The sequence below is a fragment of the Aquabacterium sp. G14 genome, from assembly GCF_037482285.1.
Taxonomy (GTDB): domain Bacteria; phylum Pseudomonadota; class Gammaproteobacteria; order Burkholderiales; family Burkholderiaceae_C; genus Aquabacterium.
Map to the genome: position 1 here is coordinate 1 of NZ_JBBEYB010000017.1, position 57,030 is coordinate 57,030.

At 66.8% G+C, this 57,030-nt stretch carries 48 protein-coding genes and 1 pseudogene (1 of these 49 only partly in view); 24 read left to right on the top strand and 25 right to left on the bottom strand.

Annotated features, from left to right (window positions below; translation table 11 throughout):
- Nucleotides 1-239 precede the first annotated feature (239 nt).
- Genes istA through WIT60_RS14690 form a run of 3 tightly spaced genes read left to right on the top strand, consistent with a single transcriptional unit; the run spans nucleotide 240 to nucleotide 3,071 of the window.
- Complete coding sequence (gene istA / locus WIT60_RS14680) at nucleotides 240-1,763, top strand: IS21 family transposase (RefSeq protein WP_339582727.1); 1,524 nt, start codon at nucleotides 240-242, stop codon at nucleotides 1,761-1,763.
- Nucleotides 1,764-1,780: 17 nt separating this feature from the next.
- On the top strand, nucleotides 1,781-2,545 hold the full coding sequence (gene istB / locus WIT60_RS14685) for an IS21-like element helper ATPase IstB (protein WP_339582728.1): 765 nt from the start codon (nucleotides 1,781-1,783) through the stop codon (nucleotides 2,543-2,545).
- Between the two features lie 16 nt (nucleotides 2,546-2,561).
- Complete coding sequence (locus tag WIT60_RS14690) at nucleotides 2,562-3,071, top strand: HipA domain-containing protein (RefSeq protein ID WP_339584624.1); 510 nt, start codon at nucleotides 2,562-2,564, stop codon at nucleotides 3,069-3,071.
- A gap of 92 nt (nucleotides 3,072-3,163) precedes the next feature.
- Here WIT60_RS14690 and WIT60_RS14695 read toward each other — a convergent pair whose 3' ends face one another.
- From WIT60_RS14695 to rpe, 4 genes and pseudogenes are all read right to left on the bottom strand, one after another.
- Nucleotides 3,164-3,475, bottom strand: coding sequence for a hypothetical protein (locus tag WIT60_RS14695; protein ID WP_339584685.1), 312 nt, complete (start codon nucleotides 3,473-3,475; stop codon nucleotides 3,164-3,166).
- Nucleotides 3,475-3,573, bottom strand: a pseudogene (locus WIT60_RS14700) (ribulose-phosphate 3-epimerase); the annotation flags it as partial. The gene WIT60_RS14695 and the pseudogene WIT60_RS14700, both read right to left, overlap by 1 nt.
- A gap of 142 nt (nucleotides 3,574-3,715) precedes the next feature.
- Nucleotides 3,716-5,044: a lipase family protein gene (locus WIT60_RS14705; RefSeq protein WP_339584625.1), complete on the bottom strand. Its 1,329-nt coding sequence runs from the start codon at nucleotides 5,042-5,044 to the stop codon at nucleotides 3,716-3,718.
- Between the two features lie 271 nt (nucleotides 5,045-5,315).
- Nucleotides 5,316-5,999 carry a ribulose-phosphate 3-epimerase gene (gene rpe / locus WIT60_RS14710; protein ID WP_339584626.1) on the bottom strand — a complete coding sequence of 228 codons (684 nt, stop codon included), beginning with the start codon at nucleotides 5,997-5,999 and terminating at the stop codon, nucleotides 5,316-5,318.
- 107 nt (nucleotides 6,000-6,106) lie between these two features.
- Here rpe and apaG point away from each other — a divergent pair, with 107 nt between their 5' ends.
- Nucleotides 6,107-6,481, top strand: coding sequence for a Co2+/Mg2+ efflux facilitator ApaG/CorD (gene apaG, locus WIT60_RS14715; RefSeq protein WP_339584627.1), 375 nt, complete (start codon nucleotides 6,107-6,109; stop codon nucleotides 6,479-6,481).
- Between the two features lie 13 nt (nucleotides 6,482-6,494).
- The gene (gene tlpB / locus WIT60_RS14720) at nucleotides 6,495-8,609 is read left to right on the top strand and encodes a transporter-like protein TlpB (protein ID WP_339584628.1); all 2,115 of its coding nucleotides are present in this window, start codon (nucleotides 6,495-6,497) and stop codon (nucleotides 8,607-8,609) included.
- Here the strand turns inward: tlpB and WIT60_RS14725 are convergent, their stop codons facing one another.
- Nucleotides 8,610-8,735 (bottom strand): hypothetical protein, encoded by a 126-nt coding sequence (locus tag WIT60_RS14725; RefSeq protein ID WP_339584629.1) that lies wholly within the window; start codon nucleotides 8,733-8,735, stop codon nucleotides 8,610-8,612.
- 76 nt (nucleotides 8,736-8,811) lie between these two features.
- Between WIT60_RS14725 and mltA the strand changes: the two genes are divergently transcribed.
- Nucleotides 8,812-9,960 (top strand): murein transglycosylase A, encoded by a 1,149-nt coding sequence (gene mltA / locus WIT60_RS14730; protein ID WP_339584630.1) that lies wholly within the window; start codon nucleotides 8,812-8,814, stop codon nucleotides 9,958-9,960.
- 12 nt (nucleotides 9,961-9,972) lie between these two features.
- Here the strand turns inward: mltA and WIT60_RS14735 are convergent, their stop codons facing one another.
- Together WIT60_RS14735 and WIT60_RS14740 are read right to left on the bottom strand one after the other, a co-directional pair.
- Nucleotides 9,973-10,920 carry an alpha/beta hydrolase gene (locus WIT60_RS14735; RefSeq protein WP_339584631.1) on the bottom strand — a complete coding sequence of 316 codons (948 nt, stop codon included), beginning with the start codon at nucleotides 10,918-10,920 and terminating at the stop codon, nucleotides 9,973-9,975.
- A 71-nt stretch (nucleotides 10,921-10,991) separates the two neighbouring features.
- Nucleotides 10,992-11,729: a hypothetical protein gene (locus tag WIT60_RS14740; RefSeq protein ID WP_339584632.1), complete on the bottom strand. Its 738-nt coding sequence runs from the start codon at nucleotides 11,727-11,729 to the stop codon at nucleotides 10,992-10,994.
- Between the two features lie 156 nt (nucleotides 11,730-11,885).
- Between WIT60_RS14740 and WIT60_RS14745 the strand changes: the two genes are divergently transcribed.
- Nucleotides 11,886-12,713 carry an HDOD domain-containing protein gene (locus WIT60_RS14745; RefSeq protein ID WP_339584633.1) on the top strand — a complete coding sequence of 276 codons (828 nt, stop codon included), beginning with the start codon at nucleotides 11,886-11,888 and terminating at the stop codon, nucleotides 12,711-12,713.
- A 60-nt stretch (nucleotides 12,714-12,773) separates the two neighbouring features.
- Here the strand turns inward: WIT60_RS14745 and WIT60_RS14750 are convergent, their stop codons facing one another.
- Nucleotides 12,774-15,002, bottom strand: coding sequence for a primosomal protein N' (locus WIT60_RS14750; protein WP_339584634.1), 2,229 nt, complete (start codon nucleotides 15,000-15,002; stop codon nucleotides 12,774-12,776).
- A gap of 937 nt (nucleotides 15,003-15,939) precedes the next feature.
- Here WIT60_RS14750 and WIT60_RS14755 point away from each other — a divergent pair.
- Nucleotides 15,940-16,152, top strand: a complete 213-nt coding sequence (locus WIT60_RS14755; RefSeq protein WP_339584635.1) for a hypothetical protein — start codon at nucleotides 15,940-15,942, stop codon at nucleotides 16,150-16,152.
- A gap of 117 nt (nucleotides 16,153-16,269) precedes the next feature.
- Entirely contained in the window at nucleotides 16,270-17,337 is a 1,068-nt protein-coding gene (locus WIT60_RS14760; RefSeq protein WP_339584636.1) for an extracellular catalytic domain type 1 short-chain-length polyhydroxyalkanoate depolymerase, read from the top strand.
- A gap of 69 nt (nucleotides 17,338-17,406) precedes the next feature.
- On the opposite strand, the gene WIT60_RS14765 is transcribed toward WIT60_RS14760, so the two are convergent.
- From WIT60_RS14765 to WIT60_RS14775, 3 genes are read right to left on the bottom strand one after another with little or no spacing between them, the layout of a single operon-like run.
- Entirely contained in the window at nucleotides 17,407-17,979 is a 573-nt protein-coding gene (locus tag WIT60_RS14765; protein WP_339584637.1) for an SET domain-containing protein, read from the bottom strand.
- Nucleotides 17,980-18,015: 36 nt separating this feature from the next.
- Entirely contained in the window at nucleotides 18,016-19,347 is a 1,332-nt protein-coding gene (locus WIT60_RS14770) for a class I SAM-dependent methyltransferase (protein ID WP_339584638.1), read from the bottom strand.
- A gap of 11 nt (nucleotides 19,348-19,358) precedes the next feature.
- A complete protein-coding gene (locus WIT60_RS14775; RefSeq protein ID WP_339584639.1) occupies nucleotides 19,359-20,351 on the bottom strand; it encodes a ProQ/FINO family protein in 993 nt (330 codons plus the stop codon).
- Between the two features lie 115 nt (nucleotides 20,352-20,466).
- Here WIT60_RS14775 and WIT60_RS14780 point away from each other — a divergent pair, with 115 nt between their 5' ends.
- Entirely contained in the window at nucleotides 20,467-21,372 is a 906-nt protein-coding gene (locus tag WIT60_RS14780; RefSeq protein WP_339584640.1) for an alpha/beta hydrolase fold domain-containing protein, read from the top strand.
- 6 nt (nucleotides 21,373-21,378) lie between these two features.
- On the opposite strand, the gene trhP is transcribed toward WIT60_RS14780, so the two are convergent.
- Nucleotides 21,379-22,752, bottom strand: a complete 1,374-nt coding sequence (gene trhP / locus WIT60_RS14785) for a prephenate-dependent tRNA uridine(34) hydroxylase TrhP (protein WP_339584641.1) — start codon at nucleotides 22,750-22,752, stop codon at nucleotides 21,379-21,381.
- Nucleotides 22,753-22,812: 60 nt separating this feature from the next.
- Nucleotides 22,813-24,975 carry a sensor domain-containing protein gene (locus WIT60_RS14790; RefSeq protein WP_339584642.1) on the bottom strand — a complete coding sequence of 721 codons (2,163 nt, stop codon included), beginning with the start codon at nucleotides 24,973-24,975 and terminating at the stop codon, nucleotides 22,813-22,815.
- A 111-nt stretch (nucleotides 24,976-25,086) separates the two neighbouring features.
- On the opposite strand from WIT60_RS14790, the gene WIT60_RS14795 reads away from it, so the two are divergent.
- Nucleotides 25,087-28,104 (top strand): EAL domain-containing protein, encoded by a 3,018-nt coding sequence (locus tag WIT60_RS14795; protein ID WP_339584643.1) that lies wholly within the window; start codon nucleotides 25,087-25,089, stop codon nucleotides 28,102-28,104.
- On the opposite strand, the gene WIT60_RS14800 is transcribed toward WIT60_RS14795, so the two are convergent.
- Complete coding sequence (locus WIT60_RS14800) at nucleotides 28,044-28,961, bottom strand: MBL fold metallo-hydrolase (protein ID WP_339584644.1); 918 nt, start codon at nucleotides 28,959-28,961, stop codon at nucleotides 28,044-28,046. The genes WIT60_RS14795 and WIT60_RS14800 overlap by 61 nt on opposite strands.
- 82 nt (nucleotides 28,962-29,043) lie before the next feature.
- Between WIT60_RS14800 and WIT60_RS14805 the strand changes: the two genes are divergently transcribed.
- The gene (locus WIT60_RS14805; RefSeq protein WP_339584645.1) at nucleotides 29,044-29,853 is read left to right on the top strand and encodes a motility protein A; all 810 of its coding nucleotides are present in this window, start codon (nucleotides 29,044-29,046) and stop codon (nucleotides 29,851-29,853) included.
- 12 nt (nucleotides 29,854-29,865) lie between these two features.
- Nucleotides 29,866-30,744, top strand: coding sequence for an OmpA/MotB family protein (locus tag WIT60_RS14810; RefSeq protein ID WP_339584646.1), 879 nt, complete (start codon nucleotides 29,866-29,868; stop codon nucleotides 30,742-30,744).
- Nucleotides 30,745-30,822: 78 nt separating this feature from the next.
- On the opposite strand, the gene ahpF is transcribed toward WIT60_RS14810, so the two are convergent.
- A complete protein-coding gene (gene ahpF, locus WIT60_RS14815; RefSeq protein WP_339584647.1) occupies nucleotides 30,823-32,379 on the bottom strand; it encodes an alkyl hydroperoxide reductase subunit F in 1,557 nt (518 codons plus the stop codon).
- Nucleotides 32,380-32,545: 166 nt separating this feature from the next.
- Complete coding sequence (gene ahpC / locus WIT60_RS14820; protein ID WP_339584648.1) at nucleotides 32,546-33,121, bottom strand: alkyl hydroperoxide reductase subunit C; 576 nt, start codon at nucleotides 33,119-33,121, stop codon at nucleotides 32,546-32,548.
- 430 nt (nucleotides 33,122-33,551) lie between these two features.
- Here ahpC and flhD point away from each other — a divergent pair, with 430 nt between their 5' ends.
- The 7 genes from flhD to WIT60_RS14855 all read left to right on the top strand — a co-directional run bounded on the left by flhD (nucleotide 33,552) and on the right by WIT60_RS14855 (nucleotide 40,713).
- Complete coding sequence (gene flhD, locus WIT60_RS14825) at nucleotides 33,552-33,875, top strand: flagellar transcriptional regulator FlhD (RefSeq protein WP_339584649.1); 324 nt, start codon at nucleotides 33,552-33,554, stop codon at nucleotides 33,873-33,875.
- Nucleotides 33,876-33,924: 49 nt separating this feature from the next.
- Complete coding sequence (gene flhC / locus WIT60_RS14830) at nucleotides 33,925-34,461, top strand: flagellar transcriptional regulator FlhC (protein ID WP_339584650.1); 537 nt, start codon at nucleotides 33,925-33,927, stop codon at nucleotides 34,459-34,461.
- Between the two features lie 125 nt (nucleotides 34,462-34,586).
- The gene (locus WIT60_RS14835) at nucleotides 34,587-35,237 is read left to right on the top strand and encodes an ABC transporter ATP-binding protein (protein ID WP_339584651.1); all 651 of its coding nucleotides are present in this window, start codon (nucleotides 34,587-34,589) and stop codon (nucleotides 35,235-35,237) included.
- Nucleotides 35,227-37,824, top strand: coding sequence for an FtsX-like permease family protein (locus WIT60_RS14840; RefSeq protein ID WP_339584652.1), 2,598 nt, complete (start codon nucleotides 35,227-35,229; stop codon nucleotides 37,822-37,824). The genes WIT60_RS14835 and WIT60_RS14840 overlap by 11 nt, the downstream gene beginning before the upstream one ends.
- Nucleotides 37,825-37,850: 26 nt before the next feature.
- Nucleotides 37,851-39,080, top strand: coding sequence for a lipocalin-like domain-containing protein (locus WIT60_RS14845; protein ID WP_339584653.1), 1,230 nt, complete (start codon nucleotides 37,851-37,853; stop codon nucleotides 39,078-39,080).
- A 61-nt stretch (nucleotides 39,081-39,141) separates the two neighbouring features.
- Complete coding sequence (locus WIT60_RS14850) at nucleotides 39,142-40,365, top strand: NAD(P)/FAD-dependent oxidoreductase (protein WP_339584654.1); 1,224 nt, start codon at nucleotides 39,142-39,144, stop codon at nucleotides 40,363-40,365.
- A gap of 135 nt (nucleotides 40,366-40,500) precedes the next feature.
- A complete protein-coding gene (locus tag WIT60_RS14855) occupies nucleotides 40,501-40,713 on the top strand; it encodes a hypothetical protein (protein ID WP_339584655.1) in 213 nt (70 codons plus the stop codon).
- Between the two features lie 47 nt (nucleotides 40,714-40,760).
- Here WIT60_RS14855 and WIT60_RS14860 read toward each other — a convergent pair whose 3' ends face one another.
- The 3 genes from WIT60_RS14860 to WIT60_RS14870 are packed head-to-tail and all read right to left on the bottom strand — an operon-like array spanning nucleotide 40,761 to nucleotide 43,894.
- The gene (locus WIT60_RS14860; protein WP_339584656.1) at nucleotides 40,761-41,855 is read right to left on the bottom strand and encodes a 6-pyruvoyl trahydropterin synthase family protein; all 1,095 of its coding nucleotides are present in this window, start codon (nucleotides 41,853-41,855) and stop codon (nucleotides 40,761-40,763) included.
- Between the two features lie 20 nt (nucleotides 41,856-41,875).
- Nucleotides 41,876-42,859, bottom strand: a complete 984-nt coding sequence (acuI, locus tag WIT60_RS14865; protein ID WP_339584657.1) for an acrylyl-CoA reductase (NADPH) — start codon at nucleotides 42,857-42,859, stop codon at nucleotides 41,876-41,878.
- A 60-nt stretch (nucleotides 42,860-42,919) separates the two neighbouring features.
- Nucleotides 42,920-43,894, bottom strand: a complete 975-nt coding sequence (locus tag WIT60_RS14870) for an oxygenase MpaB family protein (protein ID WP_339584658.1) — start codon at nucleotides 43,892-43,894, stop codon at nucleotides 42,920-42,922.
- Between the two features lie 416 nt (nucleotides 43,895-44,310).
- Between WIT60_RS14870 and WIT60_RS14875 the strand changes: the two genes are divergently transcribed.
- The gene (locus tag WIT60_RS14875; protein WP_339584659.1) at nucleotides 44,311-46,821 is read left to right on the top strand and encodes an adenosylcobalamin-dependent ribonucleoside-diphosphate reductase; all 2,511 of its coding nucleotides are present in this window, start codon (nucleotides 44,311-44,313) and stop codon (nucleotides 46,819-46,821) included.
- A 60-nt stretch (nucleotides 46,822-46,881) separates the two neighbouring features.
- Here the strand turns inward: WIT60_RS14875 and WIT60_RS14880 are convergent, their stop codons facing one another.
- Nucleotides 46,882-48,111 carry an MFS transporter gene (locus tag WIT60_RS14880; protein WP_339584660.1) on the bottom strand — a complete coding sequence of 410 codons (1,230 nt, stop codon included), beginning with the start codon at nucleotides 48,109-48,111 and terminating at the stop codon, nucleotides 46,882-46,884.
- A gap of 175 nt (nucleotides 48,112-48,286) precedes the next feature.
- Here WIT60_RS14880 and WIT60_RS14885 point away from each other — a divergent pair, with 175 nt between their 5' ends.
- Nucleotides 48,287-48,868, top strand: coding sequence for a hypothetical protein (locus tag WIT60_RS14885; protein WP_339584661.1), 582 nt, complete (start codon nucleotides 48,287-48,289; stop codon nucleotides 48,866-48,868).
- 40 nt (nucleotides 48,869-48,908) lie between these two features.
- Here the strand turns inward: WIT60_RS14885 and WIT60_RS14890 are convergent, their stop codons facing one another.
- Nucleotides 48,909-49,238, bottom strand: a complete 330-nt coding sequence (locus tag WIT60_RS14890; RefSeq protein WP_339584662.1) for a hypothetical protein — start codon at nucleotides 49,236-49,238, stop codon at nucleotides 48,909-48,911.
- Between the two features lie 116 nt (nucleotides 49,239-49,354).
- Here WIT60_RS14890 and WIT60_RS14895 point away from each other — a divergent pair, with 116 nt between their 5' ends.
- Together WIT60_RS14895 and WIT60_RS14900 are read left to right on the top strand one after the other, a co-directional pair.
- A complete protein-coding gene (locus WIT60_RS14895; RefSeq protein ID WP_339584663.1) occupies nucleotides 49,355-51,676 on the top strand; it encodes an esterase-like activity of phytase family protein in 2,322 nt (773 codons plus the stop codon).
- A gap of 187 nt (nucleotides 51,677-51,863) precedes the next feature.
- Entirely contained in the window at nucleotides 51,864-52,322 is a 459-nt protein-coding gene (locus tag WIT60_RS14900; RefSeq protein WP_339584664.1) for a hypothetical protein, read from the top strand.
- A gap of 27 nt (nucleotides 52,323-52,349) precedes the next feature.
- Here WIT60_RS14900 and WIT60_RS14905 read toward each other — a convergent pair whose 3' ends face one another.
- The 4 genes in view from WIT60_RS14905 to WIT60_RS14920 are tightly spaced (at most 48 nt apart) and all read right to left on the bottom strand, a layout consistent with a single transcriptional unit that may run on beyond the window.
- Nucleotides 52,350-54,002, bottom strand: a complete 1,653-nt coding sequence (locus WIT60_RS14905) for an acetolactate synthase large subunit (protein WP_339584665.1) — start codon at nucleotides 54,000-54,002, stop codon at nucleotides 52,350-52,352.
- Nucleotides 54,003-54,029: 27 nt separating this feature from the next.
- On the bottom strand, nucleotides 54,030-54,917 hold the full coding sequence (locus tag WIT60_RS14910; protein WP_339584666.1) for a bile acid:sodium symporter family protein: 888 nt from the start codon (nucleotides 54,915-54,917) through the stop codon (nucleotides 54,030-54,032).
- 48 nt (nucleotides 54,918-54,965) lie between these two features.
- Nucleotides 54,966-56,414 (bottom strand): coniferyl aldehyde dehydrogenase, encoded by a 1,449-nt coding sequence (locus WIT60_RS14915; protein ID WP_339584667.1) that lies wholly within the window; start codon nucleotides 56,412-56,414, stop codon nucleotides 54,966-54,968.
- A 34-nt stretch (nucleotides 56,415-56,448) separates the two neighbouring features.
- Nucleotides 56,449-57,030, bottom strand: partial view of a GMC family oxidoreductase gene (locus tag WIT60_RS14920; RefSeq protein ID WP_339584668.1) — the final stretch only. It continues 1,065 nt past the right edge of the window; 582 of the gene's 1,647 nt are visible here — the last part of the coding sequence; its start codon lies beyond the right edge, outside the window; its stop codon occupies nucleotides 56,449-56,451.

The window sequence follows — 57,030 nt, forward strand, 5'->3', positions numbered from 1 at the left end:
TGCGTATTCCGGTCCAACGTGACCGTTGATTCCGGCGGATCGTGACCGCCGATTCTGGTTCATCGTGACCGGCCATTCTGGTCGAACGTGACCGATTTTTGCACCTGACCGGAATCTCGGTCACGATGCCGGAATCACCGGTCACGATGCCAGCATGGCGTCGTATGCCACCGTGATGGTGTTGCGCAAGTTGTCTCACCCAATGCAGTTAGCCTGCCCAGTTTTTTGCTGGAGCCGGCATGCCTGCACCAAGGATTCACATGCGCAAGATCAAGGACGTTCTGCGTCTCAAACTCGATGCTCGGCTCTCGCACGAGCGTATCGCCGCCGCCCTGGGCATCTCCAAAGGCGTGGTTACCAAGTACGTCGGTTTGGCCTCGGTCGCAGGTCTGGATTGGCACTCCATCCAGCCCCTGGACGAGACCGCTTTGCAGCATCGCCTGCTGGCACCGCCGCCACGGCCGCAGCACTTCGTGCACCCCGACTACGCCCAGATTCACAAAGAACTGCGCCGCAAGGGCATGACGCTCATGCTGCTGTGGGAGGAGCACACCCAGCAGCACCTGGACGGTCATACGCACTCCTACTCGCAGTTCTGCGAGAACTACCGCCGCTACGCCAAGACACTCAAACGCTCGATGCGCCAGACCCACCGCGCAGGCGAGAAGCTGTTCATCGACTTTGCAGGTCCCACGATCGAGTTGGTGGACGGCAGCCGTGCCCACATCTTCGTGGCCGCTCTGGGCGCTTCGAGCTACACCTTTGCGTGTGCCACACCGCGCGAGACCATGGCCGACTGGCTTGATGGCTGCGCCCGCGCCCTGACATTCATCGGTGGGGTGCCCCAGCTCATCGTGCCGGACAACCCCAAAGCCCTCATTGCCAACCCCAACCGCTATGAGCCTCGCGCCAACGAGACGGTGGAGGACTTCGCTCGCCACTACGGCACCTCGATGCTACCGGCGCGGCCCTATCACCCGCAGGACAAGGCCAAGGTCGAGTCTGCCGTGCAAGTTGTCGAGCGTTGGATCCTGATGCGACTGCGCCACCAACGCTTTGCGAGCGTGGACGATGTCAACGAGGCCATCGCGCCGCTGCTGGAACAACTCAACAACAAGGCATTCCAGAGGTTGCCTGGCAGCCGAGTCAGCACGTTTGCAGAGTTGGATGCGCCAGCACTGCAAGCCTTGCCTCTGCAGCCCTGGGAATTCGCCACCTACAAGACCGTGCGCGTGCACATTGATCACCACGTCGAGATCGAGGGGCATCGCTACAGCGTGCCGCAGTCCTTGGTCGGGCTGGTCCTGGAGGCACGCATCACCACGCGCGGCGTGGAGATCGTCCACCGTGGTCAGCGTGTTGCCGCTCATCTGCGCTGTCTCCACAAGGGGGGCTTCACCACCGTGGCGGAGCACATGTCGGCAGCGCACCGCGCGCATCGGGAGTGGACCCCTGAACGCCTGATTCACTGGGGCGGCACCATTGGTGTGGCCTGTGCCAGCACCGTCCAGCGTCTGCTGGAGGAGCGACGCCATCCCGAGCATGGCTACCGCGCCTGCCTGGGGCTGCTGTCACTGGCCAAGAAGTACGGCAAGCCCCGACTGGAAGCCGCTTGCCTCATCGCCCTGGAGCTCGGCACCGTCAAGTACAGGCACGTCAGCGACATTCTGGCAAACGGCCGGGATCAGGTGCCCGCCACGACCGCCACCGACTGGACCAGCCCGCACCATGCCCACGTTCGTGGCCCCGGTTACTACCAGTGAACAGACAGGATTGCACCATGATGATGAACACGACTTTGAACCAGCTGCGTGAACTCAGGCTGATGGGCATGCTCACAGCCCTTGATGAGCAACTGACGCAGGCCGGCATGAGCGCTGTCAGCTTTGAAGAACGCATGGCTCTGATCGTCGAGCGCGAGCTCCATTGGCGCCACGACAAGCGGCGTGCACGCCTGCTCAAAGAGGCCAAGCTGAAGTACCCCCAAGCCGCCATTGAGGACATCGATACACGAGCTGGACGCGGCCTGGATCGCAAGGCTGTCATGAGCCTGGCCTTGGGTGATTGGATCGACAGCGGCCACAGCGTGCTGATCACCGGCCCCACCGGAGCTGGCAAATCCTGGCTGGCTTGTGCGCTGGCCCAGCACGCCTGTCGCCGCGGTCGCTCTGCCTTCTACCAACGTGTGCCACGTCTGAGCGAAGAGCTGCGCATCCGTCACGGCAATGGCACCTTTGGCAAGTGGCTCATCCAGTTGGCCAAGACCGATGTCCTGTTGCTGGACGACTGGGGCATGGCTGGGCTGGACAACCAGGCCCGCGCTGACTTGCTGGAGATCATCGACGACCGAGCTGCCAGCAAGGCCACCATCATCACCAGTCAGCTGCCCATTGAACACTGGCATGCCTGGGTCGGTGACGCCACGATTGCCGACGCGATCCTTGATCGCCTGATGCAGCGAAACCACCGATTCACTCTGACCGGTGAGTCCCTGCGACAAAAGCCCAAACCCACGAAAAAGGAGCCCGACTCAGACCCATCGTGACCGACACCCCTACAATTTGAACGCGCAACACCTCACACGGTGCAACCGGTCACGATGGGCCGGAATCGTCGGTCACGTTCGCCAGAATACGCACACCGAAGGCACCCACACCCTGAGATCGCTGCATCAACTGTTCGACATGGTCGCGGTGTCATGCATTGTGGGTAACGGTGACGCCCACCTCAAGAACTTTGGATTGATCTATCAAGCGCCAGATGGGCAGGATGCCACCCTGGCACCGGCCTACGATATCGTCAACACAACCTGCTACATCCCCGACGACGCTTTGGCATTGACGCTGGGAGGCGCAAAGGGGTTGTATTCGGCGATTCTTCGTTTGACCGAATTTGCGCGCACATGCCGGTTGCCCGACAAGGCAGCCAAGTTACGGATCATTGAAATTGCCCATGCTGTGCGAGACACGGCGCGAGATTTTCGAGACTTGGCAGACGAGGTCCCAGGTTTGTATCCCGCTTTGAGGGACAGCGCTGAACGCTACCTGAGAACGTTTGAAGCGCAGGTTTAAACCCTGCGCAGACCGGCTGACCACGGAAGTGGGTCAACTCCAGATCGACCATCACCCCCACATCAAGCGCCCTCCACTTTTTAGGCGAAGGACTATGCAGAGTTCCGAAAACATCGAATCACTTCCCCGTATTGCCTGCGTACGGTCGCAATCCGCTCATCGTCGGTGATGGTCAATGATGATCGCTCGCGCGCCAGCCTCGTCAACTCGTTTTCGAGTTCGGTCAGCACGGCCCGGTCCGGATCGGTCTTGCATTCTTCCTCGGCAATCTTGGCGCTGCAAATGCCCATCATGTCGGTGATGCACTCGCGGGCGCACTCGAACGCAACAGCTTGCTCTTGGGTCCACTTGGCCATCTTGAAGTCTCCCGCTTGTTCGGCGATCTGTGTGCGCTTCGAACGCACTTCGCCAACTCAGTCCGCATCGCGTTGATCACCGCCTTGTAGTCCGGCTTGCCAAAACTCGCACTGCCCGCCACAAAGGTGTCGGTCTCCGTGTTGGCAATGCAGAGGTGGCGAAGCATGTATACCTGTCAAAGCGGCATCTGACAACGCAAAAAAAACCAGGCCTCGAAGGCCTGGCTGTGTGCTTCAACGCACAGTGATATCGGGCCGCCACTCTGGATGGCCGTCGCCCGTCCTACTTCAGGGCAAGGCCACCACCGGATCCAGCGGGTTCCCAGGCTGAATGCTGGCGCAATTTTGCGGCACCGGCTTGTTGCGGAAGCGGTCATTCACCCAGTCAATGGCTTGTGGCAGCCACACGGCCATGCTCGTGAAGTGGCTCAGAGCATATTCTTTGTGCTCAATCTGCACGCCCTTGGCGCAGTACTGACGCGCCAGGGTTCGGACATCGCCCGCCAGCATCACGCCGTCGCCTTTGCCCCAGATCGGCGAAGCCTTCGTGCCCTCAAGTTCACCGCCGGTACCTTGGCCGATGAACATTGGGGTCGTGGGTGTACCACCCGTGCCCATGATGACCTTGTTCACGCTGTCCACGTAGGCACCCAGCTTCAGGCGGTTTTCGTACTCGGGCTTGACGATGTCTTTCCAGTACAGGTCTGGGTACTGGCCCAGCACGTTCACAATCGACTGGTTCTTCATCTTTTCGTGAAGCGCCAGCCCTTTTTCGGAGAGGTACTGTGGCAGGTTCAGGTCGAACGAGCGGCCCACGCCGATGAGTGCCATGCCCGCCACACCGCCCCAGATGGGCGAGCCCTGGATGTAGTCAAGGTTGTGGTCAGGGTGCACCAGCACACCGCCGATGGCGCTGCCGATCAGCTTCTGGTTCACGTCAGGCGCATAGGTTGGGGCCAACTCAGCGGCCCATTCCGAGGCGATGGCGCCACCCGAGTAGCCGATCATCGCCACTTTGGTGTTGCTGGGCAGGCCCAGCTCGGGAGATTTGAGCGCGGCCCGGATCGAGTTGAGCGTGTGATAGCCGTACTCCGGACCGGCGGCGAAGTTGGCCTTCGGCCCCTCGGTGTCAGGAATGATGATGGTGTAGCCCTGAATCAGGAAGGGGGCGAACAGTGCCGTTTCAACACCTGGGATCAGATCGGGCAAGCGCTTGCCGCCAGCAATGGAGCGCGAAGGCGAGTCTTCAGGATTCAACGAGTCGTAAAACGACTGGTAGGAGACAACCTTGTTTTTGTTCAGGCAGAGCAGGCACGAGGGTTTGACCACCGTGGTGACGTTTGCCACAGGCCGCATTTGCACATCGACCGAGCGATACAGCAACTGCGTGGCTTTCAGCGGTGTCGCCAAGCCCAGGATGCGATAAGTGATGGTGCGGGTCTTGAGAACCGTGCCTGGCGCGTAGCTGGACAGCGGGGTGCTGTCTGTGTACTCATAGAACGGGTCCGGCGTCGCCGTGGCAGCGATCGCGGTGGATGCGCCCGGGAGGGTGACTGCGGCAACGGCGACCCCGGTCAGGGTGCGCAACAGGCGCTTGGCTTGTGAGTGGATGGGCATCAGATATCCAGGAAAGATGGGTGGAGGAGGCTTTTCGATCATGTGGCCCATGTCCATCTTGTGTCGTGCGGCTGCCTTGTTGCCCGGCGACATATCACCAGGCACAGGAGCCGCGCGGCACCACAGCTTTCGTGGTCATTGTGCGCACAATGACCGAATATCGTTGGTTTAACGTGCAATGCGCACGCGCGTTTCCCCTGTGCCAGGGATTTCACGGGGGGGATTTCGCGTCATGCGGCGTCTTCACCAGGTGAACCCGGGCCAGATGCCCTTACTTCGCCAACTCCGCCCGCATCGCGTCAATCACCGCCTTGTAATCCGGCTTGCCAAAAATCGCGCTGCCGGCCACAAATGTGTCGGCGCCCGCATCGGCGATGCGGCGGATGTTGTCCACCTTCACGCCGCCGTCGATCTCCAGGCGGATGTCGCGGCCGGACGCGTCGATGATCTTGCGCACCTTCTCGGCCTTGCGCAGCGTGCTGTCGATGAAGCTTTGGCCGCCGAAGCCGGGGTTCACGCTCATCAGCAGCACCACGTCGACCTTGTCGATGACCCACTCCAGCACGTCCACGGGCGAAGCGGGGTTGAACACCAGGCCCGCCTGACAACCCTCGGCCTTGATGAGCTGCAAGGTGCGGTCCACGTGGGTGGAGGCATCGGGGTGGAAGGTGATGATGTCGGCACCCGACTTGGCGAAGGCCTGGGCCAACGCGTCCACGGGCTGCACCATCAGGTGCACGTCGATGGGCACGGCCGTGCCGTCGGCCTTGACGGCGTGCTTGCGCAGGGCTTCGCAGACCATCGGTCCGAAAGTCAGGTTGGGCACGTAATGGTTGTCCATCACGTCGAAGTGGATCCAGTCGGCCCCGGCGTCGATGACGTTGCGCACCTCCTCGCCCAGGCGGGCGAAATCGGCAGACAGGATGCTGGGAGCGATGCGGAAGGTGCGCGACATGGAAAGGGCCTTTCGGTGGATGGGTGCGCCATTGTAAAAAGACAGCCCCAGGGTTTGCCAGGGTATGTCACAGAGTCCATGAAAGGGGATTGCCTAGAATGGGCCGCATGAGCAAAGCCCAATTCACCTGCGCCGTGGTCCCCCAGTACCTGGAAGACCAGAGCAATCCCGTGCGACACGAGTACGCCTTTGCCTACACGGTGACCATCGTCAACAGTGGCGAGGTGCCCGCGCAGCTGATCGGCCGCCATTGGGTCATCACCGATGCCACGGGCCATGTCGAGGAGGTACGCGGCCTGGGCGTGGTCGGGCACCAACCGCTGCTCAAACCGGGTGAGCGCTTCGAGTACACCAGCTGGACCCGCCTGAACACGCCCCATGGCGTGATGCAGGGCACCTACTTCTGCATGACCGACGCGGCCGAAGCCTTTGAGGCGCCCATCCCGGCCTTCACCCTGGCGCGTCAACAATCCCTGCACTGAATTGATGAAGCGCTTGGCCTCTCTCAAGACGCTGTGGCAGCGACGGCCCTGGTGGTCGCGGCCCGGTCAGGATGTGGAACTGCAGGCCTTGCTGGACGGGGCCGATCCACAAGCGCCCCAGGCGGTTCGGCACCTGTGGCTGATTCGCGTGCTGGGCTGGGTGCGGCGCGCCGAGCCGCGGTATGGCACCCGCACGCTGGTGAGCACCTTGCAGCAAGACCCGGCGCGCCGCGCCCGCGTGGTCAGCATGCTCGCCAGCATCTGGCGCGATGGCGACGTGGCCGCCCTGCTGGCCGACTTCGGTTTTTCGCCGCGCACCTCTTTCTTGAACGAACTGGGCGAGCGCCTGCGCCGCCGCGTGCTGCCGCTGAGCCCGGACACCGACGACCTGGGCACGCTGTTCAACCTGCTGTTCGACGATCCGGCCGATGCGCAATGGCTGGCCGATCTGGATGAGCCCACGCTCAATGCCATCGGCGAGCTGTGGGCAGACGCGATGCGCGAGTTGGATCCGGAGCGCTGCAACGGCGCGGCCTGCCCGCTGGGCTGGCGCGAGCCCTTCCACGACGCCATGCTCTACTTGGCCACGCAGATCCGCGCGGCGGGCTTCTCGCCGGCGTTTCGCTCGCGCATGGGTGTGCGGGTGGACGTGGACTTCGACACCAAGATGGCGCGCGCAGAGGGCCGCTCCAACGAAGCCAGTGCGCGGCATGCCTTTCGCCACCTGTCGCAAACCACGGAGCGGGTGCATGAACTGGCCCTGGCCCATGCTCAGGAAGCCGGCCCCGATGCCCCGCCATCGGCCGCCTTGCTGCACGAGGCCCAGTACCTGCGGGCCCTGCTGGACACCTGTGCGAACGCCGCACGTGGCCTGCATGGCCACCTGGAAGAGCATGGCATCTCGATGGACCTGGTTTTTCAGATCGACCAGTTGTGCGAGCGTTGCCGGCGCATGGAGCGCCTGCTGGAGGCTGTGCTGAGTCCCAAGCCCGGCCCGGTGTTGCGCCGCATTCTGATCGAGTTGCTGCAGGTGAGCGAAGAGCGGCGCAGCGTGCGCGCCCTGTTCACCCAGCATTACTCGATGCTGGCGCGCAAAGTGGCCGAGCGCAGTGCCGAAACCGGCGAGCATTACATCACCCGCACGCGCGCCGAATACCGCCAGATGCTGCGCAGCGCCGCCGGCGGGGGCGCGGTGATGGCCGTGACCACCTTCATGAAGTTCGTGATGCTGGGCCTGGGGCTGTCGCCTTTCTGGAGCGGGATGGCAGCAGGCTTCAACTACGCCACCAGCTTCGTGGTGGTGCAGTGGCTGCACTTCACGGTGGCGACCAAGCAGCCCGCCATGACGGCCCCGGCCATGGCCGCCAAACTGGAGGACACGCGCAGCGAAGCCGGCGTGGAGAGCTTTGTGGACGAGGTGGCCCACCTGGTCCGCTCACAGGTCGCCGGCATCGTGGGCAACCTGATGGTGGTCACCCCCCTGGTGCTGCTCGCTCAGTTGGCGGCGTGGTGGGCCCTGGGGGCGCCGCTGATCAGCGAGGCCGAGGCCCACTACGTGTTCAAGAGCATGACCCTGCTGGGCCCCTCACTCTGGTATGCCGCCTTCACGGGTGTGCTGCTGTTCTCGTCAAGCATCATCGCAGGCTGGGTGGAGAACTGGTTCGTGCTGCACCGCCTGGACAGCGCCTTGCGCTGGAACCCGCGCATCCGCGCGCGCCTGGGAGCGCACCGTGCGGCCCGCTGGGCGGTGTGGTGGCGCGAGAACATCTCGGGCCTGGCGGCCAACATCTCACTGGGCTTCATGCTGGGCGTGGTGCCGGTGGTGGCCAGCTTCCTGGGCTTGCCGCTGGACATCCGCCACGTCACGCTGTCGGCCGGTCAGACGGCTGCCGCGGCCGCCACCCTGGGTTGGGACGTCATCCACAACCCACAACTGTGGTGGTGCGTGGCCGCCGTGCCGCTGACGGGCATGCTGAACGTGGGCGTCAGTTTCGCGCTGGCATTGCGGGTGGCGGTGCGTTCGCGTGGTGTGCGGCTGGTCGATCGGGCGCGCCTGTGGCAGGCCATCCGGCGGCGCATGTGGCGTCAACCCTTGAGCTTCTTGTTGCCGCCACGGTCCTCGTCCTGATCAGCGATCCAAGTCGCGCTCATCCTCGGGCAACTCGCCTTGGCGGCGCCCCGCAAACATCGTCCACCAGACCAAGCCCACCAGCACAGCCAAGGCGGCAGCAGCTTCCAGCACAATCAACCACATGATCGTTCGTCCGTTTTCGAAGTTGAGATGGGCCCTACCGGCTCTGATTGTAGGCAGCCTGATGGGGTGCAGCCTGTTGCCCACCACCACCCGGGAGACCCCCGCGCCGGTGACGACGCCGGAGGTGGCGGCCAGCGGCCCGGGCGCGGCGCCCCTGACTTGGCAGCGCGCCAAGTCCACCTGGACCGCGGCGAACTGGAACGAGTTGCCCGGCTGGGAGCAAGACCGCGTCAGGGAATGGTGGCCCGCCCTGTGGCAAGGCTGCGTGAAACCGGCCGCAGCCTGGGCCCAGGTGTGCGCCGAGGTGCGCAAGCTGGGGCCGCAATGGGGCAAGCAGGTCGAGGACGGCTTCGTACGCCAGTGGGTGCAAAGCCGTCTGCAACCCTGGCGGGTGAGCGCCCCCGATGGCCGCGCCACCGGCCTGCTGACCGGCTACTTTGAGCCACTGCTGGAAGGCCGACGCACCCCGGATGCGCGTTTTCGCCACCCGCTGCACCGGGCCCCGCAGGGGCTGGGCACCCGCAAGCCCTTCCTCAGCCGCAACGAGTTGGAGCGCACACCAGAGGGCCGCGCCGCACTGGCCGGACGCGAACTGGTCTACCTCGCTGACCCGCTGGACGTGCTGCTGATCCAGGTGCAGGGCTCCGGTCGCATCCGCCTGCAAGACGAACGCGACGCGCAGGGCCAGCCCAAGGTGGTGCGTCTGGCCTTTGGGGGCCACAACGACCAACCCTATGTGTCGGTGGCGCGCTGGCTGGTGGACCAGGGTGCGTTCACGCTGGAGCAGGCCTCCTGGCCAGCCATCCGCAACTGGGCCACGGCGAACCCGGCCCGGGTGGACGAGATGATGCACGCCAACCCGCGCGTGGTCTTCTTCCGTGAAGAGCCCTTGCCAGACCCAGCCGTGGGCCCGAGCGGCGCCCAAGGGGTGCCGCTGACGCCTGGTCGCTCGATTGCCGTCGACCGCGACAGCGTGCCGCTGGGCACCCCGGTGTGGCTGGACAGCACGGTGCCCTCCACGTGGTCGGCCAACGGCAGCGCCAGCCCGGCCGCGCCCTTGCAGCGCCTGGTGATGGCACAGGACACTGGCGGCGCCATCCTGGGCGCCGTGCGCGCCGACTTCTTCTGGGGCTGGGGCGATGAGGCCCTGGCCCTGGCCGGTCGCACCAAACAGAATTTGGCGATGTGGGTGCTGTGGCCGCAGGGCGCCGGGCCCACGCGCTGACTCAGCTGACGTTCAAGCGGCAAAGGCCCGCTTGAGCGCCTCGGCCAGGGCCGTGTGCGCCTGCGCGGCTTCCGGCAAGAAGCGACCCATGTTGATGAAGTCGTGGATGACGCCGGGCCACACGCGCAGTTCCACCGGCACGCCGGCCGCGCGCAGCTTGTCGGCGTACAGGTAGCCGTCGTCGGTCAAGGGGTCGCACTGCGCCAGGCCGATCCAGGCCGGGGCCACGCCGCGGTGATCGGGCGCGTGCAGAGGCTCGCGGTGCCAGCGCTCGCTGAGGTGGCCGCCCTGCGCATGGCTTTCAAACCACTTCATCAACTCCGCGTTGAGGAACGTGGCGCGCCCGTAGGTCATGAACGAATCGGTGCGCACGCCCACCTGCACGGAGGGATAGAACAGCGCCTGCAGTTTCAAGGGGATGTCGGCGTCGCGCGCCAGCACCGCCAGGATGGCCGCCAGCGTGCCGCCCGCGCTGTCACCACCGACCGCCATGCGGCTGGCGTCCAGATGCTGGGTGTGACCGTGCTCGACCAGCCAGCGCAGGGCCGCCATGCAGTCTTCCAGCCCCGCAGGGTATTTGTGCTCGGGCGCCAGGCGGTAGTCGATGGCCACCACGGCCGCGCCGCTCTGGTGGGCCACCTGGCTGCACATCGCCTCACAGGTGTCGATGCCGCCCACCACAAAGCCGCCGCCATGCAGGTACAGGAACACCGGCAGGTCCTTGTCGTGGGTGCTGGCCCACAGGCGTGCCGGGATGTCACCGGCCGGGCCGGGAATGGTGAAGTGCTCGACACGGGGCAAGGGCACCGGTGGGTGAGCCATCGCACCCACCCCCGCGGCATAGGCCTTGCGGGCCATCTCCACCGGTTGCTGGCTCAGCGGCGGAAAACCTGTGCGACGGATGCTGTCCATCAGGGCCTGGGTGTGGGGGGCAAAGGGCAAGGGATTGTCGTCAGCCATGTCGAAGGTCTCCTGCCGATGGGTTCGGCGCGTGTGGGACAGGAACGGGGGCCGTGCGGGCGCAGGGCACCTCAAGGCGCGGTGATGCGGATTTCCAGCTGTTCGGACTGTGTGTCATCGATGGCCTCGGTCGACAGCGTGCCACTGCGCGCTTGCTGGGCACGCCGACCACTGCGGGCCACCACGGCCCATTCTCCCAGAGGGACGGCCACCGTGCTGACCACCTCGCTGTACCGTACTTGGCCATCGGGTTCGTAGGCAGACTGGGTGCTGGCGCGGGCATCGAGTTCCACCGTGACAGGCGCCTGGCCACCAGGCCACTGTGGGCGCACATTCAGCCCCTGACCCAGATCAAGCCACTCGGTCTGGCCCCAGGCCTGTACCGCGCCGCCACGGCCATCTCGGCCCGGGCGCTGCGTGGGCACATACGCCCATTGCCACACCGTGTAGGGCTGGCTGCGTCCCACGAACAGACGCGCTCGACCGCCGTTGAGCACCTGCACCTGCTGCACCGACTGGGTCTGGGTCTCGGTCTGCCACCGACCCATCTGCACCTCGCCCTGGGCCACCACGCCGCGCTGGCTGTCGATGATCACCCGCCCCTGGCGCACACCGACGCGGCTGTCTTGCACCTGTCCCTGCCCTGCAATCCGCCACTCCACCACCAGATTGCGCAACGGCAGGCCGGCATCGCGGACCTGCGCAGCAACCCACCCTGGGGTGAGGCTCAGGCCGGCGCACAAGGCCCCCAGAGCACGAGCCCAGCGCCGCCGAGGGCCACTTGTCTGAAAATGCGGGAAATCAAGCATGATCCTGTCTCCTTTCCGACGCGCCAGATCGCGAAGCTCGTGCTTCAATGTGAACGCAGCAGAACCGATGTTCACGTAATCTGCCACAGACTGAAACGAACCGGGGCGGCCGCCCTCGACACCTTACTGCGCCCTGGCTCAAGGCGCCCTACCTCCATGCAGCTCGACGAACTGTTCCAACAACCTCAGGCCCTGCCCGCTGTCCCCAAGATCGTTCACGAACTGATCGACAGCTTCAATGACCAGGATGTGTCGATCGAGGCGATTGCGCGCAAGCTCGCCGCCGACCCGGTGCTGTCGGCCCGCTTGCTGCGCCTGGCCAACTCGGCTTACTACCATGTGTCGCGCACCATCGGCACGGTGCCGGAGTCCATCGCGATGCTGGGCTTCGTGACCGTGCGCACGCTGGTGATCAGCTCGGGCCTGACCGGTGGCTACAAGTCCATGCCCGGCCTGGACCTGAGCCAGTTCTGGCGCTACAGCATGCACGCGGCCGCCGTATCGGGCTGGGTCGCACAGCAGGTGCGCGTCAACCGTGACCAGGCGTTCACGGTCGGCCTGATGCACGCGATTGGCGAGTTGGTGATGCACGCAGGCATGCCCGCAGCCATGCTGCAACTGGACCAGCAATCGTCCCCGATGGACGATGACCGTCTGGCGCTGGAGGAGCGCACCTTCGGCTACCAATTCGCATCCGTGGGATCGGAGTTGGCACGTCAGTGGCGCTTCCCGCTGTCGTTCGTGGAGGCGATCCGCCACTTCCCAGCGCCGCTGGCTCAGCCCAAATTCGACCCGGTGGCCGGCGTGCTGCACCTGGCCGCCTGGCGCGCCCGCGCCGAGTTCCACCAGCTCGATGCCGCGGCGATGGCCGCCCAGGTGCCTGCCGACGTGTGTGCGGCACTGGGCCTCTCGACGGACGTGCTGCTCAAGGAAATGCCACCGCTCGCAGAGTTGTGCGAAGGCCTGGAAGCGTTGATCAGCTGATCCTGAACGCACCGGGCCGCCTCCCGCTGCCGAAGACACGGGCGGCGAACTGTTGCGGCATCAGATGGACAGCGGATCGACGTCCACCGCCCAGCGGATCAGCCCGCTGCGACGGTGCTGCTGAGCCAGGGTGAACCAGGTGGCCTGGGCGGCCGACAAGAAGCGCTGCAGCGGCACACGCTGGGCGCTTTCGATCATCAACTGCGCCCGCTCGACATTGGCCACGCGCTGAACCGGCGTGGGCACCGCAGGGTAGAGCGTGATGCCGGCCGCTTGCGCCTCGGCCATCAGCGCCTGCGCCGCGGCTTCCAGAAAGCCTTGCGCGGCCTCTTGCGTCTTGCCCTCGGCGCGCAACATGGCCAGGTGAGCGTAGGGCGGCAGGCCCGCCATCTCGCGTTCTTTGAGCTGCTGCGCGGCAAAGTCCGCAAAGTCGTACTTGCGCAGCGCCTGGTAGAGCGGGTGCGTGGGGTGCCAGGTCTGCACCCACATCTCGCTGCGCCCCGCCACCTCGGCATCGCGACCGGCGCGACCGGCAGCCTGGAGCAGCAGCGCGAACTGGCGCTCGGCGGCGCGGAAGTCGCTGGCAAACAGGGCGGCGTCGGGGTTGATGGCCGCCACCAGCGTGATGCGCCGGAAATCGTGCCCCTTGGCCACCATCTGCGTGCCCACCAGCACGTCCACCTCGCCGGCGTGCACGCTGGCCAACTGCTCTTCCAGCGCGCCCTTGTGACGGGTCACGTCGGCGTCGATGCGGCCGACGCGGGCGCCGGGCAGGGCCTCGGCCAGTTGCTCTTCCAGGCGCTCGGTGCCGCGGCCCACGGGCGCGATGTCCTGGTTGCCACAGTCCGGACAGGCACGCGGCACCCGTTCGGAAAAGCCGCAGTGGTGGCAGCGCAGGGTGCGGTCGGCCTTGTGGAACACGCGCCAGGCGCTGCAATGGGGGCAGCCGCTCTTCCAGCCGCAGTCGCTGCAATGGAGCACCGGCGCGTAGCCGCGGCGGTTGAGCAGCACCAGGCTTTGCTCGCCGCGCTCGATGCGCTGGGTGATGGCCGCCAGCAGCTCGCGCGCGAAGGGCGGCTGGTCCTGACCCATGGTGGGACGCAGCAAACGAGACTGGTCGAGCAGGCGCACCTGCGGCATGTCGCCCGCGCCAATGCGCGAGGGCATGGCCAGGCGCACATAGCGGCCGGCACCGCCTTCGGCCACCGGCAGCGCGTTATACCAACTCTCCAGGCTGGGCGTGGCCGAGCCGAGGATGATGGGCACCTGCTCCAGCTTGGCGCGGTAGATGGCCAGGTCGCGGGCCGAGTAGCGCGCGCCGTCTTGCTGCTTGTAGCTGGGGTCGTGTTCTTCGTCGACGACGATGAGGCCCAGACGCGGCAGCGGCGTGAACACCGACAGGCGCGTGCCCAGGATCAGGTCGGCGTGACCGGTGTGCGCCATCAACCAGTGGCGCAGGCGCTGGGCGGGTGTGAGGCCGCTGTGCAGGGAGACGATGCGCCGGCCCGCGAAGCGCTCGGCCACGCGGGTTTCGAGCTGCGGCGTCAGGTTGATCTCGGGCACCATCATCAGCACCTGCTGGCCCGCGTCCAGCGCACGCTGGGCCTGGCGCAGGTAGACCTCGGTCTTGCCGCTGCCGGTGCTGCCCCACAGCAGATAGGGCTGGTCGCCGCCTTCGGCCAGACGGTCGAGCACGGCCTGCTGCTCGGCCGTCAAGGTCGGCAAGACAGACACCTGCGGCGGGGCCAGGTCAGGCACGGTGCCTGACGAGGGCGAGGTGGCCTCCTGCGGCATGTCCGATGAGGTCATCGACTCTGACAGACGGACTGCGGCCTTGGCCCGGGCGCGCTTGGGCTTGGCTGCCGGCGGCGACACCTCCTTGTCCAGGCGCTTGAGACGGCGCCCCCACTGGGTGGCATCAAGCTGACGCAGCTCGGGCGGCAACACCATCAGCGCCATCTCTCCCAGACTGCGCTGGTAATAGGCCGCGGCGAAACGCACCAGTTGGCGCCAGGCAGCCGGCATGGGGGGCAGGCCATCGAGCACCTCGGCCACTTCCTTGAGCTGGGCAGGGTCGACCGTGGCATCCGGGGCCACCTCGTCACCACCCCACCAGACCACGCCGGTGACCACACGCCGCCCAAAGGGCACACGCACCAGGGTGCCTGCTGGCAAGGGCCGATCACACAGGTAATCCAGAGGCCCCCACAGGCCCGCATGCTGCGGCGCCTCGACCACGACGCCCAGGCGGTGCAACAAAGGGGTGTCAGGGGAGGCGGAGACAGGCATGAAGGGCATCAGAGTGGCTGAGATTTTGACAGATCCCTGAACTTGCGCCCGCAAGTGCTTGATTCGCAAAGGCCATTCAGGCCCCGCACCCAAGTTGTGGATAACTTTGTGGGGAATTCAGACATACCACAGTCTGGAATGCCTCAAGGTGGGGCTTGACGTGGAAGCACCCCCATCCACAACACATGGAGACCAACCCATACAAATCAATGACTTAGATGAATTTGGCATTTTTTTCAAAGCATGGCGCCGCTCACGGCCCCGCCTGGCGCACGCCCCCCTCAGGGTGGGGATAACTTTCCCCTCGCGTGTGCAAAACCCGGGATTGCCCCAGTTGCCAGACCACGCCCACGCGGATCTCACGCAGATCACCTCGGTCGCCTCGATTCGGGGAATCGGACACGTTGACGCGCACGCTTCCTCACTTGCCCACGGGTGCCAAAGTGGCACTCGACAAACGAGCCGTAAGTGCCTGATTCATAAGCGCACCGCACTTACCCACAATTTCTGTGGATAACTTTGTGGGCAAACCATGCACAGTTGCGCTAAGTGCTTGTCGGGGCGTGGCTTACCCGGCCCTGCCCAGCTTTTCATCATGGCCACATAATCCATGTGAATCAATCACTTACGACACAAACACGTGTTTGACGCCAGACGTTGACGCGCATCAGAGACTGCGTCAGTCGCTCGCACTTTTGTGGGGATAACTGGGGGCCGTTAACACAGAATTCGCCCCGTTTCGGGGCAAAAGTGGCCGCAGATTTGTGTTAGCCATGCCGCATCCCCGGGCCGTGGCACCGCAATTCAGGGGAGGGTAAACCTTACCAATACGTCAAGACGCTTCCAGAGGATGTATGCTTGTCAACGTGCCCGTTCTGGTCGCCTTTTGACCCTTGTGGGGCGCCTCTTCATTACCCTTTTCTTTGTGAGACACGCAATGAGCTTCTCGATCGAATCCAAACTCGGCGACCTGCTGGACAACGAAACCACCAAGGCCATCCTGGAAAAGCACATGCCCGGCATCTCCACCCACCCGCAAATCGGCATGGGCAAGGGTTTCGCCCTGTCGATGGTGGCCAAGTTCTCCGGTGGCCTGATCACCGAAGACATCCTGGCCAAGGTCAACGAAGAACTGGCCGCTCTGGGCTGATCGATGACCGCTGCGTCGCCTCATGGCGCGCCGCCTGGATCTGGAAAGCCTCCTGCGGGAGGCTTTTTTGTGCCCGCTTGCGGCACGTGAACCTGGGCGCCCCGAGCGCCACCTGTCATGGTCCATTCGATCGTCACGGCCGGCATGTCGCGTACCCCCTCCATCCGGAGGGCACGTGGCGCCGCCTTCATGCTCATCACCGGACTGATCGCACTGAGCGCCGGTCTGGCGTCGGCGCAGGCCGACACCCCCACGTGGCGGGAGCGGCTGAAGGCCGCCCGGGCCAGCGCTACCCCGGCAGCGCCTTGGACCACGCCTGGCACCCATCGCGTCACGCTGCCACATGGTGGTCTGGAACGTCACGCGCTGGTGCATGTGCCCGCCGGCTTTCGCCCCAAGGCGCCCACGGCCCTGGTGTTCGCTTTCCACGGCGGTGGCGGCGATGCGGCCTACATGGCCGATGACGATCGCTACGGGCTGATGGCTTTGGCCGAACGAGAGCACTTCGTGCTGGTCTTGCCCAGCGGCTACAGCCGCTTCCCGCGGGGCAAGCTGGCCACCTGGAACGCGGGCGACTGTTGCGGTGATGCCCGCGACCGCCAGATCGACGACGTGGGTTTCGTGCGCGCGCTGCTGACACACCTCGGACAGCAACTCGTGATCGACCGTGGTCGGGTGTTCGCCATGGGCATGTCCAACGGGGCCATGATGAGCTACCGCCTGGCCTGCGAAATGTCGGACACCTTCCGCGCCATCGCGGCAGTGGCAGGCACCGAAGCCGTCGCCAGCTGTCAGCCCAGCCGTCCGGTCGGCATCCTGCACATCCATGCGCGAGACGACACCCACGTGTTGTTCAACGGTGGCGCCGGGCCCGATGCCTTCGGCGATGCCAGCAAGGTGATGGACTTCGTGTCGGTCCCGACCACCGTGTCACGCTGGGTGACGCGCCAGCAGTGTGCGCCCACGCCGCGACGCACGCTGGACGTACCGGGCGCGTTCTGCGACACATACAGCGGGTGTGCGGACGGGGCCGAGGTGCGCCTGTGCGTGACCGCCAGCGGGGGACATTCCTGGCCCGGGGCACCTGGCTCCCGGCTGGGTCGCAAGCCACCGCCTTCGCAGGCGATCTCGGCTCACGAACAGGCTTGGGCGTTTTTCCAGTCTCAGGCAGCGCGCCCGCGGTGAAGACGGCAGCGAGGCGCCCAGGCGGTTGGCCTGCCGCGGCTCATCGGACCTTGGGTGAGGCGTGCCCGCTCAAAGACGACCCTGGCAACCGGGCGCGCCGCAACGGCAGGTGAGCCGGCCGGCGTGGTGGGTTTCGCCGTAGCGCGCGGTGAGTTCCTCGCCTTCGGCGATATCCCGCAAGGCATAGAAGGCCACACGGCCTTGCTGCACCTTCAGCACCATGTTGGGCTGGCAGGAGTGGTTGGCAAAACGCAGCGGGTCGGTGGCGTGGGTCGCGTCCACCGCGCGCTTGTCGGAGATGGCCACCATGAAGATGCGGCCCGAGGTCTTCTCGGCCTGACGGGCGCGGCGGCGGGCCTCGGCCATGTCCACGAACTCCCCGCGCATCTCGCCAATCTTGCGGCGTGCCGGGATGGCTTCGCCCGCAAAGGCGCCCTGGCCGTCGATGGTGCTGGGGCCCACCGTCACCTTGAACTTCTGCGGATCGGCGGGCTGGCCGCGCGCAAGGGTCAACGAGGGCGTCGACACACTCAAGGGTGCAGCGGTTGATGGACTGTCCACGCCAGGCGCCACGGGGTCCGCTGTCACGCTGGACGACGGTGTGACTGGCACGCCAGATGGCAGGGGACGGAGCGTGGGCATGGAGGTGACAGCCGGTGGGCAGTGAAACGCGCGGCCTCAGGCAGGCAACAGGCCGTCGGCCTTGAGCAGCTGCTCCAGGCACTGTTCCTGGATGCCGTAGAAGGCCTTGATGTCCTGGATCTGGCGCACGACCTCTTCCGACGAGGTCGACTTGGCGCGCTTGACCGCCAGGATCATCTTGTTCTTGTTGGTGTGCTCGAGCGAGATGAACTCGAAGACCTGGGTGTCGTAACCAGCCGCGTCCAGCAGCAGGGCACGCAGGCCGTCGGTCAGCATCTCGGCCTCCTGGCCCAGGTGGATGCCGTGTTGCAGGATGGGTCGCAAGGGGTGCGGGCTGAGCAGCTGTGGACGGATCTGCTTGTGGCAACAGGGCGAGCACATGATGATGTCCGCCCCGGAGCGGATGCCCAGGTGGATGGCGTAGTCGGTGGCCACGTCGCAGGCGTGCAGCGCGATCATGACGTTGAGCGCCGCCGGGTGGTAGTGGCGCACATCGCCTTGCTCGTAGTCCATGCCGTCGAGCTTCAGCTTGCCGATGACGCGCTGGCAGAGCTGGACCAGGTCGTCACGCAGCTCGACGCCGGTGACGCGGGCGTCGCGGTGCAGGGTGTGACGCAGCCAGTCGTGGATGGCGAAGGTCAAGTAGCCCTTGCCCGAGCCGAAGTCCACCACGTGGATGGGCTGCTGGTCGCGCGGGGGCTGGCAGAGGGGCGAGCGCGCCAGCGCGGCGGCGAACACCTCGATGAACTTGTTGATCTGCTTCCACTTGCGCGACATGGTGGGCAGGACATGCCCTTGCGCATCGGTCACGCCCAGCTCGTGCAAGAAGGGGCGCGAAGGGTCGAGGAAGCGGTGTTTGTCACGGTTGTGGCCCGTGGTCACAGCGGCCGGCGCGAACACGGCAGCAGGGGTGCCCGGGGCCGGCCTGGTCGCAGCCGATGCTGACGCGCCCGCTGTAGGAGCCTCGGCGTTCGAAGGCTTGCCCACGCGCACGCTCGCTTTGCCCTTCTTGCTGAAGGCGAGTTGCACTTCCTCGGTGGGCGTGTGCAGGTGCGCATTGCGGAAGGCGCCACCGGCCAGCCAGGTGGCGAGCAGCGCCAGCGCGTCCGCCACCGGCAGGTTCTTGGTGATGTCCTTGGTGGGAAAGCGCAGCAAAAAGCTCAGGTGCGGCTGCTCGCGCAACAGCACCGGACGCACAATGACGCGCTGCAAAGAGGCGCCCAGGTCGTCGATGTCGGCCACGCCCCCCTGATAGGCCACCAGCACCAGCTTGAGCAGGCGCTGCTGAGCGTCGGCCTGACGCAGCAGGTCGGCAAAGCGCGCCAGGTGCGGCGCGTTGAACTCGGTCAGTTCGCGGTCCGCAGCCATGCGCACTCCGCTCACGAGGTCTTGCGCGGCGGGCGGTTGTCCGGGCGACCGCCTTCACGGCCTCCTTCGCGCCCACCTTCACGGCGGGGGCCGCGGCCTTCGCGCGGGGCGCCCTCGGCACCGGCTGGGCGCGGACCACGGCCGCCCGGCTGACCTTCACGCGAACCACCGCGGCGCTCGCCACGCGGCGCATCGCGGTGATCGCGACGACCTTCCGGACGCGGACGCAGGGCGTCTTGCTTGGCTTCTTCGCGGGCCTGGGTCAGCAGGCCGTCGAGCGCCGCCGGGTCGATGCCCTTGAGGGCACAGAAGTTGGCGGCGGTCAGGCGGGTGCCTTCGAAGTCGCGCAGCAGTTGGGCGCGGTTGCGGCGTTCCTGCTGGGCTTGCTGGTTTTGCTGCTGGGCGGCGCGCTCTTGCTTGCGGGCTTCGCGGTGGGCCTCACGCTGGGCCTGGATGGCCTCTTCGCGGCGGGCCTTGGTGATGGCGCGGCGACGGGCCAGCTCTTCGGTGGCCACCTGGCGGTGCTCGTCGGTCAATTCGCCCGCGGGCTGGCCATCAAGGTCGAAACGCTGGGTGCCTTGCGAGACCGCGATCAGGTAGGAGGTGGTGCCGGTGTGGCGACGGAAGAAGGCCGACAGGGCCTGCTTGCTGAACACGCCGGGGGCACGCTCCTGGATGTCGACCTGGATCCGCAGCTTCAGGGGCTTGGCCGGGCCGGCGAACAGGGCCGGGAACAACTCGGCCAGGCGCGCGCCGGTGGCGGCGGGAGAGGTGTCGGCCTTGGCTGCGGCCGCGTCAGACGGGGCGCCTTCGGCTTGCTCGGCAGTGTCCGTCACCGCATCCGCAGCGGCATCGGCGGGCGTCGCTGCAACTTCAGAGGCTGGCGCGACTGGCACCACGGCCGCATCGGCCGAGGGGGTGGCAGGAGCTTGCGCTTCGGTGGCTGCCAGAGCGGCAGCGGCATCGGCGGCTGAATCGGCAGGAGCCGCAGGAGTCGAGGACATGGGTCGGACGCAGTGAGACGAAAGGGTCTATTGTCGCCTTTCTGGGCGATTTCAGCCAGCGGTGACGGGGAAGCTCCCAGTGGACGCCGCATGACCGGGGTGAGAGCATCGTTGCATGGCCGCCTGGACCCTGCCCCTGCCTCTCGTGTTGCTGGCCTTGCGCCTGATGAACCGCCGTCGACGCTTCACCAGTGCCGAGGCCTTGCGCGCAGCGGTGGCCGCCGATCGTCGACTCACGCGGGTCGATCCACCGGCTGCCGTGACCCGCCGCTGTCGGGTGAGCGAGCGCCGCCTCGGCGCCCAGCGCTGCCTGACGTTGACCCCGCCCACCGTGCGCCATCCCGCCCAGCTCACCTATGTGCATGGCGGTGGCCATGTGGCCCAGATCAGCCCTTACCACTGGCGCCTGCTGGGGCAACTGGCCGAGGCGGTGGGCTGCACGGTGCATGTGCCGCTCTACCCGCTGGCGCCCGAGCACGCCCATCCCGTCGCCTTCGCGATGCTGGATGCGCTGTATGCCGAACAAGTGGCGCAGCATGGGGCCGAACACTGCGTCTGGATGGGGGACTCGTCGGGGGGCGGTCTGGCGTTGGTGATCGCGCAACGCGCCGTGACGCGCGGGATGCCGGCGGTGCGCGACCTGATCCTGATTTCGCCTTGGCTGGATCTGGCGCTGAGCGATCCGGAGCTGCCGCACCTGGCGCCCCACGACCCCTGGCTGGATCTGCCGGGCATGCGCGCCGCCGCAGCATGGTGGGCGGGCGGCGACGACCCTGCGGCGCCTCACCTCAGCCCGGTCAACGGCGCCTTGGCGGGCTTGCAGCGCGTCAATGTCTTCATGGGCACGCGCGACCTGCTGTGGCCGGCAAGTCGGCGGCTGCTGGCGCGGGCACAGGCTGAAGGGGTGGCGATGACGCTGCACGAGGCGCGCGACATGATCCACGTCTGGCCCCTGCTGCCGATTGCGCAGGCGCGGCCGGCCATCCGGACCATGGCCGAGCTGATCCGCGTCCCGGCTTGAGCGGCTTCAGGCGGCCTGGGGCAGGCGGCGCGCCAGCAGGGCGCCGCGGTAGCGATCATCCAGCGGCACGCGCACATGCAGCGGGCTGCCCGGTGCGGCGGTGATGGGCTCACCGTCGAGGTTGCGCATCTCGGCGAGCACCAGCTCGACGTTGCCCGAGGGGTGGATGACCTCCAGCGTGTCGCCCACATCGAAGCGGTTCTTCACGACCACCTCGGCCCAACCGGCCTCGATGCCCTTGACCTCGCCCACGAACTGGCTGCGCTGGAACTGCGAGTGGCCGGTGATGTAGTTCTGATACTCCTGGGCCGGACGGCGCTCCAACAGGCCGCCGGTGTAGCCACGGTTGGCCATGCCTTCGAGCTGCAGCAGCAGGTCGGGGTTGAAGGGGCGGCCCGCCTTGGCATCGTCAATGGCTTGGCGGTAGACCTGGGCCACGCGCGCCACGTAGTACAGCGACTTGGTGCGGCCTTCGACCTTGAGCGAGTCGATGCCGATCTTGACCAGGCGCTCGACGTGCTCGACGGCGCGCAGGTCCTTGGAGTTCATGATGTAGGTGCCGTGCTCGTCTTCCATGATGGGCATCAGCTCGCCGGGACGGGCCGACTCTTCCAGCAGGTAGACCTGGTCGGCCGCCGGGTGGCGTTGGCCGTCGCCACAGGCCGAGAAGGCCTTTTCGGCGGCTTCCTGCTCCTGAGCGAAGTTGAAGTCACCTTCCAGCTTGATGGGGATGACCTCGCCGGTGTCGCTGGCCTGGGTGCCTTCGTGCGTCTTGTACTCCCAGCGACAGGCGTTGGTGCAGGTGCCCTGGTTGGGGTCGCGGCGGTTGAAGTAGCCCGACAGCAGGCAGCGGCCGGAGTAGGCGATGCACAGCGCGCCGTGCACGAACACTTCCAGCTCCATGTCCGGGCATTCCTGGCGGATCTTCTCGATCTCGTCGAGGCTGAGTTCGCGCGACAGGATGATGCGCTGCACACCCAGCTTCTGCCAGAACTTCACGGTGGCGTAGTTGGTGGTGTTGGCCTGCACCGAGAGGTGAATCGGCACCTCGGGCCACTTCTCGCGCACCATCATGATCAGGCCGGGGTCGGCCATGATGATGCCGTCGGGCTTCATCTCGATGATGGGCTCGATGTCGCGCAGGTAGGTGCGGATCTTGTCGTTGTGGGCGATCAGATTGCTCGTGACGTAGAGCTTCTTGCCGCGCGCGTGCGCCTCCTGGATGCCTTGCTGGAGCTGCTCCAGGCGGAATTCGTTGTTGCGCGCGCGCAGGCTGTAGCGCGGCTGGCCGGCATAGACGGCGTCGGCGCCAAAGTCGTAGGCGGCGCGCATCTTGTCGAGCGAGCCGGCGGGCAGGAGAAGTTCGGTGGAGGCGTGCATGGTGGGCGCTATTGTCCAACCAAGCCGCGTGCTCCGCCAGCGGCCGGCCAACAGCCCCACTCAGGCATGGGTGCCGCCGGGCAGGCCCTGGCGCGGGATCACGCCGCCGCTGGCCAGCATGGCGCTGAGCTGGTCCTCACTGACTGGGCGCGAGATCAGGTAGCCCTGGAACTCGTCGCAACCCTGGCAGCGCAGGAAATCGAACTGGGCCTGGTTCTCCACACCCTCGGCCACCACGCGCTTGCGCAGGCTCTGGCCCAGCGAGATGGCGGCGCGGGCGATCAGGGCGCCTTCTTCCTCGCGCTCGATGTCGGTCACCAGAGAACGGTCGATTTTGATGATGTCGAGCGGGAAGCTGCGCAGGTAGCTGAGCGAGGAGTAGCCGGTGCCAAAGTCGTCCATGGCCAGGCTGAAGCCGTGGTGCTTGAAGGCTCGCAGGCTGTCGATCGCGCCCTGGCTGTGGTCCAGGAACACGGTTTCGGTGATTTCCAGTTCGACCAGATGCGGCGCAATGCCCGCCTCGCGCGCCAGCCCCAGCACATGGCTGACGATGTCGGCGCTCATGAACAGGCGCGCCGAGAGATTGACGGCGACCTGCAGCTGCGGCTCGCCGGGGGCGTTCCAGCGGCGGGCGGCGGCAAAGGCCTGGCGCAGGATGACGGTGGTCAGCGGCGCGATCAGGCCCGTCTCTTCGGCGATGGGGATGAAGCGATCCGGGCCGATGGGGCCCAGGGTGGGGTGGTGCCAGCGCGCCAGGGCTTCAACACCGACGATGCGGCGGCGGTGGTCGACCTTGGGCTGGTAGTGCACGTGGAAGGCATCGGCTTCCAGCGCCTCGCGCATGGCCGCTTCCAGGTGCAGGCGCTCCTCGGCCATGCGGTTGAGGTCGCGGGTGAAGAACTGGAAGTTGTGGCGGCCTCGGTCCTTGGCGGCGTACATGGCAATGTCGGCATGGCGCAGCAGGCTGGCCACATCCTCGCTGTCATCCGGGTACAGGGCCACGCCCAGGCTGGCGCCCACCTGCAGGCTGCGGCCACACAAGGAGATGGGCAGGTGGATCTGGTGCAGCACGCGCTCCAGCAGCGAGATGATGGTGCTGACGTGGTAATGGTCGTTGAGGACCAGTACGAACTCGTCTCCCCCTAAGCGCGCCACCGTGTCGGACTGCCGCAGGCAGGCGCTCAGGCGCCGCGCCACCTCTTGCAGCAGGTGGTCGCCGGCCGCATGGCCCAGGCTGTCGTTGACGAACTTGAAGTTGTCCAGGTCGATGAAGACCACGGCCAGGTAGTAGCCCAGCCGCTGTGCCCGCGCCAGGCCCTGCGACAGGCGGTCACCCAACAGCACGCGGTTGGGCAAGCCGGTGAGCAGGTCGTGGTTGGCCTGACGCTCCAGTTGTTCCTGGTAGTGCTTGCGCTCGGAGATGTCCTGCACCGTGCCTTCGTAGCAGATGAACTCGCCCTGCGCGCCACGCACGATGTGGGCGTTTTCCGAGATCCACATGCGCGAGCCGTCGCTGCGATAGACCTCGGACTCGAAATTGCGCACCGAGCCGTGGGTTTCCATCATGCGGCGAAAGGCCTCACGGCGGCCGGGCAAGACGTACAAGCGGCGGCCGATGTCGGACAGATCGGTGATCAACTCCTGCGGGGTGGTGTAGCCATACAGGCGCGCCAGCGCGGGGTTGGCGGCCAGGTAGTGGCCCTCACGGGTGGTCTGGAAGATGCCTTCGGAGGCGTGCTCGAAGATGCTGCGGTAGCGCAGTTCGGCCTGCTGCAAGGCCTCCAGGGTGGCACGCTGCTCGGTGATGTCTTCGATGAAGCCTTCGATCACGATGCTGCCCTGCTCGTCGGCCACGGGCACGCCGCGCTCCTGGACCCATTTGGGCGCCCCGTCGCGCGGCAGGATGCGGTACTGCTGGGCAAAGCGCCGGCCGGTGCGCACGGCCTCGTCGATGGCGGCACGCACGCGGTCCCGGTCATCCGGGTGGGTGAGGTGCTCCCAGGAGGCACCGGCCGAGCCCACCAGTTCGGCCGGTGTGTAGCCGGTCAAACCGGTACAGCCCTCGCTGACAAAAATCATCGTCCACGCGGCGTCATGTCCGCAGCGGTAGGCCATGCCATCGAGGTTGTTGACCAGGGTGTCGAGCACGCGCGCGCGGTCCAGCACCTCGCTGGACAGCAGGCTGGGGACACGGGGACCATCGGGGAAGGCAAGCAGAGACACGGTCACAGACTCAAGGAGCTAGGTGGCTCTGCCTGTGCAAGCTGCGTGCCGCACCACGTTGGTGCAGATGAAATTCACCCAAATCATGGCCCTTGACTCAGAATGGTGAACATGCCCACACCCCGTCCACTCAGCTTGGAAGACACGCACTGGAAACGCGCAGCCGAAAGCGCTGGCGACGGCGTGTGGGACTGGTCGATCGCCGACGATGCCATCGAGTTGAGTGCCGGTTTGAGCCAGATCTGGCAACAGGTGCTGGGGCACCCGGGGGCCTTGTCAGGCGCGCGCAGCGAGATCTGGTCACCCCACATTCACCCCGACGACCGCCCCCATGTGGAAGCGGCCCTGCACGCCCACCTGAACCAGGAAACGCCCCATTACCAGTGCGAGTACCGCCTGAGTCGGCCCGATGGCCAGGCCCGCTGGGTGCTGAGCCGCGGGACGGTGGTCGAGCGTGGGCCCCAGGGGGAACCCCTGCGCATGATCGGCACCCTCACCGACATCCACTGGCGCAAACACGCCGAGCAGTTCGAGCAGTTCCGCAGCCACATCCTTGAAATGCTCGCGGGCGGAGAAGACTTGCCGGCCATGCTGGACGCCATCGTGCGCAACGTCGAGCAGTTGGTGCCGTCCACCCTGTGCAGCATCTTGTTGCTGGACCCCGATGGGGTGCACCTGCGGCATGGCGCAGCCCCCAGCCTGCCCGCGTTCTACAACGAGGCCATCGATGGGCTGGCCATCGGGCCCAACACCGGCTCGTGCGGCACAGCGATGTACACCGGTCAACGGGTCATCGTCGAAGACATCCAGCGGCATCCTTACTGGGAACTGTACAAAGGCCTGGCGGCCCGCGCCGGGCTGGGCGCCTGCTGGTCTCAGCCCGTGCTGTCGGCGGCCGGCAAGGTGCTGGGCAGCTTTGCGATCTACCACCGCCAGCCGCAAACCCCGCAGGCGCCCGACATCCAGCTCATCGAGCAGACGGCCCGCCTGGTGAGCATCGCCATCGAACGCAAGGAAAGCGAAGAGCGCCTGCACCTGGCCGCCAGCGTGTTCACCCATGCCCGTGAGGGCATCCTGATCACCGGCCCCGACGCCACCATCATCGACGTCAACGAAGCCTTCACCCGCATCACCGGCTACACCCGTGAGGAGGCGATCGGGCGCAAGCCCAACTTGCTCAACTCCGGCCGTCAGGACCGGTTGTTCTACACCGAGATGTGGCGCGCCCTGCTCGACCGAGGTCACTGGCAGGGTGAGTTGTGGAACCGCCGCAAGAGTGGCGAGCACTATGCCGAGATGAAGACCATCAGCGCCGTGAAAGACGCGCAAGGGCAGGTGCGGCAGTATGTGGCGCTGTTTTCCGACATCACGGCGCTGAAAACCCACGAGGAGCAGCTGCGCTACAACGCCCAGCACGATGCCCTGACAGGCCTGCCCAATCGGGTGCTGCTGGGCACGCGGCTGGACGAGGCCATGGCACACGCGCGGCAACGTGAGCTGCGCCTGGCCGTGCTTTACCTCGACCTCGACGGTTTCAAGGAGGTGAACGACCGGCATGGTCACGAAGTGGGCGACCAGCTGCTCGTGGCCCTGGCCCTGCGCATGCGCGACGCCTTGCGCGAGGGCGACACCTTGGCGCGCCTGGGTGGGGATGAGTTCGTGGCCGTGCTGCACGACCACGGTGAGCTCAGCCACTGGCTGCCAGCGGTCAACCGCATCCTGGCCGCGGCAGCCCAACCTGTGCTGATCGGCCCGCTGAGCCTGCAGGTCTCGGCCAGCGTGGGGGTGACCACCTACCCGCAGTCCGATGCGGTGGACGCCGACCAGCTGCTGCGCCAGGCCGATCAGGCCATGTACCAGGCCAAGCTGCTGGGCAAGAACCGCTGCCATGTCTTTGATTCTGAGCAGGATCGCCATGTGCGCGGCCACCATGAAAGCCTGGAGCGCATCCGTCAGGCTCTGGCCCAGGACGAGCTGGTGCTGCACTACCAGCCCAAGGTCAATCTGCGCACCGGCCAGGTGATCGGCGCAGAGGCCCTGATCCGCTGGCAACACCCCGAACACGGCCTGCTCTCACCCGCGGCATTCCTGCCGGTCATCGAAGACCACGCGCTGGCCATTGAGGTGGGCGAGTGGGTGATCCACACCGCGCTGGCGCAAATCACCACCTGGCGCGCGCAGGGCTTGCGGCTGCCGGTGAGCGTCAACCTGGCGGCACGCCAGTTGCAACAGAGCGACTTCGTGGACCGCCTGCGTCAGGTGCTGGCCGCCCACGCGAGCCAGCACAAAGGGGAGTTGGAGCTGGAGGTGCTGGAGACCAGCGCCCTGGGCGACCTGGCCCGCATCTCTCAAGTGATCGACACCTGCAAGGCCATGGGCGTGAGCTTCGCGCTCGATGATTTCGGCACGGGCTACTCCTCGCTGACCTACCTCAAACGCCTGCCGGTAGACCTGCTCAAGATTGACCAGAGCTTCGTGCGCGACATGCTGGACGACCCGGACGATCTCGCCATCCTGGAAGGCATCCTCGGCTTGTCGACGGCGTTCCACCGCCAGGTGATCGCCGAGGGCGTGGAGACCGTGGACCACGGCGAGATGCTGCTCTATCTGGGATGCGAGCTGGCCCAAGGCTACGGCATTGCCCGCCCGATGCCCGCCGACGCCCTGCCGGGCTGGGTGCAATCATGGCGCCCCCATCCGCGCTGGCTGCAAGCGGGCCAGGTGCACCGCGACGATGTGCCACTGATGCTGGCCATCGTGAAGCACCGCGCCTGGGTACAGGGGATTGAGCGTTACCTGCGTCAGGAGCGCGACGCGCCACCGCCGCTGAACGTGCACCACTGCGACCTGGGTCGCTGGATGGCGCAGGAGCTGTGGGAGACCCTGACCACCCCCGCGCAACGCCAGCGCATCGACGCCCTGCACCACGAAATCCATCGGCTGGCCGAGACCTTGTGTGCACTGCAAGCCCAGACGCGCAGCGCCGAAGCCCTGGCCCGCCTGGGCGAGTTGCAGGCCCTGCGCGACGCCATGCTGGCGCAATTGCAGGCGCTGCACAGCGCGCCGCCTCAGCGGCTGGCCACCAACGCCCCCTCCTGCCAGAGCGCCACCCCCGAGCGCACCAACTGATCGGCCAGACTGGCGCTCAAAGCGGCCACGTCATCGCCCAGGTGCGCCCGCACACCGGGCATGGCGGCATGTGAAGCCTGCACCACCGCCCTGAGGTCGTCGTGCGTCATGCGCCGCACCTCCAACAGCTTGAAAGCCAGCAGCACCTTGAGTGCGTGGTCGGTGTGGCGCTGCGGCTCGTCCTGCAGCCACTGCAGGCGCGAGCGGGCGGCCGCCAGCGAGGGCGCCACGTCATCGAACGGGGCGCCATGGCCCGGAATGACCCAGGCGGGGTCAAGGCTCGCGATCAGGTCCAGCGTGGCCGCCTGTTCGGCAAAGCCCGAGACCCCGGCCAGCTCGGGAAAGATCACGCCAAAGCTCTTTTGCCACAGCGCATCGGCCGAGGCCAGCACGCCCAGGCGATCGCACCACAGCATCACCATGGCATGGTCGTGCCCCTGAGCGGGCAGCGCGGTCCAGTCCTCGCCACCGAGGTGCAGGGTGTCGTGCGGCTGGAAGACGTGGTCGGCATGAAAGCGCGGACACAACTGACTGGTGGCGCGGTAGCTGAGGCGGTCCTCATCCCACGCGGCCACGGCCTCGTGCTCGCCCGGCGGGATCCAGATCGCGCAACCATGGTGCGCCTGCAGCAGGGCGTTGCCGCCCGCATGGTCGGAATGCAGGTGGGTGTTGACGATGCGGCGCAGAGGCCGCCCGTCCCGTGCCGCGTCGATCAGGCGCAAGGTCTCCGCGCCGTCGGTGACGTAGCCGGTGTCCACCACCGTTGCGCCCTCCTCGTCCAGGCACAGCAACTGGTTGGACGACAGCCAGCCACGCTCGATCACCCGCAACGCGGAACTGGGCCAAGGTCGGGACATCGTGGGGCTACCTCCTGAGCAAACAGTCTGCCTCAAAGCACCGCGCGCTACACTCGGATTCGTCTCTATTCCCGCCCTGCCCATGAACCCCTCTGGCTTGATCGGCATCCTCGCCACGGTGCTCTTCCTGGCGATCATCGTCGTGTTCGGCGCGGACAGCCCGATGCGCTTTGTCGATCCGGTGGGCTTCGCCGTGGTGATTGGCGGCACGCTGGCGGCCACCTTCATGAGCTACCCGCCCGGCGAGGTGCTGCGCAGCTTCCGTCTGGCGTCCACCGCCTTGAAGCAAGAGCGCCTGCACAGCGCCCAGCATATCGAGGAGCTGGTGCACATCTCGCGCCTGTGGATCCGCGGCGAGTTGCAGGCGGTGGAAAAGGCCCTCACCACCGTCACCAACCCCTTCCTGCGCACCGGGGTGCAACTGGTCATCGACCGCACCCCCGACGAGTACATCCAGGACCTGCTGCACTGGCGCATGCTGCGTCTGCAGCAGCAAGAGGCCGCCGAGGCCCAGATTTTCAAGGTGATGGCCACCTATGCACCGGCTTTCGGCATGCTGGGCACCTTGCTGGGCCTGATCAATCTGATGGACCTGCTGGGCGCCGGTGACGTCAAGGGCATCGGGGTGCAACTGGGCATCGCGCTGCTGACCACGCTGTACGGCGTGATCCTGTCGAACATGGTGTTCAAGCCGCTGGCGCTGCGCCTGGAGCGCCGCACCGAACGCCGTCTGGCGCTGATGAACATGATCCTCGAAGGCATCTCGATGATGAGCGCGGGCCACAGCCCAGGGCTGATGCGCGAGACGCTCAAGTCCTTCGTGGCCCAGATCGACGATGAACTGTCGGATGCGCACGTCGGTACCAAGCCAGCCGCGCCCCGCCAGCGCTGAGCCCGCCCCACGATGGCCCCGTCTGAGATCCCCGCAGCCCCTTCGGACATTCGGCCCGACATGCCGGACGCACCCCGCTCGGCTGCGCCACTGGATGGACACGAGCCCTCGCAGATGCTGAACCCGCCCCCCCCCGGCACGGCCACGGCGCCGGCCGGAACCGGAGGCGCAACCGCCCCGGCGGCGGCCCTGCCACCGAGCGCACGCGGTCGCTTCGGCCGCTGGCACCTCAAGCCCACGGGGGAGACCGAGGAAGAAAGCTGGCTGCTGACCTATCTGGACGTGATGACGCTGTTGCTCGTCATGATGGTGGTGATGCTGGCTTTTGCCAAACCCGCCACCGAAGACACAGGCCAAGGCCAGGGTCCGGGCGGCACGGCCGCGCCGCGGGCCCAGGCCCCGCTGAACCTGCGTCCGCAACTCAACCAACTGGTCCAGGCGCGTGAGAAGGACCCGCTGGCCGGGCTGCCGCTGGACCAGTTGGGCGAGGGCGTGGAGGTCGTGGTCAATGACGGGGTGGTGAGCTTCCGCATCAACAGCGAAATGCTGTTCCCCTCCGGTCAGACCGACCTGATCGGGCCGGGCGCGGAGATGCTGGCGACGCTGGTGCCGGCCCTCAACGCCATGCCCAACCAGCGCATCGTGGTCGAGGGCCACACCGACAACGTCCCCATCCAGACCGAGCGTTACCCATCGAACTGGGAGCTGTCGAGCGGGCGCGCCGGCAGTGTGGTGCGTCAGCTGATCGCGCTGGGCGTGTCGCCCGATCGCATCCGTGCCACCGGCTTTGCCGACACCAAGCCGCTCAAACCCAATGACAGCGAGGCGAACCGCGCGGCCAACCGGCGTGTGGACCTGGTGCTGGAAACGGTGACCCCGCCCAAAAAGTAAACCCGGCCGAAGCCGGGTCAAGGAGGTGCAGCCCCCTTCGCCCCGCCGCTCAAGCGTCAGGGCCGAGGGGAGGTCTCATCAGGCGCGGATCAGGTGATCGAAGGCGCTCAGGGCGGCGGTGGCACCGGCACCGGCAGCGATCACGATCTGCTTGTACGGCACCGTGGTGCAGTCGCCGGCCGCGAACACGCCCGGCACATTGGTGTGGCCCTTGGCGTCGATGATGATCTCGCCGAACTTGCTCAACTCCACCGTGCCACGCAGGAACTCGGTGTTGGGCACCAGGCCGATCTGCACGAACACGCCTTCAAGCTCGACCAGCTTTTCTTCACCCGTCACGCGGTCCTTGAACTTCAGGCCGTTGACCTTGCCGTCGGCACCGGTGATCTCGGTGGTCTGGGCGTTGGTGTGGATGGTCACGTTGGGCAGGCTCTTGAGCTTGTTGACCAGCACGGCGTCGGCCTTCAACTGGTCGGCAAACTCCACCACCGTCACGTGGGCCACGATGCCGGCCAGGTCGATGGCCGCTTCCACACCCGAGTTGCCGCCACCGATCACCGCCGTGCGCTTGCCCTTGAACAGCGGGCCGTCGCAGTGCGGGCAGTAGGCCACGCCCTTGTTCTTGTACTCGGCTTCGCCGGGCACGTTCACATTGCGCCAGCGGGCACCGGTCGACAGGATCACGGTCTTGGACTTGAGCGAGCCGCCATTGGCCAGCTTCACCTCGATCAAACCACCGGGCTCCGTTGCCGGGATGATGGCCTCGGCGCGCTGCAGGTTCATGATGTCTACGTCATAGGCTTGGGCGTGGGCTTCCAGGGCCGCAGCCAAGGCCGGGCCATTGGTTTCCAGCACCGACGGGTAGTTCTCGATGCCCATCGTGTCGTTGACCTGACCTCCGAAACGCTCGGCGGCCACACCGGTGCGGATGCCCTTGCGGGCGGCGTACACGGCAGCCGCGGCGCCAGCGGGGCCACCACCCACGACCAGCACGTCATACGGGGCCTTGGCACTGAGCTTGGCAGCATCCTTGGCGGCGGCGTTGGTGTCCAGCTTGGCGACGATCTCGCCCAGCTCCATGCGGCCCGAGCCGAAGACCTGGCCGTTGAGGAAGACCATGGGCACGGCCATGATCTCGCGCTCTTCGACCTCGGCCTGGAAGGCACCGCCTTCGATGACCGTGGTCTTGATCTTGGGGTTGAGGATGGCCATGAGCGAGAGCGCCTGCACCACGTCCGGGCAGTTGTGGCAGCTCAGGGACATGTAGACCTCGAAGTTGAAGTCACCGTCCAGACCCTTGATCTGGTCGATCAGGTCTTGCTCTTCCTTGGGCGGGTGGCCGCCGGTCCACAACAGGGCCAGCACCAGCGAGGTGAACTCGTGGCCCAGCGGCAAGCCGGCAAAGCGCAGGCTGTTGGTGGCGCCCACGCGCTGCAGCGTGAACGAGGGCTTGCGGGCGTCTTGCCCGTCGGTCTTCAGGGTGATCTTGTCGGCGCGCAGAGCCTGGATGGTCTGCAGCAGGTCCAACATCTCACGGGAGTTCTCAGAGTCGCTCAGCGATGCGACGATCTCAAAGGGTTGTTGCACGCGCTCCAGGTAAGCGCCGAGTTGAGCCTTGAGGGTATCGTCCAACATGTCTTTCTTCCTTATGTGTTTCAAGCGACTTTGAGAACCGGCCCCCTTTCTTGAAGATGAAAGGGCGGCCAGGGGGCACCCCGGCGAGCCTCATGAGCCCGCAGGGTGTGCATGTTCAAGCAAGTGATGAGGTCAGGCCTCAACACAGATCAAACCAAGGTTTGATTTAGATCTTGCCGACCAGGTCCAGCGAAGGGGTCAGCGCGGCAGCGCCTTCCTTCCACTTGGCCGGGCAGACTTGGCCAGGGTTGGCGGCGGTGAACTGGGCAGCCTTGAGCTTGCGCAGGGTTTCCGACACGTCACGGGCGATCTCGTTGCTGTGGATTTCAGCGGTCTTGATGACGCCTTCGGGGTTGATGATGAAGGTGCCACGCAGTGCCAGGCCTTCTTCTTCGATGTGCACGTCGAAAGCGCGGGTCAGCTTGTGGGTGGGGTCACCGATCAGGGGGAACTTGGCCTTGCCGACGGCGTCGGAGGTCTCGTGCCACACCTTGTGCGAGAAGTGCGTGTCGGTGGTCACGATGTAGACCTCGGCACCGGCCTTCTGGAACTCGGCGTAGTTGTTGGCGGCGTCTTCGATTTCGGTGGGGCAGTTGAAGGTGAAGGCAGCCGGCATGAAGATCAGCACGGACCACTTGCCCTTCAGGCTTTCTTCGGTGACGGTGATGAATTCACCCTTGCCGCCACGGTTCACGAAGGCTTCGGTCTTGAACGGCTGAACTTGCGTGTTGATCAGAGACATTGTTTGGTTCCTGTTGGTTAGGGTTGTGAAGACAACGAAGTGAATCTTAGGCGATCCCTTTGCATAAAGCGAATTGATTGATCGTATTCACCCAATTGTCTAGGGCTATCGACAAAGGTGTCATCCGCCTGTCAGACAAAGGTCCCCATCAACGGGGTGTGAAGCGGGGCGACACCGCCCTCAACCGGGCCACTAGCACGAGATCGTGCGTGCCTCGGCGCTGCTGTACTGGCAAATGCACCGACTTTCCCAGCCAATTGTCTGGATGGTTTCTCCACCGTTTATCTGACGTTCTGTCAGACAAATTCTTACAAGGCGTGTAGCCGGGAGCCGACCTGTCTTACAGCCAGTCTCCTATCAAGAAAACTGGGCGTTGTTTGCACAATAAATCCATCGACAACGCGAACGACATCGCGACAAGGAGACCGAGATGAACAACGAACAGATCCTCGCCGAAATCCGCGAAACCAACCTGTCCTACCTGATGCTGGCCCAGAACCTGATCCGCGCTGACCGCGAGCAGGCCCTGTTCCGCCTGGGCATCTCGGAAGAAGCCGCGGACCGTCTGGCCTCCCTGTCGCCCGCTCAGGTGCTGAAGATCGCATCGAGCAACACCCTGGTGTGCCGCATGCGTGTCGACGACGACCTGGTCTGGACCCTGCTGACCAACCACGGCAAGGGCGCCGGCGCCGACAGCACTTCCCGCCTGCACGCCGCCATCCTGATGGCCGGCAAGCACCAGGAAGCGGCCTGAGTCGCCCCCTGATCCCGATCTGACAGAACAAACACCCCGGAGTCCCACCATGCGTAGCAAGAGCCTGTTGACCGAAGTCAAGCAAATCGACCGCGCCATCACCCTGATCCACCTGGGTGCCCGCCTGCAGGTGCTGGAATCCGAGACCGATCTGTCCTACGAGCGCCTGCTGCGCCTGTACAAGGAAGTCGCCGGCAAGTCGCCGTCCAAGGGCCAGCTGCCCTTCTCGACCGACTGGTTCATGACCTGGCAGCCCAACATCCACGCCAGCCTGTTCCTCAACATCCACGAGTACCTGAACAAGGCATCGGAGATGGAAGAGATCGATGCTGTGATCAAGGCCTACCAGCTCTACCTGGAACAGACCGAAACCCAGGGCCTGGAGCCGCTGCTGTCGGTGACCCGCGCCTGGCGTCTGGTCAAGTTCATCGACAACGGCATGTTGACGATGACCAAGTGCAGCAAGTGCGGTGGCCACTTCGTCACCCACCCCCATGAAATCAGCCGCAACTTCGTGTGCGGCCTGTGCAACCCGCCCGCCCGCGCCGGCAAGGGCAAGGCCGCTGGCGCCCTGCAACTGCACTGATCTGAAGCGCCGTGAGTCGCTGAACTCACACTGTCTCTGTCGTTTTCTCTTGTTGTCGTGTTGAACGGGCCTCTCGGGGCCCGTTTTTTTTCGTGGGTGCGCCGCTTGCCGATATGCTGCCCACCATGCTGAACGTCCACCAACTGAGCAAGCGTTACGGCACCGAGCCGGTGTTCTCCCAGGTCGACCTGCGGGTCGCCCCGGGCGAGTTCGTCGCCATCGTGGGCGAGTCGGGCGTGGGCAAATCCACCTTTTTGAACTGCCTGGCCGGGCTGGACAGCGTCTCGGGCGGCACGGTGCGGGTGCAGGGCACCGACATCACCGCGCTGGACGAGACGGCGCAGGCGCTGTTCCGGCGCCAGCACCTGGGCTTCGTCTTCCAGGCTTTTCATGTCCTGCCGCACCTGAGCGTGGCGCAGAACGTGGCGCTGCCCTTGATGCTGCTGGGCACGCCCGATGCACAACGGGTGGCCGCGGCGCTGGACGCCGTGGGGCTGGGCGGCCTGGGCGAGCGCCTGCCGCAGCAGCTCTCGGGCGGGCAGTTGCAGCGCGTGGCGATTGCACGCGCGCTGATCCACCGGCCGGCACTGATCCTGGCCGACGAGCCCACCGGCAACCTCGACCCGCAGACGGCCGAGACCATCATGGACGCGCTGGTGGCCGAAACCCGCGCGCACGGCGCGGCCTGCGTGATGGTGACGCACTCCAGCGCCGCCGCGCGCCGCGCCGACCGGGTGCTGCGCCTGACCCGCGAGGGCCTGCACGATGCGGCCTGAGGGGGGCACGCCCCGGCTGTCGTCCCCCGTGGGGCGGCTGCTGCGCACCTTCTCTTGGCAGGAGCTGCGCCACCACGGCCTGCGCCACAGCACGGCGGTGCTGGCGGTGTTGCTGGGTGTGGCGCTGGCCTTTGCCGTGCACCTGATCAATGCCTCGGCGCTGAGCGAGTTCAGCGCGGCGGTGCGCTCGGTCAATGGCCAGGCCGACCTGAGCCTGCGCGCGGCGCGGGGCACGCTGGATGAAACGCTGTACCCGACCGTGGCGCAGCGCCCTGAGGTGGCCATCGCCAACCCGGTGATCGAGCAGCAGACGCAGGCACGCCACGGCACGGCGTCACCCGTGGCGCTGCGCGTGCTGGGCCTGGACCCGCTGGTGGCCGGCCCGCTGACGCCGCTGCTGGTGCCACGTCTGGCCACCGACGTACCCGGCGTCGACCGCCTCAGCCTGTTCGCGCCCGACAGCATCTCGCTCAACGCCGCCGCCCAGCGCCAGCTCGGTGTACAGGCGGGAGACACCCTCGCGGTGCAGGCCGGCCTGCGCTGGGTGACGCTGCGCGTGGTCGGCACGGTGAGCGCGGGCGGCGGTCCCCTCGGCGTGATGGACCTGGCCGGCGCCCAGGACACCTTCGGCCTGCATGGCCAACTCAGCCGTCTGGATGTGCAGCTGCAAGGCGGCGCCCAGCCCGAGGCCCTGCTGAAAACCTTGGCGCTGCCACCCGGCGTGATCGCTGATTCGGCCGAGGCGGCCACACAGCGCGTCTCCAACGTGTCGCGCGCCTACCGCGTCAACCTGACGGTGCTGGCCCTGGTGGCGCTCTTCACCGGGGCCTTCCTCGTGTTCTCCATCCTCGCGCTGTCGGTGGCCAAGCGCCAGCAGCAGTTCGCGCTGCTGGGCGTGCTGGGCTTGAGCGGGCGCGAGCGGCTGCAGCTGGTGCTGTGGGAGTCGGCGGTCATCGGCCTGGTCGGCTCGGTGCTGGGCCTGGCCGTGGGCACGGGCCTGGCGGCCACCGCCCTTCAACTGCTGGCCGGCGACCTGGGGGGCGGCTACTTCCCGGGTATCGCGCCCACCCTGCAATGGTCGCCGGGCGCCGCGCTGGTGTACGGCGCCCTGGGCGTGGTCGCCGCCATCGTGGGCGGCCTGCTGCCGGCCCGCGCCGCGCAGCGGCTGGCGCCGGCGCAAGCGCTCAAAGGCCTGGGCGATGCGCCTTCGGGTCGCCACCAGCAGTGGTTCGGCCCGCTGCTCTTGCTGGTCGGGGTGGGGCTGGCGCAACTGCCCGCCGTGAGCGGCGTGCCCGTGGCCGCCTACCTGGCGGTGATGGCCCTGCTGGTGGGCGGCATCGCATGCGTGCCCGGCGCCGTAGGCGCCCTGCTCGGCCTGTGGCCCCGCGCCCCGCTGGCCCGCCACGCCAGCCTGATGCTGCCGGTGGAACGCGCGCGTCGCATGCGGCACACGGCCACGGTCGCCATGGCCGGGGTGGTTGCCAGCCTGAGCCTGTCGGTGGCGCTCACCGTGATGGTGGCGAGCTTTCGCGGCTCGGTCACGCAGTGGCTGGACGTGGTGCTGCCCGCCGACCTGTACGCACGCACGGCCAAAACAGCCGCCGGTGCCGACGCCATGCACCTGGACCACCGCTTTCTGGATGCCATCGCGGCCTTGCCCGGTGTGCAGCGCGCCACCGGCATCCGCGTCAGCAGCCTGAGCCTGCGACCCGATCAACCCGCGGTCGCGCTGCTGGCCCGTCCCGTGGGCGACGGCCCCGGTGACGACGCTCCGGGGCGCAGCCTGCCCCTGGTCAGCGATGCCGTGCCGGCCCGCCCGGGTTTCGTCAGCATCTATGTGAGCGAGGCCATGGTGGACCTGTACGACGCGCGCCCCGGCACCGTGCTGCCCCTGCCGCTGCAGGCCGGTCAGCCCCCCGTGCCCACCTGGGTGCGCGCGGTGTGGCGCGACTACGCGCGCCAGCAAGGTGCCATCGTGATCGGTGAGGCCGACTACCAACGCCTGACGGGTGACACCGGCCTGAACGACCTGGCCCTGCACCTCCAACCTGAAGCGCGCACCGCCGATCTGCAGGCCGCCATCCGCGCCACCGCGGCCGCGCAAGGGCTGGACGGGGCGCTGCTGGAGTTCGCCGAACCGCGCGAAATCCGCCAGACCACGCTGCGCATCTTCGACCGCAGCTTCGCCGTCACCTACTGGCTGCAGGCGGTGGCCATTGGCATTGGGCTGTTCGGCGTGGCGGCGAGCTTTTCGGCGCAGGTGCTGGCGCGGCGCAAGGAGTTCGGCCTGCTCGGCCACCTGGGCTTCACACGCCGACAGATCCTGGGCATCGTGGCCGGGGAGGGCGCGGCACTGACCAGCGTGGGCGCCTTGCTGGGCCTGGGGCTGGGCATCGCGGTCAGCATGGTGCTGGTGCACGTCGTCAACCCGCAGAGTTTCCACTGGACCATGGACCTGCTGCTGCCCTGGCCGCGCCTGGCCGCCCTGTGCGCCAGCGTGGTGGTGGCCGGGACGCTGACCGCGCTGCTGGCCGGCCGCGCCGCCGTGGGCCGCGATGCGGTGCTGGCCGTGAAGGAGGACTGGTGATGTCGGCATCGAATCGGCACCCGCGAATGACGCCGCCGATGCGCCTGGACGGGCCAGCCCGCCGACGCTGGCTGCAACAGGCCGCCAGCCTGCCGCTGCTGATCGGCTTGCCCGCCCTGGATGAAGCTCAATCTGCGAGCCCCTCGCCAGGATCTGCCACAGCGGCCTCGGCACCGCCGGTGGCGCCACAGGCAAGCGCCACACCCCCGCACCCGACCGCATCAGGTCAGAACCTGATCCAGCCCGGCCGCGTCTTGCGCTTCCCGCGCGACCACGGCGCCCACCCGGACACGCGCACCGAGTGGTGGTACCTCACAGGCTCGCTGCAGACCGGGCCCTCCAGCGCGTCCGCCGCAGCCACCTACGGCTTTCAGATCACCTTCTTCCGCTCCCGCGTGGACGTGGCCGCACACAGCGCCAGCCGCTTTGCCGTCCGCCAGCTGATCTTCGCGCACGCGGCAGTCACCGACCTGCAGCGCGGCGAGCTGCTGCACGACCAGCGCATCGCCCGCGCCGGCTGGGGGCTGGTCGACGCCTCTGAAAACGACACCCGCCTCACGCTGCGCGACTGGCAACTGCAACGCACCGGCCCCGCCGAGCGCAGCGTGTACCGCAGCCGCATTCCGACACGCGCCTTCGGGCTCGACCTGACTTTCACGCAAACCCAGCCGGTACTCTTGCAAGGCCAAGCGGGTTTTTCACGCAAGGGCCCGGACCTGAGCCAGGCCAGCCACTATTACTCCCACCCGCATCTGGCGGTACAGGGCGGCCTGCGCCTGCACGGCCAGACACTGACCGTGCGGGGCCATGCCTGGCTCGACCACGAATGGAGCGAGGCGCTGATGCACCCCGAAGCCGTCGGCTGGGACTGGATCGGCATGAACCTGCACGACGGCAGCGCGCTCACCGCCTTCCGCCTGCGCCGCCGCGATGGCAGCACACTGTGGACGGGCGGCAGCTGGCGCACGCCGGGCCAAGCCGCGCGGATCTTCACCCACCCCGATGTGCGCTTCACCCCGGGTCGCACCTGGCAAAGCCCCGCCAGCGGCGCCCGCTACCCGGTCGAGTGGACGGTGGACACGCCCGCCGGGCGCTTTCAGGTGCGCGCCCGCCTCGACGCGCAAGAACTCGACAGCCGCGGCAGCACCGGCAGCATCTACTGGGAAGGCCTGAGCGAGTTGCGCAACGCCGAAGGCACGGTGGTCGGCAGCGGTTACCTTGAGATGACCGGCTACGCGGGTGCCCTGGCGCTGTGAGCGTGTCGCTCGTCCAGCGCCCGTCTCGCATTCATGGGGCGCCGCTACACTGGCGCACACCATGAACCTAGCTTTCGACCTTCTGCCCGCCCACTGCGACGTCCTGGTCGTGGGGGCCGGCCCATCCGGCAGCGCCGCCGCCCTGACGCTGGCCCGTGCGGGCTTCGACGTGGTGCTGATCGACCAGCACACCTTCCCGCGCGACAAGATCTGTGGCGATGGCCTGATCCCCGACGCGCACCAGGCCCTGCGTGAACTGGGCGTGCTCGACGCGGTGATGGCGGTGGCCCAGCCCGTGAGCCATGTCCGCTGCGTGGCCCCTCGCGGCGGACGCCTGGACGTGCCCGGCGACATGGCCGTGCTGCCGCGCCGCCAGCTCGACGACATCGTGTGCCGTGCCGCCGTGGCGGCCGGAGCCCGCATGCACGCGCCCGTGCGCTTCGTGGCGCCGCTGGAACAGGACGGCCGCGTGGTCGGCGCCCGGGTGCAACACGGCGACGCCCAGCACGAGGTGCGTGCCACCTGGGTGCTGCTGGCCAGCGGCGCCGCCCCACAGGCGCTGATCGCGGCCGACATGGCCGAGCGCCAAACCCCCAGCGGTGTGGGCCTGCGTGGCTACATCCGCCACCCCGGACTGGTCGACCGCATCCAGGGCCTGGAGATCATCTGGCACCATGCCCTGAAACCCGGCTACGGCTGGATCTTTCCGTGTGGCGACGGGGTCTTCAACATCGGCGTGGGGCTGACCGACGGCGTCGATGGCGAACGCGCCAAGGGTAAGCTGAACCTGCGCCAGCTCTACCAGCGCCTGACCGAAATCCACCCCCTGGCCCACGAACTCGTCACCCAGGGTACCCCGCTGGGCGAGCTCAAAGGCGCCCCCTTGCGCTTCAGCCTGGAAGGGGCCCGCTTCAGCCGCCCCGGCCTGCTGGTGTGCGGCGAAGCCGCCGGCAGCACCTATTCCTTCACCGGGGAAGGCATCGGCAAGGCCTTGCAGACCGGCATCCTGGCCGCCCGCGCCCTGATCGATGCGCGCACACAAGGGCTGGACGATGCGGCCACCTGCGACCGACACGATGCCCAGCTGCACGCGCTGCAACCGCGCTATGAGATGTACCGTAAGGCCAACTGGGTCAACCGCCAGCCCTGGCTGGCCGACCTGGTGATCTGGCGCGCCAACCGCAGCCCGCGCATCCGCCAGCGCATCGCCGGTCTGCTCAATGAAACCAGCAACCCCGGCCACCTGCTCACCCTGCGGGGACTCTACAAGCTGTTCACCGAGTAAGCCGGCGCCCGTTCACCCCTGCTCGAGCGGCGCCATGCGAACTCAGGGGGATACCGACTTGCGTTCAACGCCAAGCAGTCATACAACTGCATTCCGGGTCGCCATCCTGCGGCCTGCGATGGCTCAGGAGGCACGATGAACGGCACCCGACCTCACCCCTTGTCGCTGCGGGAACGCATGCGACTGATCACCACCGGCGCCTGTGTGCTGATGGGGCTGCTGGGCCTGTGGAGCTTGCTCAGCGCCCGTCCGGTGCACGGCGCGCTGGCCCTGGCCGCCTCGCTCTTGCTGGTGCAAGGCAGCATCTGGGGCCGCAAGGCCCGGCGCACACCACTTCGGCATCGCTGACAGCGCCCTGATCAGGTGACCAGACGGCGCCCCCGCCGCGCACCGGATCAGATCGGCAGCGCCGGCCCCTCATGGCCGAGCAGCGCGATCGCGCCACTGCCGCGCGTCTCGTACAGGTCCACCCGGTCCACCTGGGGCAGCACCTTGCGTGCTTCGCGCAAGACCCAGTGCGAGAGCGAGGCGGTGTCGCAGTCCTCCAAGCCCGGCAACTCGTGCAGCGGGTGGTGGTCCAGCGCCTTGAAGATGGGATTGAAGCGGTCTTTCACATCGCCGAAGTCCACCGTCCAGCCCATCACCGCGTCCAGCGGCGCCGACAGGTGCAGGCGCAGCGTGTAGGTGTGGCCGTGGATGTGGGCCAGCGGGTCATCGCTCGGCGCGTGGCGCAGGAAGAGGGCGCTGTCGAGCGTCATCTCCTTCCAGATGCGGTAGTCCGTGCCATTGAAATTGGCCCCGCACGAACCGGTTTCGTACACCGTGACCCACGACAGTTCGGGCAGCACCGCCTTCAGGCGCGTCCACAACCAGCCCGCCAGCACCTCGCTGGTGGGGTTGTCCAGACCATCGATGGCGTTCAGATAACGGTGGTGCAGCTGGTAATGGAAGGGCGCCCAGATGGCGTCCAGGTGGTCGTAGTCGATGCTCAGGTCGCGCCCGCCGGCATCCTGGTTGGCGTGCACGATGACCTCGAAGCCGTGGCCATGCAGGCGCCCGCACTTGTGCCCCATCGGCACATTGGGCAGCTTGTGGGCCGATTCAAACCGGTAACGCCGCCACACATGGGCCTGGTCCTGCCCGTCCAGGTCCACACCCTGGTCGGCCGTGCTCTGGATGCCCACCTGGGTCAGACCCGGCACCGCCAGCTGGTCACGCAGCCAGCGCGCCAGGTTCTCGTCGGTGGGCAGAGGCAGGATGTCGTTGAGCAGGCGGTAGTCAAGCTGGGCCGTGCAGGCCTGCAGGCGCTGCTGCAAGGCGGCCACCTCGCCACCGGGGTAAGGCGCCCAGCCGTCGGGCAGGTCGGCGCGCACCTGGGCGACAAAGCTGTGACCATGCAGACGGTGGCTGCGGTGGTCCGACGGCAACACGCCGACCTGGCGGGCCGACTCGAAGCCGCTGGAGGCGGCGTGCAGGGTGGTCAAGCTCATGGCCGCTCAGACTTTCTCGCTCAGGCGTTCACGTCCACCACCACGCGGCCGCGCACCTGACCGGCCAGCAGCTGGGGCGCCACGTCCAACGCCTCGGCCAGTCCGATGGTGCGGGTGATGGCGTCGAGGTGGCTCACCTCCAGGTCGGTGGCCAGACGCTGCCAGGCTTGCAGACGGTCGGGGCGCGGGCACATCACGCTGTCCACCCCGGCCAGGGTCACGCCCCGCAGGATGAAGGGGGCCACGGTGGACGGGAAGTCCATGCCGCCGGCCAGACCACAGGCGGCCACGGTGCCGCGGTACTTCATCTGGGCACACACATTGGCCAGGGTGTGGCTGCCCACGGTGTCCACGGCGCCCGCCCAACGCTCCTTCGCCAGGGGCTTGCCTGGGGCGGTGAACTCGGCGCGGTCGAGCACGGTGGTCGCGCCCAGGCCCTTGAGGTAGTCGGCCTCTTGCGGACGGCCGGTCACGGCGGCCACGTTGTAGCCCAGCTTGGCGAGCAGGGAGACCGCAAAGCTGCCCACGCCGCCGGCGGCGCCAGTCACCACCACCTCACCCTGCGCGGGCGTCACGCCGTGGCGCTCCAACGCCATCACACACAACATGGCGGTGTAGCCGGCGGTGGCAATGGCCATGGCCTGCCAGGGTGTGAAGGCCGCGGGCAGCGGCACCAGCCAGTCGCCTTTCAGGCGCGCGCGCTGCGCCAGGCCGCCCCAATGGGTTTCGCCCACGCCCCAACCGTTGAGGACCACGGCATCGCCCACCTGGTAGTCAGGGTGGCTGCTGTGCTCGACGGTGCCCACCAGGTCCACACCCGGCACCATGGGAAACTTGCGCACCACCGGCGAGCGGCCGGTGATGGCCAGGCCGTCCTTGTAGTTCAGGGTGGAATAGTCCACCCGCACGGTCACATCGCCCTCGGGCAGGGCGATGTCGTCCAGTTCGGTCAGGCCGGCGCGGTAACCCTGGTCGTCTTTCTCGATGAGGATGGCTTTGAACATGTGGGGCGTCCTTTCAGAAGCCGCCAGCATAGCGCGGCCCCCACGCGTTGGGGGTGCAGATCAGCGCCAGGCGTGGGGACAACGCCCAGCAGGGGCGCCCGCGGGCGCCGCGCCCTCATCCGATGGGGGCACCACCGCACCTTCGGCGCGCTGCAGGTGCACCGGCTGGAGCTGCTCGATGCGGTAACGGTTGCCCGGGTAGGTGCGGTTGGGCGTGTCGGCCAGGCGCAGCGGGTAGGCGCCCAGGCGGGTGCCACGGCGCAGCCAGCCATAGGTGCGCAGGCTGCCGCGCACCAGTGCCGCGAACCAGCGGGGTGGCCGACGCGCGCCCACCGCATTCAAGAACAGCTCATCATCGTCGAACAGGCTGTAAACCACCCAGGGCACCAGGCCCCGCAGCGGCGCCGGCAGCCAGGCCTGCCCCACCCGCAAGGTGTCTTGGGCGACCTGGGCGCTGGCGGCGCAGGGCTTGAAATGGCGCTGCTTGTAGCCCTCGATGAAGGCATCGAAGGCGGCGCGGGTGGGGGGGATGTCGCGCAGGCCCATGCGCCGGCCGATCTCGGTCCAGAACAGGAAGCCGGCTTCGCGCTCGTGCGCGGTCATGGGCCGGCGCGCGTACACCTTGCTCCAGCGCAGCGGAAACTCGATGAAGGTCCACAGCACGAACAGGTAGTCGTCGTTGGGGATGCGGTAGTGCGCATGCGTGCGGTTGATGCGGTCGAGCGCCTGCGCGCCCACCTCGCTGTCCCAGCCCGCCTCCAGAAAATGGCCGATCAGCAGGCGGGTGTCGTCGTAGCGCTTTTGACCGTGCTCACGGAACTCGCCGGTACGGTTCAGCAGAGTCGAGACCGAGTCACTGCCATAGGTGTAGAACAGCGCCAACTCCAGCGCGCGCTGCATGTCCCAGGCCATGTCGTACTGGCCCATCAGGCGCACGATGCGCTGGCAATCGGCACGCGCATCCAGCGCGGCGATGGTGCGCGCCACCTCGGGATCGGGGAACAGGCCCCAGCGCTTGCGAAACGGTTCGGACATGGTGACGGCTCCCTGGCTCCTGGTGTGCCCCGCAGTGTCGCCGGTGCCCCGCGCCATGTCGCCCCCACGCCTGCCACCAGCGGGATGCCACGGGGAGAAAAGACGCCACCGACGGGACACCCTCACACACCAGGGAATACCCTGATCTCTCACTCAAGCTCCCGCCCGGCAACAGGCAGACCGGTCGCGGCACAGGCATACTCTCGCCCTCGCTCGCGCCCTGCGGCACGGCCCCACATGACGGCGGCCTGTCTCCACCCTGGGGCGATCAGGGGCATTCGCCCCCGTCCAACGAATCATTGCGACGGCGCAAAATCCAACCCCTCCGACGTAATACAGTCGAGGCCGTCCTGTGCCGCCGCGTCCCGTCCGCGCCCGCACACCGCGGCCCGTTCAACCCCTCTCATTTGCTTGTCATGACCCACACCACCGCTCTCGCGCTCCCGCCCCAAGAGGCCTCCGTTGACGTCCTGCTGGAGAAGTACGCCGAGCCCGGTGAGACCTCGGTCGATGACGTGCGCCGCCGCGTCGCCAAGGGTCTGGCCACCATCGAAAAGACCCCGCAAGCTCAGCAGAAGTGGGAAGCCACCTTCTACGAAGCCCAGCGTGACCTGGGCGTGGTGATGGGCGGGCGCATCAACGCCGCCGCCGGCCTGGCCGACACCGCCGCCACCCTGATCAACTGCTTCGTGCAACCGGTGGGCGACGCGATGATCGGCGCCGACGGTCAGATCGGCATCATGGACGCCGCCTCGCAGGCCGCCGAAACCATGCGCCGTGGCGGTGGCGTGGGCTACAACTTCAGCGCCATCCGTCCCAAGGGCGGCTGGGTCAAGAAGACCAACTCGCGTGCCTCGGGCCCGGTCAGCTTCATGAAGGTGTTCGACCAGGTCTGCCAGACGGTCGAATCCGCCGGCGCCCGCCGTGGCGCGCAGATGGGCGTGCTCAACGTCTCGCACCCCGACATCGAGGATTTCATCGTCGCCAAGCGCACGCCCGGCACCCTGAACAACTTCAACGTGTCGGTCGGCATCGTCGAAGGCTTCATGGAAGCCCTGGCCGCCGACGGCGACTGGGAACTGGTGCACGCCGCCCAGCCTCACCCCGAAGTACCCGACACCTACCAGCGCGAAGACGGCCTGTGGGTCTACAAGGTGGTCAAGGCCCGCCACCTGTGGGACACCATCATGAAGTCGACCTACGACTTCGCCGAGCCTGGCGTGCTCTTCCTCAACCGCATCAACGAGGAAAACAACCTCGCCTACTGCGAAACCATCGAGGCCACCAACCCCTGCGGCGAGCAGGCCCTGCCCGCCTACGGCTGCTGCGACCTGGGCTCGATCAACCTGGTCAGCCACGTGCGCAACGCCTTCGAGCCGAACGCCAGCTTTGACTTCGCCTCCTTCGAGCAAGGCATTGCCGTGGCCGTGCGCATGCTCGACAACGTGCTGGACGCCACCGTGTGGCCGCTGAAAGAGCAAGGCACCGAGTCGGCCGCCAAGCGCCGCATCGGCCTGGGCTTCCTGGGCCTGGGCGACGCCCTGGTGATGATGGGCCTGCGCTACGACAGCCCCGAAGGCCGTGACATGGCTGCCAAGATTTCGGCCACGCTGCGCGACGCCGCCTACACTGCCTCGGTGGAGCTGGCCAAGGAACGCGGCCCCTTCCCGCTGTTCAACGCCGACCAGTACCTCAACACCGGTGCGTTCGCCAAGCGCCTGCCCGAGAAGCTGCGCAAGGAGATCCGCAAGCACGGCCTGCGCAACTCGCACCTGCTGTCGATCGCGCCCACCGGCACCATCACGCTGGCTTTTGCCGACAACGCCACCAACGGCATCGAGCCTGCCTTCTCGTGGACCTACAACCGCAAGAAGCGCATGCCCGACGGCGGCCACCGCATCTACGCCGTGGAAGACCACGCCTACCGCGTCTACCTGAGCCGTGGCGGTGACCCCAAGAACCTGCCCGACGCCTTCGTGTCGGCCCAGGACATGAGCGCCATCGCCCACGTGGAAATGGTCGCGGCCGTGGCCCCCTTCATCGACGCGGCCATCTCCAAGACCATCAACGTCCCAGCCGACTACCCCTTCGCCGACTTTGCCGACCTGTACCTGCAGGCCTACCGCATGGGCCTGAAGGGCATCACCACCTACCGCCCCAACGCCACACTGGGCGCCGTGCTGTCGGTGGACACGCCCGCTGCCGCACCGGCCGCAGGCACCGCTCCGGCTGGCGCGGGTCGCAACGACGACGATCCGCTGCGCAAGCAGTTCGACTCGCGTCCGATGGGCGACCTCGAAGGCATCACCTCCAAGGTCGAGTACATGACGTTTGAGGGCAAGCAGGCCGTCTACGTCACCGTGAACTTCCTGCGCGTGCAAGGCACGATCGACGGCAAGGAAGTCACCATCGAGCGCCCGATCGAGTTCTTCATCCCCGGCGGCCAGACCTCGGACGGCCAGCAGTGGATCACCTCGAGCATGCGCCTGCTGTCGATGGTGGGTCAGTCCGGTGGCTCGGTGGCCAAGGCCGTCGCCTCGATGCGCAAGGTGGTGTGGGACAAGGGGCCGGTCCGCTTCGGCATGATCGAGCGCGCCGACGGCACCGTGGCCCCGCGCTTCCACGACTCCGACGTGGCCGCCATCGGCTTCGCGCTGCAGCAGATCCTGGCCAAGCGTGGCTTCCTGGACGCCGAAGGCAACCAGGTCCCGGCCCTGCAACTGGCCGCCCGCCTGGCACGCCGTGACGAAGAGCTGGGCCACCACCTGCAGCCCACCGACTACAGCATCACGGCGTCGAGCGGCAACAACGGCCACACCGTGCCCAACTCGGGCAAGAAGTGCCCCGAGTGCGGCGCGCATGAAATGCACAAGGTCGACGGCTGCATGAAGTGCGCCAACTGTGGCGCCATCGGCAGCTGCGGCTGATCACCTCAGCGTGATGCAAAAGGGGCGCTGCGGCGCCCCTTTGTGCGTCTGGATGCGCCCTCAGCGCCAGGCCTGCGCCACCCGCGCATGCGTGGGCCGGCGGTCCAGCCAGGCCACCAGGGCCACGCAGCCCAGCGCCGACAACACGGTGCCGATGCCAAAGGCCCAGGCGTAACCCCAGGCATCGCCGATCAGACCGCCCACCACCCCGCCCAGGCTGCCCACCCCCACCACCACACTGGCCAGCAAGGTGAAGTCCGTGCCGGCATGGTCGGGATCGGACGCGTCCATCATCAAGGCGAACAGCGCCACCGTGGCCATCGTGCCGACCACGCCCTCGGCCACCGTGGCCCACCACAGCCAGCCCATGCCGCCCCAGCCCAGCGCGATCGCCAGGTACAGCACAAAGGTCAGCGACTGGCCCAACCCCGTCCACAGCATGGCGGTGCGCCGGTTCACCCGCACCATCAAGAGCCCACCCAGGACCGCCCCCAACAGGCTGGCACCGGAGCCCACGGCGCCCTTCATCAGCGCAATCGTCTCCTTGCTGGCGCCCTGGTCACTGACAAAGGGCGTGATCAGGCTGCTGACCATCTGATCGCCCAGACGAAAGCACACCACCAGCGCGGCACACGCCAGCATGCCCGGCGTCAGAGCCCGGTGCCACCAGCCCAGGGCCAGTTGCCCGAGCGTCGGATGCGGCAGCGCCATGTCGCTCGCCTGTGGATGGGCCGGGCGCGTCGGCTCCTGCATGCGCCACACCGGCCAGGTGCTCAGCGCCAGCAAGGCCGCCATCACGACGAACACCCACCGTCCATCGCTGCGCGCCCACAGCCACAACAGACCCCCCCCCCCCAGAATCATGCCAAGGCGATAAGCCCCCACCTGGATGGCATTGGCCAGGCCTCGTTCACGCGCCGCCAACAGGCGCACGGCCAGGCCATCGGTCACAATGTCCTGCGTGGCAGCCAGCAGGTTGAACACCAGCACGGCCAGCAGCAGGCCCTGGTGGGTGGGGCTCAGGTCCAAGGCGGCCAAGACCAGCGCCGCCACCACCGAGGCCCCTTGCAAACCCAGCAACCAGGTGCGACGCGCGCCGTGATGATCCACCCAGGGCGCCCACAGGAACTTGAGCAACCAGGGCAAAGCCAACACCTGCAAGAGCCCGATGGCCGTGAGCGACCAACCCGCCTCACGCATCAACACCGGCAAGGCCAAGGTGAAAAAGCCAAAGGGCAGCCCCTGGGCGGCGTACAGACTGGACAGCAAGGCAAGGGGGTGGCGTGACATGGGCCCGGGACGAAGATCGCAACCCTGGCATGGTGGCAGATTCTGTGATGCGCGCACGGGCACCCGAAATCCGCCACGATTTCTCGGATTTCGGACATGCGGGGGCTGTGCAAGCCGCGGGCGTGGTGGCAAGCTGAGCAGCATGTAAGCAGGTGTGACGCGTGCAGGAGGTGCCATGAAGCGTTCCTCGACACTCCGCCGACTCGGCTGGGCTTGGGCCGCCACGGTTTGCGTGGGCAGCGCCAGCGCAGCCTGGATGCCCGATGCGCCGGAATCGGACAGCTGGACGGCCTTGCCCCCCTCGCCGGTGACCGCGCTCGTGCATGCGGAAGCCGCCTGCAGCAGCGCCACCCTCGGCGAAGCGGTGCAACTCATCTATGCGCACGATGCGCCCGAACAGGCATGGGCCCTGGCGCAGCGTTGCACCCAGGAAGCGCGCCAACAAGGTCACGCCGTCAAACGCCTGATCGCCGTGCGCATCCAGGCGCTGATCGCCATGCGCTTTCGGGATCTGGAGACCCTGCAGGCCGCCGGCCAAGCCCTGATCGAGCAGCGTGTCTTGCCCGAGTACGTCCCCGATGGTCACATGTGCCTGGCGTTCACCTGTCTGGCCCAGGGCGACACCCAGTGCGCCCGCACCCACCTGACCCAGGCCCGCGCCCAGTTCACCGCCTTGCAGATTCCGCATGCCCTGGACCAGCTGGTGCCTCTGGAGCAGGCCCTGCTGCACATGGAGGCCGCCGACCCCTCACCCTGACAGGACAAGCACCACGGTGTGTGCGCCGTGGGGCCTGGCCTCACAGTGGCTCGTCGCTGTCGGGCATGGGGTAAGAGTCGGCCTTGTAGTTGGGGCCCTTCATCAGCATGACGATGCCGCAACCGATGGCCACCGTCAGCACCAGGGTCCAGTGCAGGATGACCAGGCCGATCATGATGAACTCGAAGCGCATGACGGCGGGATCGCGGGCGCCATTGGGCTGCTCAGGATAGAACAGCCAGGTGGCTCCGGCCAGCACCAGGGGCAGCGCAGTGCCCACGGCCCAGATCCAGGGCAGCTTCTTCCAGATGGCCCACTCCCACCCCGCGGGGGAGCGGATCGAGTGCGGGTCTTTCTTGAGCCAGGACATGCCTTGATTGGGCCACAAAGGGCCAAGCCTGTCGCCAATTGTTCAAGAAACAGTCACGGCATTTTCACGACAGCCACCTACCTTCCGACGGTTTGTTCCACTTTGTGACTGCCGTCGTGAAAAAAACCGCTTCCGCCCTCGCTGCCAGCCTCGCGTTGTCCACCCTTCTGGTCGCCTGCGGAGGGGGCGGTGACGACACCCCGTCCGTCCCCAAGGTGGCCGCCTCGGTCAGCGACGACACCCAGTTCTTCAACCGCGTGGCCACCTTCGCCGTGTGCGCCCAAATCGGCTCCTCGTGCGAAACCCGCGAGGCCACCGCCGCCGAAATCGTGGCAGCCAGCACCGACGGCATGACCCTGATCTACACCAACAGCCCAAAGGACGAAGTGGGCTTCGTGGACATCACCGACCCCTCGGCCCCGCAAGCACTGGGCGCCCTGGCCATGGGTGGCGAACCCACCTCCATCACGGTGCAAGGCAACCACGCGCTGATCGCAGTCAACACCTCCGCCAGCTTCACCGCCCCCTCGGGCAAGCTGGTGGTCGTCGACATCGCCACGCGCACGGTGGTGCATGAGATCGCCCTGGGCGGCCAGCCCGATTCGATCGCCATCAGCAAGGATGGCAAATACGTGGCCGTCGTGATCGAGAACGAGCGCGACGAAGACGCCGGTGACGGGCGCCCCGCCCAACTGCCGGGCGGCAAGCTGGTGATCGTCGACGCGGTCGGCGCCCCGGCCACCTGGAAGACACGTGACGTGGCGCTGGGCAACCTGGCCATGCGCTTCCCCACCGACCCCGAACCCGAATACGTCTCCATCAACGACAACAACGTGGCCGTGGTCACCTTGCAAGAGAACAACCACATCGTGCTCGTGGACCTGGCCACAGGCCAGCTGACCCGCGACTTCAGCGCCGGCACGGTCTCTCTGACCCAGATCGACCTGACCGATGCCCCCCGCCCCAACCAGGTGAGCCTGACCGAAAGCCTGAGCGACCGCCTGCGCGAGCCCGACGGCGTCACCTGGGTCTCTACCACTCAGTTCGTCACCGCCAACGAAGGCGACCTGGACGGCGGCAGCCGTGGCTTCACCCTGTTCAACACCGACGGCAGCGTGGCCTACGACGCGGGCAACACGATGGAGCACCTGATGGCGCGCATCGGCCACACCAACGACAAGCGCTCGGATGCCAAGGGCAACGAGCCCGAGAACGTGGCCAGCGGCCGTTTTGACCGTACCGATTACCTGTTCGTGGCGTCCGAGCGCTCCAGCGTGCTGGCCGTGTACGACCTGAGCCAGGCCAATGCCCCGGCCCTCAAGCAGGTGCTGCCCTCGGCCCAGGCGCCGGAAGGGGTGCTGACCATCCCGTCTCGCAATCTGGTCATCACCGCCAGCGAAGAGACCAACCCCGTCTCGGGCGGCCCGGCCGTGTTCGCCGCCCTCAACATCTACCAGTACCAGAAGGCCCCGGCCCAGTACCCCACCATCGCATCGGTCAACCGCACCGACGGCACCCCGATCCCCTGGTCGGCCCTGTCCGGCCTGGCGGCCGCGCCCACCGGCTCGCTCGTGTACGCGGTGGACGACGCCTTCTTCCGTGGCAACCGCATTTTCGAGATCGACACCAGCGTCAAGCCCGCCAGACTGCAGCGTGAGATCCGCATCACCGACCCGAATGGCCTGATCGCCGGCCTGGCCACCAGCCTGCCGGACACCCCCAGCGGCAGCACCTTCGACGACGCCGACCTGGCCGCCCTGGTCAACAACGCCGACAAGAGCGTCAACATCGATCCCGAAGGCATCGCCATCGCCTCCAGCGGCGGCTTCTGGATTGCCTCGGAAGGCGCGGTCGGCAAAAGCGCCAACCTGATCTTCAAGGTCTCGGCCACCGGGGTCATCGAAGACATCATCCAGTTGCCTGCGGACGTCAATGCCAAGCAGACCAGCAATGGCTACGAAGGCATTGCCGAAGCCGACGGGAAGCTCGTGGTGGCCTTCCAGCGCACCTGGACTGGCGACACGCATCCGCGCATCGGCGTGTACGACCTGGCCACCCAGACCTGGTCCTTCCTGTTCTACCCGCTGGACCTGCCCACCTCGCCCAACGGCGGCTGGGTCGGCTTGTCGGAAATCATGGCGCTGGGCAACAACCGCTTCGCCGTGATCGAGCGTGACAACCAGGCAGGCCCCGATGCCACCGTCAAGAAGATCTACCGCATCGACCTGACCGGCAAGGCCGACGGCAGCGTGCTGAGCAAGACCCTGGTGCGCGACCTGCTGCCCGACCTGCGCGCCACCAAGGGCCATGTGCTGGAGAAAATCGAAGGCCTGGCCCGCCTGGCCAATGGCGACGTCTACATCGTCAACGACAACGACGGCGTGGACCTGGGCAGTGGTGAAACCCAGCTGATCAAGCTGGGCAAGATCTTCAACTGACCCTGCTCAACGCCTCCACACCATGCGCCCGGCCCGTCCGGGCGCTTTTCATTGGCGCGTCAGCCGGCACACACATCCAAGACAAACATTTCGACTTTATCTTCAAATTCACAAAATAATTTCTGATTTTCTCGATGCGTTGAAATTCGTATGCTGGGGCTCCGTGTGATCTTCAATGGAGTTTTCCATGCGCAGCTACCGTCGCAACAGCCCCGAATCCGCCGCCCGCATCGTGAGCATGATCCTGCTGGCTGACTGCCATGTCAGCCGCGATGAGATGGAGGCCCTCAAGCACCATGACATCCCCCACCGCCTCGACCTGAGCCATCCGCACTTCATGCTGGTGACGCAGCAGTTGTGCGATGACCTGCGCACCTTCTCCGAGATCCCCTGGCAAGGTGCGCAGGCCCTGCCCACCGCCAGCTGGCACGCCATGCTCGACGAAATCGACGACAGCGGCCTGCGGCTGATCCTGCTTGATCTGTGTGCCACCCTGGTCGAGTGTGACCATCACATTGCCGTGGACGAGCAGACCCTGGTTCACAGCATGGCCGACCACTGGCACCTGCCGCGCCCGGTGTGGCGGCATCGGGCGCGGCCTCAACCCAGCACGGCGAAAAGCACGCCTGCGCTGGTCATGTGCTGAACCAGCGTCAGGGCTCGAACGCCATGGTCAAGGCGCCACCTTGCGCTTGATCGCCTGCGCCAGCGGCTGCGGCAGACTGCCCAGGGCGTTGAGCACGTGCGGCAGCACCTTGAGCTTCAGCCCGGTGTAGGCATTGGGCACCACCGCCTCGATCAGGTGCGGTCCTGGCGTGCGCAGCGCGTTCTCCAGCGCACGGTTGAACTCTTCGGCCGTGGTGGCGCGCACCGCCTGCACGCCCATGCCCTGGGCCAGTTGGACGAAATCCAGGCCGGGGTTGCCAATGTCCAGCTGCGAGCGGGCCTTGTCGCCCTTGCCGGTGGCACCCACCCGCTGCAACTCCATGTTCAAGATGGCGTAGGACTTGTTGTTGAAGATGATGCTCGTGACGTTGAGCTGCTCGCGAGCCATCGTCCACAAGGCCTGAACCGTGTACATGGCCGAGCCGTCACCGGACAAAGCCAGCACCGGGCGATCTGGACAGGCAATGGCCGCCCCCACCGCATTGGGCAAACCCTGGCCAATGGCCCCGCCCGTCAAGGTGATCACATCGTGACGGGGCGCGCCACGCGTGAAGCTGGGCAGCTTCACACCCGAGGTCTGGGCCTCGTCCACAATGACCGCCCGCTCAGGCAGCAGGGCCCCGATGGCCTGGCACACCTTCTCCGCGCTCAGTTCGCCACTGGGCAGCTCGGGGCGCTGGGGCGCTTGCAGTTCGGGCGTGGCGGCTTGTGCACCCAGCTGCGCCACCAGCTTCTCCAGACTGCCCAGGGCATCTTGCTCGAAGGTGGCCAAATGGTGCACCGTGCAGCCCTCGGGCACCAGATCGCTGGCCTTGCCGGGGTAGGCGAAGAAGGACACGGGCGACTTGGCGTCCACCAGCACCAGGTGCTTCAAACCGGCCAACTGGGTCGAAGCCAACTCGGCCAGGTAGGCAATGCGCTCGACATGCGGCAGGCCCGCACCGCGCTCGATGCGGGTAGGGAACACCTCGGCGTAAAGCTTGGCCCCGGATTTCGCGGCAATGCGGGCGGCCGCCATCAGAGCGGGCTCGCGCAAGGCACGCGCGCCCAGCAACAGCGCGGTCTTGCCACCGCCTTGCAGGGCCTGCGCAATGGCCGCCACCACCGCATCATCGGCCACTGGCGGGACCGTCAGTGTTGGCATGGGGGCCGGCACGCCGCCCTCGCTCCACGACACATCGGCCGGCAGGATCAAGGTGGCCACCTGGCCGGGTGGGCCCATCGAGGCTGCCACCGCCTCCACCGCGTCCTGACACAGCGCCGCGGTGCTCTGCGAGGTGCGCACCCACTTCGATACATTGCGCGCCACCGTCTCGATGTCGGACTGCAACTGTGCGTCGTACTGAACATGGTGGGTCGCATGGTCGCCCACGATGTTGACGACCGGCACACGCCCCTTGCGGGCGTTGTGCAAGTTGGCCAGGCCATTGCCCAGGCCGCAGCCCAGGTGCAGCAGCGTGGCGGCCGGCTTGTCCGCCATGCGCGCATAGCCATCGGCCGCGCCGGTGGCCACGCCCTCGAACAGCGTCAGCACAGCGCGCATGCGGGGCTCGTGATCCAAGGCGGCCACGAAGTGCATCTCCGAGGTGCCGGGATTGCTGAAACACACGTCCACCCCGGCATCGGCCAGGGTCTTCATCAAAGCTTGCGCACCATTCATGGTGTTCTCCTCGTTGTCGGTCTGATGTCAGTGCGGGGGCTGCGCCACAGCGGGCGCCCCCATGAAGCGGCGCATGGTGAACGCGAACAGCAAACCGCCCGCATACATCAGCACACCATACAGGGCACCGGGAATGGCCATGGCATCGTCCTGCAGCACCGTGCTGGCAATCACCAGCGCCAAGGCGGCGTTCTGCACCGCTGTCTCGATGCCCAGCGTGATCGACTGGCTGCGCGAGAGGCGGGCCAACCAGGCCACGGTAAAACCCACCCCCAGCATGGTGAGGTTCAGCACCAGCGCAAGGGGGGCGAGTTTGGCGAAGTTGTCACCCAGCAAGCCCCAGTTCTTGACCACGGCCAGCACCACGATCAGCACAAACAGCACGGTGGCGATGCGTGTGGCGCGCGGCTCAAACCGCAGGGCCCACGCCGTCCAGCGGTGGCGGGCCACCATGCCCAAGCTCACCGGCAGGCCCAGCACCAGCGCCACCTGCCCCATCATCAGGCCCACCGGCACGTTCACCGCCCGCTCGGCGGCCATGAAGTGCGCCAGGGCCCACGTCACCACCACCGGCAGCGTGAAGATCGTCAACACGCTGGCCACCGCCGTGAAACTCAGCGCCAGTGCCACATCGCCGCGCGCCAGGTAGGTCAGCAAGTTCGAGGTGGAGCCGGTCGGGCAGGCCGCCAAAATCATGAACCCGACGGCAAACGCGCCGGTCACGCCCATGGCGGTGATCATCAGGTAGCACACCAGCGGCAGCAGCACGAAGTGGCAAAAGGCCCCCACCAGCAAGGCCCGAGGCTGCTCAAGGATGCGCTGAAAGTCGCGCACCGTCAGGCCCAGCCCCAGAGAGAACATGATGAAAGCCAGGATCAGGGGTAGCAAAACGCCGGAAACAATGTCACCTTGCATGGGTACTCCTTGGATGTTGGGGTGCGCTCTTGGATGTGCCCGCAGCGCTCAGCGGTTGCGCCACAGCATGACGCTCAGCATCTTGCTGGCCAGTCCGCCATACGGTGGCTGCAAAAAGTCCACCGTGCGCAGCAGCCCTTGCTGAAACACCGGGCGCAGCTTGGAGAAGGTCAGGAAGCCCTCGCGCCCGTGGTAATGCCCCATGCCGCTCGCGCCCACGCCGCCAAAGGGCAGGCTGTGCTGCCCGGCGTGCAGCAGCGTGTCGTTGAGCGTGACGCCGCCCGACAGTGTCTGGCTGAGGTAATAGTCTTGCAGGCTGCGCTCGTGGCTGAACAAGTACAGCGCCAGCGGGTTGGGCCGATCGTTGATGTACTGCACCACGTCTTCCTTTTGCCGATAGGTGCGAATCGGCAGCAAGGGGCCGAAAATCTCGCGCTGCATGACCTGCATGCCGTCGTGGACGTTCAAGAGCGCGATGGGCGCCATGATGCGCCTCGCTGGGTCGCCGGTGTGCCCCGGCATCAACGGCACGGCCTGCGCGCCTTGCGCCATCGCATCGGCCAGCATGGCCTGCAAGCGCTCATACTGGCGCTGGTCGATGATGGCGGTGTAGTCGCCGTTCAGCAGATCGGGATAGCGCTGCGCGAGGATTTTTTGCGCGTGGCTGATGAAGGCCCGCTCCTGGCCTTCAGGCACAAACAGGTAATCGACGTTGGTGCAAATCTGCCCGGCGTTGAGCATCTTGACCCACATGATGCGTTCGGCGGCGGTGTCCAGGGGGTAATCAGGCGCGACGATGGCGGGCGACTTGCCACCCAGCTCCAGCGTGACAGGCGTGAGGTTGGCGGCGCAATTGGCCATCACGGCCTTGCCTGTTTGCGGTGAGCCAGTGAAGAACAGGTGGTTGAACGGCAACTGCGTGAACAGCGGCCCCACGCTCTGGCCATCCGCGCCCGCATCCTGAAACAGGCTCACCTTGTCTGCCGCGAAGTAGCGCGGCAGCAGGCTTTGTAGCAGGCGCGCGAGGTGGGCGGAGTTCTCCGACATCTTCACCATCACGCGGTTGCCTGCGGCCAGTGCGGCAATCATGGGCTGCACCGCCATGCCGATGGGAAAGTTCCAGGGCACGACGATGCCGATCACGCCCAGGGGCTGGGGCATCACGTAAGCACTGGCCAGCGGATACTGGGTGATGTCGAGCGCGCGCCTTTGCCTTTTCATCCAGCTCGGCAGGTGTTTGATGGCGTCCAGCGCCGCTTCCTGGCCTTGCAGCAACTCGGTCATCAGGGTCTCGAAGCGGCTGCGGCAGCCGAAGTCCTGATTCACCGCGTCGACCAGGGCGTCGCGGTTTTCCAGCAGCAGGCGGTGCAGCGCGCGCAGGTCTTGGCGGCGCTCTTGCAGGCTGGGGCAGCGTGCGTTCTGAAAGGCGGCGCGCTGCGCGCTGAAGCAGTCGCGCAGGGCTTGGGGGATGTGATCAGGCAAGGGTGTGTGGCTCATTGCGGGGCTTTCGGTGCGGCATGCGTGGGTGCCATCATGACCAGTCCTCTTGCAGCATGGCCGCGCCTTTTTCGCCCACCATGTAGCTGGGCGCAGTGGTGTTGCCACCGGGAATGGTGGGGAAGATGGAGCTGTCGATCACGCGCAGCCCCTGCAGACCGTGTACGCACAATCGGGCATCGACCACGCTCGTGGCCGCATCCGGCCCCATGCGGCAACTGCTGGTGGGGTGGTAGTTGGTGCCCGCCACGTTGCGGCAGAACTGGGCATAGTCCTCATCGGTGCGGCAGTGCGCGGTGCGCAGGTCGGCCTTGACGCGACTCTTGAACGTGGGCGTGTCATACACCTGAAGCACGCGCCGCACACCCGCCACCATGGTGGCCAAATCATCGGGGTGCGAAAAATAGCGGTAGTCGATGGCGGGTGCATCCTCCCAGCGCGGACTGGCAATCTGCACGCTGCCCCGGCTCTTGGGGTGCAGCAGCAGCACATGGGTGGACATGCCATGCTTGGCGTAAACGTCGCGCCCGTGGTCCATGGCCAGGGCGACGACGAACTCGTACTGGATCTCGGGCAGGGGCGAATCCTGGTCCAAACGCATGAAGCCCGTGACTTC

Coding starts and splice junctions, on each gene's coding strand:
- rpe (WP_339584626.1), bottom strand. CDS start 5,999: ATGTCGCGCACCTTCCGCATCGCTCCCAGCATCCTGTCTGCCGATTTC.
- WIT60_RS14770 (WP_339584638.1), bottom strand. CDS start 19,347: ATGGCTGCGGACCGCGAACTGACCGAGTTCAACGCGCCGCACCTGGCG.
- WIT60_RS14780 (WP_339584640.1), top strand. CDS start 20,467: ATGGCCGCCTGGACCCTGCCCCTGCCTCTCGTGTTGCTGGCCTTGCGC.
- WIT60_RS14755 (WP_339584635.1), top strand. CDS start 15,940: ATGAGCTTCTCGATCGAATCCAAACTCGGCGACCTGCTGGACAACGAA.
- WIT60_RS14760 (WP_339584636.1), top strand. CDS start 16,270: ATGGTCCATTCGATCGTCACGGCCGGCATGTCGCGTACCCCCTCCATC.
- ahpC (WP_339584648.1), bottom strand. CDS start 33,121: ATGTCTCTGATCAACACGCAAGTTCAGCCGTTCAAGACCGAAGCCTTC.
- istB (WP_339582728.1), top strand. CDS start 1,781: ATGATGATGAACACGACTTTGAACCAGCTGCGTGAACTCAGGCTGATG.
- WIT60_RS14735 (WP_339584631.1), bottom strand. CDS start 10,920: ATGGCTGACGACAATCCCTTGCCCTTTGCCCCCCACACCCAGGCCCTG.
- WIT60_RS14860 (WP_339584656.1), bottom strand. CDS start 41,855: ATGAGCTTGACCACCCTGCACGCCGCCTCCAGCGGCTTCGAGTCGGCC.
- ahpF (WP_339584647.1), bottom strand. CDS start 32,379: ATGTTGGACGATACCCTCAAGGCTCAACTCGGCGCTTACCTGGAGCGC.
- WIT60_RS14795 (WP_339584643.1), top strand. CDS start 25,087: ATGCCCACACCCCGTCCACTCAGCTTGGAAGACACGCACTGGAAACGC.
- acuI (WP_339584657.1), bottom strand. CDS start 42,859: ATGTTCAAAGCCATCCTCATCGAGAAAGACGACCAGGGTTACCGCGCC.
- WIT60_RS14890 (WP_339584662.1), bottom strand. CDS start 49,238: ATGTCCTGGCTCAAGAAAGACCCGCACTCGATCCGCTCCCCCGCGGGG.
- WIT60_RS14835 (WP_339584651.1), top strand. CDS start 34,587: ATGCTGAACGTCCACCAACTGAGCAAGCGTTACGGCACCGAGCCGGTG.
- WIT60_RS14745 (WP_339584633.1), top strand. CDS start 11,886: ATGCAGCTCGACGAACTGTTCCAACAACCTCAGGCCCTGCCCGCTGTC.
- WIT60_RS14740 (WP_339584632.1), bottom strand. CDS start 11,729: ATGCTTGATTTCCCGCATTTTCAGACAAGTGGCCCTCGGCGGCGCTGG.
- WIT60_RS14910 (WP_339584666.1), bottom strand. CDS start 54,917: ATGCAAGGTGACATTGTTTCCGGCGTTTTGCTACCCCTGATCCTGGCT.
- WIT60_RS14870 (WP_339584658.1), bottom strand. CDS start 43,894: ATGTCCGAACCGTTTCGCAAGCGCTGGGGCCTGTTCCCCGATCCCGAG.
- WIT60_RS14765 (WP_339584637.1), bottom strand. CDS start 17,979: ATGCCCACGCTCCGTCCCCTGCCATCTGGCGTGCCAGTCACACCGTCG.
- WIT60_RS14810 (WP_339584646.1), top strand. CDS start 29,866: ATGGCCCCGTCTGAGATCCCCGCAGCCCCTTCGGACATTCGGCCCGAC.
- flhD (WP_339584649.1), top strand. CDS start 33,552: ATGAACAACGAACAGATCCTCGCCGAAATCCGCGAAACCAACCTGTCC.
- WIT60_RS14875 (WP_339584659.1), top strand. CDS start 44,311: ATGACCCACACCACCGCTCTCGCGCTCCCGCCCCAAGAGGCCTCCGTT.
- WIT60_RS14840 (WP_339584652.1), top strand. CDS start 35,227: ATGCGGCCTGAGGGGGGCACGCCCCGGCTGTCGTCCCCCGTGGGGCGG.
- flhC (WP_339584650.1), top strand. CDS start 33,925: ATGCGTAGCAAGAGCCTGTTGACCGAAGTCAAGCAAATCGACCGCGCC.
- WIT60_RS14750 (WP_339584634.1), bottom strand. CDS start 15,002: ATGCCTGTCTCCGCCTCCCCTGACACCCCTTTGTTGCACCGCCTGGGC.
- trhP (WP_339584641.1), bottom strand. CDS start 22,752: ATGCACGCCTCCACCGAACTTCTCCTGCCCGCCGGCTCGCTCGACAAG.
- WIT60_RS14880 (WP_339584660.1), bottom strand. CDS start 48,111: ATGTCACGCCACCCCCTTGCCTTGCTGTCCAGTCTGTACGCCGCCCAG.
- WIT60_RS14845 (WP_339584653.1), top strand. CDS start 37,851: ATGACGCCGCCGATGCGCCTGGACGGGCCAGCCCGCCGACGCTGGCTG.
- WIT60_RS14855 (WP_339584655.1), top strand. CDS start 40,501: ATGAACGGCACCCGACCTCACCCCTTGTCGCTGCGGGAACGCATGCGA.
- WIT60_RS14885 (WP_339584661.1), top strand. CDS start 48,287: ATGAAGCGTTCCTCGACACTCCGCCGACTCGGCTGGGCTTGGGCCGCC.
- WIT60_RS14725 (WP_339584629.1), bottom strand. CDS start 8,735: ATGTGGTTGATTGTGCTGGAAGCTGCTGCCGCCTTGGCTGTGCTGGTG.
- WIT60_RS14775 (WP_339584639.1), bottom strand. CDS start 20,351: ATGTCCTCGACTCCTGCGGCTCCTGCCGATTCAGCCGCCGATGCCGCT.
- WIT60_RS14805 (WP_339584645.1), top strand. CDS start 29,044: ATGAACCCCTCTGGCTTGATCGGCATCCTCGCCACGGTGCTCTTCCTG.
- WIT60_RS14705 (WP_339584625.1), bottom strand. CDS start 5,044: ATGCCCATCCACTCACAAGCCAAGCGCCTGTTGCGCACCCTGACCGGG.
- WIT60_RS14905 (WP_339584665.1), bottom strand. CDS start 54,002: ATGAATGGTGCGCAAGCTTTGATGAAGACCCTGGCCGATGCCGGGGTG.
- WIT60_RS14850 (WP_339584654.1), top strand. CDS start 39,142: ATGAACCTAGCTTTCGACCTTCTGCCCGCCCACTGCGACGTCCTGGTC.
- WIT60_RS14800 (WP_339584644.1), bottom strand. CDS start 28,961: ATGTCCCGACCTTGGCCCAGTTCCGCGTTGCGGGTGATCGAGCGTGGC.
- WIT60_RS14900 (WP_339584664.1), top strand. CDS start 51,864: ATGCGCAGCTACCGTCGCAACAGCCCCGAATCCGCCGCCCGCATCGTG.
- apaG (WP_339584627.1), top strand. CDS start 6,107: ATGAGCAAAGCCCAATTCACCTGCGCCGTGGTCCCCCAGTACCTGGAA.
- WIT60_RS14915 (WP_339584667.1), bottom strand. CDS start 56,414: ATGAGCCACACACCCTTGCCTGATCACATCCCCCAAGCCCTGCGCGAC.
- istA (WP_339582727.1), top strand. CDS start 240: ATGCCTGCACCAAGGATTCACATGCGCAAGATCAAGGACGTTCTGCGT.